This is a genomic window from Pseudomonas sp. B21-015 (genome assembly GCF_024749285.1).
GTDB lineage: Bacteria > Pseudomonadota > Gammaproteobacteria > Pseudomonadales > Pseudomonadaceae > Aquipseudomonas.
On record NZ_CP087196.1, the window covers coordinates 2,113,685 to 2,171,355 of the forward strand.

41 protein-coding genes, 2 tRNA genes, 3 rRNA genes and 3 pseudogenes (2 of these 49 running past the window's edge) are annotated in these 57,671 nt (G+C 59.9%); 22 read left to right on the forward strand and 27 right to left on the reverse strand.

Going from position 1 to position 57,671, the window contains the following annotated elements:
* Nucleotides 1-836, forward strand: partial view of a GNAT family N-acetyltransferase gene (locus tag LOY38_RS09810; RefSeq protein WP_258699852.1) — the 3' portion only. Its footprint begins 178 nt before the window's first position; the window shows 836 of its 1,014 coding nt (coding positions 179-1,014); its start codon lies off the left edge, out of view; it ends in the stop codon at nt 834-836.
* 154 nt (nt 837-990) lie between these two features.
* On the opposite strand, the gene LOY38_RS09815 is transcribed toward LOY38_RS09810, so the two are convergent.
* Complete coding sequence (locus LOY38_RS09815; protein WP_007940073.1) at nt 991-1,539, reverse strand: RNA polymerase factor sigma-70; 549 nt, start codon at nt 1,537-1,539, stop codon at nt 991-993.
* Nucleotides 1,540-1,921: 382 nt separating this feature from the next.
* Here LOY38_RS09815 and LOY38_RS09820 point away from each other — a divergent pair, with 382 nt between their 5' ends.
* Together LOY38_RS09820 and LOY38_RS09825 are read left to right on the forward strand one after the other, a co-directional pair.
* Nucleotides 1,922-14,905, forward strand: coding sequence for a non-ribosomal peptide synthetase (locus tag LOY38_RS09820; RefSeq protein WP_258699853.1), 12,984 nt, complete (start codon nt 1,922-1,924; stop codon nt 14,903-14,905).
* A 206-nt stretch (nt 14,906-15,111) separates the two neighbouring features.
* Nucleotides 15,112-15,924, forward strand: a complete 813-nt coding sequence (locus tag LOY38_RS09825) for an alpha/beta fold hydrolase (RefSeq protein ID WP_258699854.1) — start codon at nt 15,112-15,114, stop codon at nt 15,922-15,924.
* Nucleotides 15,925-16,045: 121 nt separating this feature from the next.
* Here the strand turns inward: LOY38_RS09825 and dsbG are convergent, their stop codons facing one another.
* From dsbG to dsbD, 3 genes are read right to left on the reverse strand one after another with little or no spacing between them, the layout of a single operon-like run.
* A complete protein-coding gene (gene dsbG / locus LOY38_RS09830) occupies nt 16,046-16,813 on the reverse strand; it encodes a thiol:disulfide interchange protein DsbG (protein ID WP_258699855.1) in 768 nt (255 codons plus the stop codon).
* Complete coding sequence (locus LOY38_RS09835) at nt 16,789-17,655, reverse strand: TlpA disulfide reductase family protein (RefSeq protein WP_258699856.1); 867 nt, start codon at nt 17,653-17,655, stop codon at nt 16,789-16,791. Before LOY38_RS09835 ends, dsbG begins: the two co-directional genes overlap by 25 nt.
* Nucleotides 17,655-19,391, reverse strand: a complete 1,737-nt coding sequence (gene dsbD, locus LOY38_RS09840) for a protein-disulfide reductase DsbD (protein ID WP_258699857.1) — start codon at nt 19,389-19,391, stop codon at nt 17,655-17,657. The genes LOY38_RS09835 and dsbD overlap by 1 nt, the downstream gene beginning before the upstream one ends.
* A 153-nt stretch (nt 19,392-19,544) precedes the next feature.
* On the opposite strand from dsbD, the gene LOY38_RS09845 reads away from it, so the two are divergent.
* The 5 genes from LOY38_RS09845 to LOY38_RS09865 all read left to right on the forward strand — a co-directional run bounded on the left by LOY38_RS09845 (nt 19,545) and on the right by LOY38_RS09865 (nt 24,197).
* Nucleotides 19,545-20,225 (forward strand): response regulator, encoded by a 681-nt coding sequence (locus tag LOY38_RS09845; RefSeq protein ID WP_258699858.1) that lies wholly within the window; start codon nt 19,545-19,547, stop codon nt 20,223-20,225.
* Nucleotides 20,222-21,547: an ATP-binding protein gene (locus LOY38_RS09850; protein WP_258699859.1), complete on the forward strand. Its 1,326-nt coding sequence runs from the start codon at nt 20,222-20,224 to the stop codon at nt 21,545-21,547. Before LOY38_RS09845 ends, LOY38_RS09850 begins: the two co-directional genes overlap by 4 nt.
* A gap of 298 nt (nt 21,548-21,845) precedes the next feature.
* Nucleotides 21,846-22,331, forward strand: a complete 486-nt coding sequence (locus tag LOY38_RS09855; RefSeq protein ID WP_258699860.1) for a GNAT family N-acetyltransferase — start codon at nt 21,846-21,848, stop codon at nt 22,329-22,331.
* A 143-nt stretch (nt 22,332-22,474) separates the two neighbouring features.
* On the forward strand, nt 22,475-23,887 hold the full coding sequence (locus LOY38_RS09860; protein WP_258699861.1) for an aspartate aminotransferase family protein: 1,413 nt from the start codon (nt 22,475-22,477) through the stop codon (nt 23,885-23,887).
* A gap of 82 nt (nt 23,888-23,969) precedes the next feature.
* Complete coding sequence (locus LOY38_RS09865) at nt 23,970-24,197, forward strand: MbtH family protein (protein ID WP_007934245.1); 228 nt, start codon at nt 23,970-23,972, stop codon at nt 24,195-24,197.
* 249 nt (nt 24,198-24,446) lie between these two features.
* Here LOY38_RS09865 and LOY38_RS09870 read toward each other — a convergent pair whose 3' ends face one another.
* The 13 genes from LOY38_RS09870 to msuE form a co-directional block, all read right to left on the reverse strand.
* Nucleotides 24,447-25,361, reverse strand: a complete 915-nt coding sequence (locus LOY38_RS09870; RefSeq protein ID WP_258699862.1) for a metal ABC transporter solute-binding protein, Zn/Mn family — start codon at nt 25,359-25,361, stop codon at nt 24,447-24,449.
* Nucleotides 25,362-26,261: a metal ABC transporter permease gene (locus tag LOY38_RS09875; protein WP_007906536.1), complete on the reverse strand. Its 900-nt coding sequence runs from the start codon at nt 26,259-26,261 to the stop codon at nt 25,362-25,364.
* Nucleotides 26,261-27,097 carry a metal ABC transporter ATP-binding protein gene (locus LOY38_RS09880; protein WP_258699863.1) on the reverse strand — a complete coding sequence of 279 codons (837 nt, stop codon included), beginning with the start codon at nt 27,095-27,097 and terminating at the stop codon, nt 26,261-26,263. The genes LOY38_RS09875 and LOY38_RS09880 overlap by 1 nt, the downstream gene beginning before the upstream one ends.
* Nucleotides 27,094-28,020, reverse strand: a complete 927-nt coding sequence (locus tag LOY38_RS09885) for a metal ABC transporter substrate-binding protein (protein ID WP_258699864.1) — start codon at nt 28,018-28,020, stop codon at nt 27,094-27,096. The genes LOY38_RS09880 and LOY38_RS09885 overlap by 4 nt, the downstream gene beginning before the upstream one ends.
* 35 nt (nt 28,021-28,055) lie before the next feature.
* Nucleotides 28,056-28,628, reverse strand: coding sequence for a DUF6162 family protein (locus LOY38_RS09890; protein WP_258699865.1), 573 nt, complete (start codon nt 28,626-28,628; stop codon nt 28,056-28,058).
* Nucleotides 28,629-28,630: 2 nt separating this feature from the next.
* The gene (locus LOY38_RS09895) at nt 28,631-28,951 is read right to left on the reverse strand and encodes a hypothetical protein (RefSeq protein ID WP_258699866.1); all 321 of its coding nucleotides are present in this window, start codon (nt 28,949-28,951) and stop codon (nt 28,631-28,633) included.
* Nucleotides 28,948-29,490 (reverse strand): thiamine pyrophosphate-binding protein, encoded by a 543-nt coding sequence (locus LOY38_RS09900; RefSeq protein ID WP_258699867.1) that lies wholly within the window; start codon nt 29,488-29,490, stop codon nt 28,948-28,950. The genes LOY38_RS09895 and LOY38_RS09900 overlap by 4 nt, the downstream gene beginning before the upstream one ends.
* Complete coding sequence (locus LOY38_RS09905) at nt 29,487-30,692, reverse strand: PepSY domain-containing protein (RefSeq protein ID WP_258699868.1); 1,206 nt, start codon at nt 30,690-30,692, stop codon at nt 29,487-29,489. The genes LOY38_RS09900 and LOY38_RS09905 overlap by 4 nt, the downstream gene beginning before the upstream one ends.
* Nucleotides 30,693-30,967: 275 nt before the next feature.
* Nucleotides 30,968-31,426: a VOC family protein gene (locus LOY38_RS09910; RefSeq protein ID WP_258699869.1), complete on the reverse strand. Its 459-nt coding sequence runs from the start codon at nt 31,424-31,426 to the stop codon at nt 30,968-30,970.
* Nucleotides 31,427-31,620: 194 nt separating this feature from the next.
* Nucleotides 31,621-32,724: a sigma-54-dependent Fis family transcriptional regulator gene (locus tag LOY38_RS09915; protein WP_007934229.1), complete on the reverse strand. Its 1,104-nt coding sequence runs from the start codon at nt 32,722-32,724 to the stop codon at nt 31,621-31,623.
* A gap of 24 nt (nt 32,725-32,748) precedes the next feature.
* Nucleotides 32,749-33,936 carry an acyl-CoA dehydrogenase family protein gene (locus tag LOY38_RS09920; RefSeq protein WP_258699870.1) on the reverse strand — a complete coding sequence of 396 codons (1,188 nt, stop codon included), beginning with the start codon at nt 33,934-33,936 and terminating at the stop codon, nt 32,749-32,751.
* A gap of 10 nt (nt 33,937-33,946) precedes the next feature.
* Nucleotides 33,947-35,122, reverse strand: coding sequence for an FMNH2-dependent alkanesulfonate monooxygenase (gene ssuD / locus LOY38_RS09925; protein WP_258699871.1), 1,176 nt, complete (start codon nt 35,120-35,122; stop codon nt 33,947-33,949).
* Nucleotides 35,123-35,132: 10 nt separating this feature from the next.
* Nucleotides 35,133-35,696: an FMN reductase gene (msuE, locus tag LOY38_RS09930; protein WP_258699872.1), complete on the reverse strand. Its 564-nt coding sequence runs from the start codon at nt 35,694-35,696 to the stop codon at nt 35,133-35,135.
* A 410-nt stretch (nt 35,697-36,106) separates the two neighbouring features.
* On the opposite strand from msuE, the gene LOY38_RS09935 reads away from it, so the two are divergent.
* The 4 genes from LOY38_RS09935 to LOY38_RS09950 all read left to right on the forward strand — a co-directional run bounded on the left by LOY38_RS09935 (nt 36,107) and on the right by LOY38_RS09950 (nt 40,328).
* Nucleotides 36,107-36,376, forward strand: coding sequence for a hypothetical protein (locus tag LOY38_RS09935; RefSeq protein ID WP_258699873.1), 270 nt, complete (start codon nt 36,107-36,109; stop codon nt 36,374-36,376).
* A 100-nt stretch (nt 36,377-36,476) separates the two neighbouring features.
* Nucleotides 36,477-37,091, forward strand: a complete 615-nt coding sequence (locus LOY38_RS09940; protein WP_258699874.1) for a LysE family translocator — start codon at nt 36,477-36,479, stop codon at nt 37,089-37,091.
* A gap of 205 nt (nt 37,092-37,296) precedes the next feature.
* Nucleotides 37,297-38,463 carry a cysteine desulfurase family protein gene (locus LOY38_RS09945; protein WP_258699875.1) on the forward strand — a complete coding sequence of 389 codons (1,167 nt, stop codon included), beginning with the start codon at nt 37,297-37,299 and terminating at the stop codon, nt 38,461-38,463.
* A 56-nt stretch (nt 38,464-38,519) separates the two neighbouring features.
* The gene (locus tag LOY38_RS09950) at nt 38,520-40,328 is read left to right on the forward strand and encodes an aminopeptidase P family protein (protein ID WP_258699876.1); all 1,809 of its coding nucleotides are present in this window, start codon (nt 38,520-38,522) and stop codon (nt 40,326-40,328) included.
* 46 nt (nt 40,329-40,374) lie between these two features.
* Here LOY38_RS09950 and LOY38_RS09955 read toward each other — a convergent pair whose 3' ends face one another.
* From LOY38_RS09955 to rhtA, 4 genes are all read right to left on the reverse strand, one after another.
* A complete protein-coding gene (locus tag LOY38_RS09955; RefSeq protein WP_258699877.1) occupies nt 40,375-40,971 on the reverse strand; it encodes a 2-hydroxychromene-2-carboxylate isomerase in 597 nt (198 codons plus the stop codon).
* 36 nt (nt 40,972-41,007) lie between these two features.
* Nucleotides 41,008-41,748: an SDR family oxidoreductase gene (locus LOY38_RS09960; protein WP_258699878.1), complete on the reverse strand. Its 741-nt coding sequence runs from the start codon at nt 41,746-41,748 to the stop codon at nt 41,008-41,010.
* Between the two features lie 99 nt (nt 41,749-41,847).
* Complete coding sequence (locus tag LOY38_RS09965) at nt 41,848-42,129, reverse strand: hypothetical protein (RefSeq protein WP_258699879.1); 282 nt, start codon at nt 42,127-42,129, stop codon at nt 41,848-41,850.
* Nucleotides 42,130-42,298: 169 nt separating this feature from the next.
* Nucleotides 42,299-43,186 carry a threonine/homoserine exporter RhtA gene (gene rhtA, locus LOY38_RS09970; RefSeq protein ID WP_258699880.1) on the reverse strand — a complete coding sequence of 296 codons (888 nt, stop codon included), beginning with the start codon at nt 43,184-43,186 and terminating at the stop codon, nt 42,299-42,301.
* A gap of 670 nt (nt 43,187-43,856) precedes the next feature.
* Here rhtA and LOY38_RS09975 point away from each other — a divergent pair.
* The 6 genes from LOY38_RS09975 to mrdA all read left to right on the forward strand — a co-directional run bounded on the left by LOY38_RS09975 (nt 43,857) and on the right by mrdA (nt 51,187).
* Nucleotides 43,857-45,395: ribosomal RNA gene (locus tag LOY38_RS09975) — 16S ribosomal RNA — on the forward strand.
* Nucleotides 45,396-45,477: 82 nt separating this feature from the next.
* Nucleotides 45,478-45,554, forward strand: a tRNA-Ile gene (locus LOY38_RS09980).
* A gap of 33 nt (nt 45,555-45,587) precedes the next feature.
* Nucleotides 45,588-45,663 (forward strand) — tRNA-Ala (locus LOY38_RS09985).
* Nucleotides 45,664-45,899: 236 nt separating this feature from the next.
* Nucleotides 45,900-48,791 (forward strand): 23S ribosomal RNA (locus LOY38_RS09990).
* Nucleotides 48,792-48,936: 145 nt separating this feature from the next.
* Nucleotides 48,937-49,052: ribosomal RNA gene (gene rrf / locus LOY38_RS09995) — 5S ribosomal RNA — on the forward strand.
* Together the 16S, 23S and 5S rRNA genes with 2 tRNA genes alongside form the textbook arrangement of a ribosomal RNA operon.
* A gap of 242 nt (nt 49,053-49,294) precedes the next feature.
* Nucleotides 49,295-51,187, forward strand: coding sequence for a penicillin-binding protein 2 (gene mrdA / locus LOY38_RS10000; RefSeq protein ID WP_258699881.1), 1,893 nt, complete (start codon nt 49,295-49,297; stop codon nt 51,185-51,187).
* Between the two features lie 15 nt (nt 51,188-51,202).
* On the opposite strand, the pseudogene LOY38_RS10005 reads toward mrdA, so the two are convergent.
* A pseudogene (locus tag LOY38_RS10005) lies at nt 51,203-51,325 on the reverse strand (LysR family transcriptional regulator); the annotation flags it as partial.
* Here LOY38_RS10005 and LOY38_RS10010 point away from each other — a divergent pair.
* Nucleotides 51,317-51,577 (forward strand): annotated as a pseudogene (locus tag LOY38_RS10010) (RraA family protein); the annotation flags it as partial. The pseudogenes LOY38_RS10005 and LOY38_RS10010 overlap by 9 nt on opposite strands.
* A 189-nt stretch (nt 51,578-51,766) precedes the next feature.
* Here LOY38_RS10010 and LOY38_RS10015 read toward each other — a convergent pair.
* Nucleotides 51,767-52,168: a lysozyme inhibitor LprI family protein gene (locus tag LOY38_RS10015; RefSeq protein ID WP_258699882.1), complete on the reverse strand. Its 402-nt coding sequence runs from the start codon at nt 52,166-52,168 to the stop codon at nt 51,767-51,769.
* Nucleotides 52,169-52,446: 278 nt separating this feature from the next.
* Here LOY38_RS10015 and LOY38_RS10020 point away from each other — a divergent pair, with 278 nt between their 5' ends.
* Nucleotides 52,447-52,920 (forward strand): SRPBCC family protein, encoded by a 474-nt coding sequence (locus tag LOY38_RS10020; protein ID WP_258699883.1) that lies wholly within the window; start codon nt 52,447-52,449, stop codon nt 52,918-52,920.
* A 662-nt stretch (nt 52,921-53,582) separates the two neighbouring features.
* Here the strand turns inward: LOY38_RS10020 and inhA are convergent.
* Nucleotides 53,583-54,269: an isonitrile hydratase gene (gene inhA / locus LOY38_RS10025; protein ID WP_258699884.1), complete on the reverse strand. Its 687-nt coding sequence runs from the start codon at nt 54,267-54,269 to the stop codon at nt 53,583-53,585.
* 90 nt (nt 54,270-54,359) lie between these two features.
* On the opposite strand from inhA, the gene LOY38_RS10030 reads away from it, so the two are divergent.
* Nucleotides 54,360-55,352 carry a GlxA family transcriptional regulator gene (locus tag LOY38_RS10030; RefSeq protein WP_258699885.1) on the forward strand — a complete coding sequence of 331 codons (993 nt, stop codon included), beginning with the start codon at nt 54,360-54,362 and terminating at the stop codon, nt 55,350-55,352.
* Nucleotides 55,353-55,391: 39 nt separating this feature from the next.
* Here the strand turns inward: LOY38_RS10030 and LOY38_RS10035 are convergent, their stop codons facing one another.
* Entirely contained in the window at nt 55,392-56,024 is a 633-nt protein-coding gene (locus LOY38_RS10035) for a BRCT domain-containing protein (protein WP_258699886.1), read from the reverse strand.
* Between the two features lie 12 nt (nt 56,025-56,036).
* Entirely contained in the window at nt 56,037-56,426 is a 390-nt protein-coding gene (locus LOY38_RS10040; protein ID WP_007933140.1) for a hypothetical protein, read from the reverse strand.
* A 686-nt stretch (nt 56,427-57,112) separates the two neighbouring features.
* Between LOY38_RS10040 and LOY38_RS10045 the strand changes: the two are divergent.
* Nucleotides 57,113-57,487, forward strand: a pseudogene (locus tag LOY38_RS10045) (DUF6124 family protein).
* A 159-nt stretch (nt 57,488-57,646) separates the two neighbouring features.
* Here the strand turns inward: LOY38_RS10045 and LOY38_RS10050 are convergent.
* Nucleotides 57,647-57,671, reverse strand: the 3' end of a protein-coding gene (locus tag LOY38_RS10050; protein ID WP_258699887.1) for a cupin-like domain-containing protein. Its footprint extends 1,109 nt past the window's final position; 25 of the gene's 1,134 nt are visible here — the last part of the coding sequence; its start codon lies beyond the right edge, outside the window — the gene reads right to left on this strand; it ends in the stop codon at nt 57,647-57,649.

A 57,671-nucleotide genomic window follows, 5' to 3' on the forward strand; every position in this document is an offset into this window, starting at 1 on the left:
GTCAAGCATTCTGGGCGGCCTGTTATTGGCTGTTTGCCCGTGATGCGCAGTGTCTGCGTCTGACCTGGCACCTCGATGACGCGCCCACCGAAGCCTTGCTCAGCGGGTTGCTGATCCCCACCGACGTCAACGGTCAATATCACTGCGAGCGCACGCTGTTCTGGCAACTGCCTCAGCCTTGGCTGGGTGAGTCGCGGACCGGCAGTTATCCACAGCAAATGGTCATCAGTGGCGGCAAGCGCCATCCATTGCGTGCGGTGAAACCCCGTGGTGAGGTCTATCGACGCTTCGATGCGCGGCTCGGTGCTTGGGTCTCCCTGCGCACGGTAGAAATCGAGCATGACCTGGCGCGTTTCAACCGCTGGCAGAACAGCCCGCGGGTTGCGAGTTTCTGGCAGGAGGAGGGCAGTCTCGAGCAGCATCGGGAATACCTGAGCAAGCTTGAAGCCGACCCGCATACCTTGACGCTGATCGGTTGCTTCGATGATCAGCCATTTGCTTACTTTGAAGCCTATTGGGCCAAGGAAGATCGCATTGCGCCGTTCTATGACGCCGGCGATTACGACCGCGGCATTCACATGCTCGTGGGCGAAGAGCATCACCGCGGCCCGCACAAGGTGGCTAGCTGGTTATCGGCGTTGGTGCATTACCTGTTTCTGGATGATCCACGCACACAGCGGGTGGTTGCCGAGCCTCGCGCCGACAACGCGAAGATGATCGGGCATATGCACAATCAGTGTTTCCACTGCGAAAAAGAGTTCGACTTCCCGCACAAACGCGCGGCGCTGATGATGCTGGGGCGTGAGCGGTTTTTTGATCGGTGTTCGTTGGCTTGATGCGTAAGGCTCAAGGCTTGCTTTGGTCTTGAGTCAGCCATCGCGAGCAGGCTCGCTCCCACGTTGAATCTCCTGTGAACACATAATTTGTGAACACCAAAAATAGAATGTGGGAGCGAGCCTGCTCGCGATGGGGGCTCCGAGATTTCAGATATTAACGGCGCGCAAAGGTATCCGCACGATTGCCCGACACCTTGCGGCAATGCACCAGCGCATCACGAATCATGAAGTTCACCAGGGTTGGCGAGACGCCGAGTTCCTTGGCGATGTCTTTTTGCGGCACGCCGTGCAGGCGGTACATCTCGAAGGCGTAACGGGTGCGGCTGGGCAGCTCCGTCAGTGCATCGGCAATGTTTTCCAAAGTCGAGAAATTGATATGTGAGGTTTCCGGTGAAGCGCCCTGAATCACCACGTTCAGACCTTCCTCTTCCGGGCCGGAATACTTCTGTTCCAGCGCCTGCTTGCGGTAGTGGTCGATGGCCAGGTTGCGCACGATCTGGAACAGGTAGCTGAGCTGTGCCTTGATGGATGACGTGATCTGCGGCGCCGATTGCAGCCGGAAGAACGCATCTTGCACCACGTCTTCGGCACGGGATCGGCAGCCGGTAATACGGGCAGCAATCTTGACCAGAATCAGTCGGTTGTCGACGAAGGCCTGAAGTAGCGGTGAATCGCACCTGCTTGTGGATACTTGTTCCGTCATTGGAAATCACCTTGCTGCAAATAGGTTAGTGGGACGACAGGGGAGTCGGGGGCCGTCCTACATATCGAGCGACAAATTATGCTTAATGATAATGATTGTCAATTGAGAAAGAGAATTAATGCTCCGCCAAGGTGTGGAGTGAGAACCGTGACACGTTGACTCATCCGCTAACCGCAAGCCTGCTGGCGCTCAAGCCCGGCGACTAATTATTTCAAGACCTCATCCGTTCTCATTGGTGACTGGCTGCGGGCGCAAGCCCCGGCCAAAACAGCATTCCCAATGCCTTGCGCGGTCGGCGAAGACCGCGTCCTGCATGCCCGTGAACGGGCGTGACGTACGAAAACCGATTCCACTTGCAAGCCGAATTCAGGCAGGAAACCTCATGACCGACGCGTTCGAACTCCCTAGCACACTGGTCCAAGCCCTTCAGCGCCGCGCGGCCCTGACGCCGGACCGGGTGGCCTTGCGTTTTCTCGCCGAAACCCAGGATCAGGCTGTGGTGCTCAGTTATCGTGAGCTGGATCAACGGGCGCGAACCATTGCCGGCGCGTTGCAGGCTGAGGCGTCATTCGGCGATCGCGCGGTGCTGCTGTTTCCCAGCGGCCCGGATTACGTCGCGGCGTTTTTCGGTTGCCTGTACGCCGGGGTGATCGCGGTGCCGGCCTATCCGCCGGAGTCGACCCGTCGTCATCACCAGGAACGTCTGTTGTCGATCATTAGCGATGCCGAGCCGCGCTTGCTGTTGACCAGCGCGGACCTGCGCGACGCCCTGCTGCAAATCAACGGGGCGCCGCCGCTGCTGTGTGTCGACACCCTCGACAACGCCCTGGCCGAACGCTGGGTTGCGCCGGACCTGCAAGGCGAGCACATCGCTTTCCTGCAATACACCTCCGGCTCCACCGCGTTACCCAAAGGTGTGCAAGTCAGCCATGGCAACCTGGTGGCCAACGAACTATTGATTCGTCACGGCTTTGGCATCGACCTCAACCCTGACGATGTGATAGTCAGCTGGCTGCCGCTGTACCACGACATGGGGCTGATCGGCGGCCTGTTGCAGCCGATTTTCAGCGGTGTGCCGTGTGTGTTGATGTCGCCGGCGTACTTCCTCGGTCGCCCGTTGCGCTGGCTGGAAGCGATCAGCGAATACGGCGGCACCATCAGCGGCGGGCCGGACTTCGCCTATCGGTTGTGCAGCGAACGGGTCAGCGAATCAGCCCTGGAACGCCTCGACCTGAGTGGCTGGCGCGTGGCGTATTCCGGTTCCGAACCGATTCGCCTCGACAGCCTGGAGCGTTTTGCCGAGAAGTTCGCGACCTGCGGCTTTACGCCGGACAGCTTCATGGCCTCGTACGGCTTGGCGGAAGCCACGCTGTTCGTTGCCGGTAGCCCGCGTGGCCAAGGCATTCCAGTGTTGCGCGTGGATGATCAGGCCTTGGCGCAAAATCGTGCCGAACCGGGTGATGGCAGCTCGATCATGAGTTGCGGCATCAGCCAGCCGGATCACGCGGTGTTGATTGTCGATTCCGTGTCGCTCGAAGAACTCGCCAACAATGCGGTCGGTGAAGTCTGGGCCGCCGGGCCGAGCATCGCCCATGGCTACTGGCGCAACCCCGAAGCCACGGCCAGGACCTTCGTCCAGCGCGCCGGCCGTACCTGGCTGCGCACCGGCGACCTGGGCTTCTTGCGCGACGGTGAATTGTTCATCACCGGGCGCCTGAAAGACATGCTGATCGTGCGCGGTCACAACCTCTATCCGCAGGACATCGAGCAGACCATCGAGCGTGAAGTGGAGGTGGTGCGCAAAGGTCGCGTGGCGGCGTTCGCGGTCAACATCGAGGGGCAGGAAGGCATCGGCATCGCTGCGGAAGTCAGCCGCAGCGTGCAGAAAATCCTCCCGCCTGAGGCGCTGATCAAAGCCATCCGCCAGGCGGTGGCCGAGGCGTATCAGGAAGCGCCGAGCGTGGTGGTGTTGCTCAATCCGGGGGCGCTGCCCAAGACGTCCAGCGGCAAGGTGCAACGCTCGGCCTGCCGCCATCGCCTGACCGAAGGCAGCCTCGACAGCTATGCACTATTTCCGCCCGCAGAGATCGCCAGCACGTCTGAAACTGAGTCGGGCTCTGAGCTGCAAGCCTTGATCGGTAAAATCTGGTGCGAACAGCTCAGCATCAAACAGGTCAGTGCCGATGACCATTTCTTCCTGCTCGGCGGCAACTCCATCGCCGCCACTCAAGTGGTCGCGCGTCTGCGTGAAGAATTGGCTCTGGAGCTGAATCTGCGCCTGTTGTTCGAAGCGCCGACCCTTGGCGCATTCGCCGCCGCAGTCGCCCGGCAACAACAGGATGGCGGCCTGGCCCAAGGCGCGATCACCACGCTGTCGCGCAGCGAAGCCATGCCGCAATCCCTGGCGCAAAACCGTCTGTGGATCACCTGGCAACTCGACCCGCAGAGCAGTGCCTACAACATTCCCGGTGCCCTGCGCCTGCGCGGCGAACTGGACGAAGACGCCTTGCGCGCCAGTTTCCAGCAACTGATCGGACGTCACGAATCCCTGCGCACACGGTTTTTCGAACGGGACGGTGTGGCCCTGCAACAGGTCATTGCTGTCGGCGAATTCAACCTGCAAGTGATCGACATCAGCGACCTGCCAGCCATCGAGCGTGAAGCCCGCGCGCAGCACATCCGCGAGGACGAAGCCCGCACCCGGTTCGATCTGGAGAAAGGTCCGCTGCTGTGGGTGACCCTGGTACGCCTCGACGATGACGACCATCAACTGCTGGTGACCATGCACCACATCATCGCCGACGGCTGGTCGATGAACGTGCTGATCGACGAATTCTCACGGTTGTATGCGGCCGCCTCTCAAGGCCAGACCGCCAGCCTTCCCGCCTTGCCGACGCAATACGCCGACTACGGCAGTTGGCAGCGCCAGTGGCTGGCGCAAGGGGAGGGCGAGCGTCAACTCGCTTACTGGAAACAGCAGCTGGGTTTTGATCATCCGACCCTGAGCCTGGCCACCGACCATCCGCGCTCGGCACAACACACGCACAGCGCCGCCCGCCACACGTTGCGTTTGGACGTGAGCCTGAGCGATGCCATTCGCCACACCGCCCAGGCCCATGAGTCGACGCCGTTCATGCTGCTGCTCGCGGCATTCCAGAGCTTGCTATATCGCTACAGCGGCCAACGGGACATTCGCATCGGCGTGCCGAATGCCAACCGTCCGCGCCTGGAAACCCAGGGGCTGATCGGCTTCTTCATCAACACCCAGGTGCTGCGTGCCGAGGTGGATTCACGACTGCCGTTCATGGCGTTGCTGGCGCAAACCCGTCAAGCCGCCTTGGGGGCGCAAGCGCATCAGGACCTGCCGTTCGAGCAACTGCTCGAAGCCTTCCCGCAGGCCCGCGAACAAGGCTTGTTCCAAGTCATGTTCAACCATCAGCAACGGGATCTCGGCGCCCTGCGTCGTTTGCCGGGGCTGCTCGCCGAAGAGCTGCCGTGGCACAGCCGCGAAGCCAAGTTCGACCTGCAACTGCACAGCGAAGAAGACCGTAATGCTCGTCTGAGCCTGTCTTTCGACTACGCCAGCGAGTTGTTTGACGCGGCGACTATAGAGCGTCTGGCCGGGCATTTCGCCAACCTGCTGCGAGCTGTCTGCGAACGTCCGCAACAAGCGATCGGCGACCTGCAACTGCTGACCACCGTCGAACACGATCAGCAAAATGACTGGAGCGTTGCTCCCTGCAACCCGGCGCAGCAGTGGTTGCCGGAGTTGCTCAACGAACAAGTACGCCAAACCCCGGAGCGCACCGCGCTGCTGTGGGACGGCGGTAGCCTGGACTTCGCCGAACTGCACGCCCAGGCCAACCGCCTGGCGCATTACCTGCGCGACAAAGGCGTCGGCCCGGACGTGTGCGTGGCCATCGCCGCCGAGCGTTCGCCGCAGTTGTTGATTGGCTTGCTGGCGATCATCAAGGCCGGCGGCGCTTATGTGCCCCTGGACCCGGATTACCCGGCCGAGCGCTTGGCCTACATGCTCAGCGACAGTGGCGTCGAGTTGCTGCTGACTCAAACCGAATTGCTCGAGCGCTTGCCGGCCACCGATGGCGTCAGCGTGATCGCCATGGATGCCCTGCATCTGGAGAACTGGCCAAGCCATGCGCCAGGCCTGCATCTGCATGGCGACAACCTGGCCTACGTGATTTACACCTCCGGTTCCACCGGTCAGCCGAAGGGCGTGGGCAACACTCACACGGCGCTCGCTGAACGTCTGCAATGGATGCAGAACACCTATCGCCTGAACGAAACCGATGTGCTGATGCAAAAGGCGCCGATCAGTTTCGACGTGTCGGTGTGGGAGTGTTTCTGGCCGTTGATCACCGGTGCCCGCTTGCTGATCGCCGGTCCTGGTGAGCACCGCGATCCGCATCGCATTGCGCAACTGGTTCAGCAGTACGGCGTGACCACGCTGCACTTTGTGCCGCCGCTGCTTGCATTGTTCATCGACGAACCGCTGACCGCCGAATGCACCAGTCTGCGCCGGGTGTTCTGTGGCGGCGAAGCCTTGCCCGCCGAACTGCGCAATCGCGTACTGGAACACCTGCCGGCGGTGCAACTGCACAACCGCTACGGCCCGACCGAAACCGCGATTAACGTCACCCATTGGCATTGCACAACGGCTGATGGCGAACGCTCGCCGATTGGCCGGCCATTGGGCAACGTGCTGTGCCGCGTGCTCGACAGTGACCTCAATCCTGTACCGGCCGGTGTGCCGGGTGAACTGTGCATCAGCGGTGTCGGTCTGGCTCGGGGCTATCTGGGCCGTCCGGGGCTGACCGCCGAACGTTTTGTGGTCGATCCGCTGGGCGAGCAGGGCGCGCGTCTGTACCGCACCGGCGACCGTGCGCGCTGGGCCGCCGATGGCGTGATCGAATACCTCGGTCGTCTCGATCAGCAGGTCAAATTGCGTGGTTTTCGTGTCGAGCCGGAAGAAATCGAAGCGCGGTTGTTGGCGCAGCCCGGCGTCGCCCAAACGGTGGTGCTGGTGCGCGAAACGGCGGCCGGCGGTCAGCTGATCGGTTACTACACCGCCACTGACTCCACTGAAGACGTCGACACCCAAAGCGTACGTCTGAAAGCAGCGCTGGCCGCCGAGTTGCCGGAATACATGGTCCCGGCGCAACTCATGCGTCTGGACGAAATGCCCCTGAGCCCGAGCGGCAAACTCGACCGTCGCGCCTTGCCGGAACCCCAGTGGCAAGTCCGCGAACACGTCGAACCGGTCACTGCCCTGGAGCAACAAATCGCCGGCATCTGGGGTGAAGTGCTGGGCCAAACGCAGGTCGGTTTGCGCGACGACTTCTTCGCCCTCGGCGGCCACTCGCTGTTGGCCACTCAAATCATCTCCCGCACCCGTCAGGCCTGCGACGTCGAGTTGCCGTTGCGGGCGCTGTTCGAGAACAGTGAGCTGGGCGCGTTTGCCGAACAGGTTCGCTTGATCCAGGCCAGCGGCAAAACCAATAAGCAGCCACCGATCGAGAAAGTCGACCGCAGCCAACCGGTGCCGTTGTCCTATTCCCAGCAACGCATGTGGTTCCTCTGGCAGATGGAACCGGACAGCCCGGCCTACAACGTCGGCGGCATGGCGCGGTTGCGCGGCGTATTGGATGTCGGGCGTTTCGAAGCGGCGCTGCAAGCGCTGATCATGCGTCACGAAACCCTGCGTACGACGTTCCCGAGCGTCGACGGCGTGGCCCGGCAACAGGTTCACCCGGACACCAGCCTGCGCATGGACTGGAAGGATTTTTCCGCGTTGGCGGTCGACACCGGCGAACAACGGGTTCAGCAACTGGCCGACAGCGAGGCGCACACGCCTTTTAACCTGGAAACCGGACCGTTGCTGCGCGCCTGCCTGGTCAAGACCGCCGAGCAGGAGCATTACCTGGTGCTGACCTTGCACCACATCGTCACCGAAGGCTGGGCGATGGACATCTTCGCCCGGGAGTTGAGCGCGCTCTACGAAGCGTTCGTCGATGACCGCGAATCACCGCTGCAACCGCTGCCGGTGCAGTACCTGGATTACAGCGTGTGGCAGCGCCAGTGGCTGGAATCCGGCGAACGTCAGCGCCAGCTCGATTACTGGACCACGCAACTGGGCCGCGAACATCCGCTGCTGGAATTGCCGGCCGATCGTCCGCGCCCGCCGGTGCAAAGCCATCAGGGCGAGCTGTTCCGCTTCGATCTGAGCGATGATCTTGCGGCGCGGGTTCGTGCCTTCAACGCCTACAACGGTCTGACCCTGTTCATGACCATGACTACCGCGCTGGCGGTGCTGCTTTACCGCTACAGTGGCCAGACTGATCTGCGCATCGGCGCGCCGGTGGCCAATCGTATTCGCCCGGAAAGCGAAGGGCTGATCGGCGCATTCCTCAACACTCAAGTGCTGCGTTGCCAGCTCGACGGGCAGATGTCCGTCGGCGAGTTGTTCGAGCAGGTTCGCCACACCGTGATCGAAGGCCAGTCCCATCAGGACCTGCCGTTCGATCATCTGGTGGAAGCCTTGCAACCAACCCGCAGCGCGGCGTACAACCCGCTGTTCCAGGTGATGTGCAACGTGCAGCGCTGGGAATTCCAGCAGAGCCGCACCCTAGCCGGGATGACCGTCGAGTACCTGGCCAACGATGCGCGAGCGACCAAGTTCGACCTCAATCTGGAAGTCACCGACCTCGACCATCGCCTGGGTTGCTGCCTGACCTACAGCACCGATTTGTTCGACGAGCCGCGCATTGCGCGCATGGCCGGGCACTGGCGCAATCTGCTGGAAGCGTTGCTGGCCGATCCGCAACAGTGCTTGAGTGAACTGCCGTTGCTGGAAGCCAGCGAACAGCAAAACCTGCTCGACAGCCTCGGCATCGAGCCGGGCGAACATCGTCTCGATCAATGTATCCATCACCTGTTCGCCGAGCAGGCGCTGGTGCGCAAGGATGCGCCGGCCTTGACGTTCGCCGGGCAAACCTTGAGCTACGCCGAGCTCGACAGCCGCGCCAATCGTCTGGCCTGGATGCTCCGCGAGCGGGGTGTCGGGCCGCAGGTGCGGGTCGGCCTGGCACTGGAGCGTTCGCTGGAAATGGTTATCGGCTTGCTGGCGATCCTCAAGGCGGGTGGCGCCTATGTACCGCTGGACCCGGAATACCCGCTGGATCGTCTGCACTACATGATCGAAGACAGCGGCATCGGTTTGCTGCTCAGCGATGCGGCGATGTTCGCGGCGCTCGGTGAATTGCCGGCCACTGTTGGCCGCTGGTGCCTGGAAGACGACGCCGCGGACCTGGCCAATTACCCGGCCAGCGAACTGCCGTTTATCAGCCTGCCGCAGCATCAGGCGTACCTGATTTACACCTCGGGCTCCACCGGCAAACCGAAAGGCGTGGTGGTGTCCCACGGGGAAATCGCCATGCATTGCCGCGCCGTGATCGAGCGCTTCGGTATGCGCCCGGATGACTGTGAGCTGCACTTCTATTCGATCAACTTCGATGCCGCGACCGAGCGTCTGCTGGTGCCGTTGCTGAGTGGTGCGCAGGTTGTCCTGCGTGCGCAAGGTCAGTGGGATGCGCAAGAAATCTGCGGGCTGATTCGTCGCCACCACATCAACATTCTTGGTTTCACCCCAAGCTACGGCAGCCAGTTGGCGCAATGGCTGGCGACTCAAGGCGAAACCCTGCCGGTACGCATGTGTATCACCGGTGGCGAGGCCCTGACCGGCGAACACTTGCAGCGGATTCGCGCGGCGTTCAAGCCGAGCCTGTTTTTCAACGCTTACGGCCCGACCGAAACCGTGGTCATGCCGCTCGCCAGCCTGGCACCCGAGCAATTGGAAGAAGGGCTGGGCAGCGTGCCGATCGGCAGCGTGATTGGCGCTCGCGTTGCGTACATTCTCGACGCCGATCTGGCATTGGTGCCGCAAGGCGCGACGGGCGAGTTGTATGTCGGCGGCGCCGGTCTGGCGCAGGGTTATCACCAGCGTCCGGGCATGACCGCCGAACGGTTTGTCGCTGATCCGTTCGCCGCCAATGGCGGACGTTTGTACCGCACCGGCGACCTTGTCCGTCAGCGTGCCGATGGTCTGGTCGAGTACCTCGGCCGCATCGACCATCAAGTGAAGATCCGTGGTTTCCGTATCGAGCTGGGCGAAATCGAAACCCGTCTGCTGGAACATGAATCGATCCGTGAAGCTGTCGTTCTGGCGCTCGATGCACCGAGCGGCAAACAACTGGTTGGCTATCTGGTCACTGACGTGGCCGAGCAGGACGAGGCGCAACAAACCGCACTGCGCGAGGCGCTCAAGACGCACTTGAAGGCCCAGCTGCCGGACTACATGGTGCCCACCCACCTGATCCTGCTGGCCAGCATGCCGCTGACCGCCAACGGCAAACTCGACCGCCGCGCGCTGCCGGCCCCGGACCCGGAGTTGAATCGCCAGCAGTACGTGGCGCCGAGCAACGAACTTGAGTTGACCCTGGCCGGCATCTGGTGCGAAGTGCTGAACGTCCAGCAGGTCGGCCTCAATGACAACTTCTTCGAACTGGGTGGCGATTCGATCCTGTCGATCCAGGTGGTCAGCCGTGCGCGGCAGCAGGGCATCCACTTCAGCCCGCGTGATCTGTTCCAGCACCAGACTGTACAAACCCTCGCCGCCGTCGCGACCCGTACCGGGCAGGTCACCGCCGAGCAAGGTCTGCTGAGCGGTGAGTCGCGTTTGACGCCGATTCAGCACTGGTTCTTCGATACCGATATTCCACAGCGTCAACACTGGAACCAGGCATTACTGCTGGAACCGACCGAGGCGCTGGACCCGCATCGCCTGGAGCAGGCGTTGCTGGCGGTGATCGAACAGCACGACGCCTTGCGTTTGCGCTTTACCGAAGTCGCCGGCCATTGGCAGGCCGAGCACCAAGGGGTTTGCGACGCTGCCGTGCTGTGGCAGGTGCACGTGCCGACCCTGGACAAAGGCGCGGCACTGTTCGCCGATACCCAGCGCGGCCTCGACCTTGAGCAAGGGCCGCTGATGCGGGCGCTGCTGGTCGATGATCCCGAGGGGCAACAACGGCTGTTCATTGCTATTCACCACCTGGTGGTGGACGGAGTGTCGTGGCGGGTGCTGCTGGACGATCTGCAAACGGTTTATCGTCAACTGGACGCAGAGCAGTCAGTAAAACTGCCGGCGAAAACCAGTGCCTTCAAGGACTGGGCCGCACGGTTGCAGGCTTACGCCGGCAGCGAATCGCTGCGGGAAGAATTGAGCTGGTGGCAGATGCAACTGGCCGGCCCAAGTGCTGAATTGCCGTGTGATCGTCCTCAGGGCGGCCAGCAGAATCGCCACGCACAAACCGTCAGCGTGCGCCTCGACAGCGAGCGCACTCGCCAACTGCTGCAACAGGCGCCAACGGCCTATCGCACCCAGGTCAACGATTTGCTGCTGACCGCGTTGGCCCGCGTGTTGTGCCGCTGGAACGGTCGTGAATCGGCGTTGATTCAACTCGAAGGCCACGGTCGCGAAACCCTGTTCGACGAGATCGACCTGACCCGCACCGTCGGCTGGTTCACCAGCGCTTATCCGCTACGCCTCACACCTATGAATGAACAGGGCGCGTCGATCAAGGCGATCAAGGAGCAACTGCGCGCGGTGCCGCATAAAGGCCTGGGTTATGGCGTACTGCGTTACCTGGCCGACGGTGTGTGCCGGCAGACCATGGCCGCGCTGCCGGTGGCGCCGATCACCTTCAACTACCTTGGCCAGTTCGACCAGACCTTGGGCAGCGATGCGTTGTTCCGTCCGCTCGATGAGCCGGTCGGCGCGGCTCATGATCCGCATGCGCCGCTGCCCAACGAACTGAGCGTCGACAGTCAGGTATACGGCGGTGAGTTGGTGCTGCGCTGGACCTTCAGCACCGAACGCCACGATCTGCAAACCATCACCGACCTGGCGGAGGCGTACCTGGGCGAATTGCAAAGCCTGATCCAGCACTGCCTGAGCGACAACGCTGGCGGCCTGACGCCGTCGGACTTCCCGCTGGCCAGACTGACTCAGCCGCAACTCGACGCACTGCCAGTGCCGGCGGCAATGATCGAAGACGTCTACCCGCTGACCCCGATGCAGGAAGGCATGCTGCTGCACACCTTGCTCGAACCGGGCACCGGCCTCTACTACATGCAGGACCGCTACCGCATCAACAGCGAGCTCGACCCGCAACGTTTCGCCCAGGCCTGGCAAGCGGTGATCGCCCGACACGAAGCCTTGCGCGCCTCGTTCTGCTGGAACGTCGGCGAAGACATGCTGCAAGTGATCCACAAGCCGGGCAGCACGCCGATCGAGTACCTGGACTGGAGCGCGGTTGCCGAAACCGAGCAAGAGCCGAAACTGCAATCGCTGCTGAAAAGCGAACGTGAGGCCGGGTTCGATCTGCTCAATCAGGCACCGTTCCATCTGCGCTTGATCCGCGTGGGCGCGGCGCGTTACTGGTTCATGATGAGCAACCACCACATCCTCATCGATGCCTGGTGCCGTTCGCTGCTGATGAACGACTTCTTCGAAATCTACACCGCCCTCGGCGAAGGCCGGGAAGCGCAGCTGGCGGTGCCGCCACGCTATCGCGATTACATCGGCTGGCTGCAACGTCAGAGCCTGGCCGAAGCGCGGCAGTGGTGGCGGCAGAACCTGCAAGGTTTCGAGCGCACCACGCCGATTCCGAGCGACCGGCCGTTCCTGCGTGAACATGCCGGCGACAGCGGCGGCATGATCGTCGGCGACCGCTACACAAGGCTCGATGCCCGGGATGGCGCGCAATTGCGTGAGCTGGCGCAGGCCCATCAGCTGACCATCAACACCTTCGCCCAAGCGGCGTGGGCGCTGGTGTTGCGTCGCTTGAGCGGTGATCGCGACGTGCTGTTCGGCGTCACGGTGGCCGGGCGTCCGGTGGAGATGCCAGAGATGCAACGCACCGTCGGGCTGTTCATCAACAGCATCGCCTTGCGGGTGAAAATGCCCGAGGACGATCAGCGCTGCAGCGTTCGTCAGTGGCTCAGCGGTTTGCTCGACAGCAACATGCAGCTGCGCGAGTACGAATACTTGCCGTTGGTGAGCATCCAGGAAAACAGCGAGTTGCCGAAAGGCCAGCCGCTGTTCGACAGCCTGTTCGTGTTCGAGAACGCCCCGGTGGAAGTTTCGGTGCTGGACCGTGCGCAAAGTCTCAACGCCACCTCGGATTCGGGCCGCACTCACACCAACTTCCCGTTGACGGCGGTCTGCTATCCGGGGGATGACCTGGGTTTGCACCTGTCCTACGACCAACGCTATTTCGACGAATCCACGGTCGAGCGCATGCTCGGTGAGTTCAAGCGACTGTTGCTGGCACTGGTCGAAGGCTTCCATGGCGACATGGCCGACCTGCCGCTGCTGGGCACCGAGGAACAGGACTTCCTGATCCATGGCTGCAACCAGAGTGAATACGAGTACCCGCTGGAGCAGAGCTACGTCGAACTGTTCGAAGCGCAAGTCGCCGAGCATCCACAGCGGATTGCCGCCAGTTGCCTGGATCAGCAACACAGTTATGTTGAGCTGAACCAGCGCAGCAACCGCCTAGGCCATGCGCTGATTGCCACCGGAGTCGGACTGGATCAACCGGTGGCGCTGCTCGCCGAGCGTAACCTCGATCTGCTGGGCATGATCATTGGCAGCTTCAAGGCCGGTGCCGGTTACTTGCCGCTGGACCCGGGCCTGCCGAGTCAGCGTCTGAGCCGGATCATCGACCTGAGCCGCACACCGTTGCTGGTCTGCACTCAGGCGTGTCGTGAACAAGCCGTCGCACTGCTGGAAGAGTTCGGTTGTGCCCACCGACCTCGATTGCTGGTCTGGGAAGACGTGCAGGCGAGCGAAGTTTCGGTGGCCAATCCAGGCATTTACAGCGGCCCGGACAACCTCGCCTATGTGATCTATACATCGGGTTCCACCGGCCTGCCGAAGGGCGTGATGGTCGAGCAGCGTGGCATGCTCAACAACCAGTTGAGCAAGGTGCCGTACCTGAATCTCAGCGATACCGACGTGATCGCCCAGACCGCCTCGCAAAGCTTCGACATTTCGGTCTGGCAGTTCCTCGCGGCGCCGTTGTTCGGTGCGCGGGTGGACATTGTGCCGAACAGCATCGCCCACGATCCGCAAGGCTTGCTGGCTCACGTCCAGAGCCAGGGCATCACGGTGCTGGAAAGCGTGCCGTCGCTGATTCAGGGCATGCTCGCCCAGGACCGCATGAGCCTCGATGGCTTGCGCTGGATGCTGCCGACCGGTGAAGCGATGCCGCCGGAACTGGCGCATCAATGGTTGCTGCGTTACCCGGACATCGGCTTGGTGAACGCTTATGGCCCGGCGGAATGCTCGGACGATGTGGCGTTCTTCCGTATCGACCTGGCTTCGACCCGTGGCAGTTATCTGCCGATTGGCACGCCGACCGACAACAACCGTTTGTACCTGCTCGATGGCGCGCTGGAGCTGGTGCCGTTGGGGGCGGTGGGTGAGTTGTGCGTGGCCGGTACCGGCGTGGGTCGCGGCTATGTGAGCGATCCGTTGCGCACTGCGCAGGTGTTTGTGCCGAACCCGTTCGGCGCGCCAGGGGATCGCCTGTATCGCACCGGCGACCTGGCGCGTCGTCGCAGTGATGGTGTGCTGGAGTACGTCGGACGCATCGACCATCAGGTGAAGATTCGCGGTTACCGCATCGAACTGGGTGAAATCGAGGCGCGTTTGCACGAGCAGCCGGAGGTTCGCGATGCAGCGGTCGGTGTGCAAGAAGGCATCAACGGCAAGCATTTGGTCGGCTATCTGGTTGCAGCGGATTCGACGCTGAACCCGAACGAACGGCTGGAGCGCATCAAGCAACGCTTGCGTGCCGAATTGCCGGAATACATGGTGCCGCTGCACTGGCTGTGGCTCGACAAAATGCCGCTCAACGCCAACGGCAAACTTGATCGAAAAACCCTGCCAGCACTGGAGATCGGCCAGTTGCAGAGCCAGGACTATCAGGCGCCGCGCAATGAGCTGGAACAGACCCTGGCGGATATCTGGGCCGAGGTGTTGAAGGTCGAGAAGGTCGGCGTTCGCGATAACTTCTTCGAGCTCGGCGGGCATTCGCTGCTGGCCACCCAGATCGCCTCGCGGGTGCAAAAAGCCCTGCAACGCAACGTGCCGCTGCGGGCGATGTTCGAGTGCAGCACGGTCGCGGAGTTGGCCGAGTACATCGACGGGTTGGCGGCGAGCGACATCACCGAAGAGAAGGTGGATCGGTTGAATGACCTGATGGCGGAGCTGGAGGGGTTGTAGTTCTTTAGCGTCGGTGAGGGCCTCTTCGCGGGCAAGCCTCGCTCCTACAGTATTGTGTCGACCAATCGACTCCGACCTGTAGGAGCGAGGCTTGCCCGCGAAGGCGTCATCACAGACACCACAAAGCTGCGGGTTGACTGCCGGTCCCATGCGGCTCAGTCTTCCAGTGCTTTTTAATGGATCCGATTTCACCAGGGAGACAGTCAATGCCCTTCGTAACGGTTGATGGACAAGCGCTTCACTACCTAGATCAAGGTACAGGCCCTGCGGTTCTGCTGGCCGGCAGCTACCTGTGGGACCAGGCCATGTGGGCGCCGCAAATCAAGGCCCTGTCGCGGCACTATCGGGTCATCGCCCTGGACCTGTGGGGCCATGGCGAATCCGGGCGGATGCCCGAATGCACAGAGTCACTGGATGACGTAGCACGCCAGGCTCTGGCATTGCTCGATCATCTGGACATCCACAAGGTCACGCTGGTCGGTCTTTCGGTCGGTGCCATGTGGGGTGTTCGACTGGCGCTGTCGGCGCCGAAGCGGCTCAACGGTCTGGTGCTGATGGACACCTACGTCGGCGTCGAACCGGAACCGACCCGCCAATATTATTTCTCGCTGTTCAAGCAGATCGAAGACAGCGGTGTGATCTCGCCGCAACTGCTCGACATTATTGTGCCGATCTTCTTCCGGCCGGGCATCGATCCGCAATCGGCGCTGTATCAGGATTTCCGCGCCAGACTGGCTGCGCTGCCGGCCGACCGCTTACGTGAAAGCATCGTGCCGATGGGACGGATTACCTTTGGTCGTGATGATCTATTGCCGCGCCTGGGTGAACTGAGCCCTGAAACCACGCTGTTGATGTGCGGCGATCAGGACAAACCACGGCCGCCGTCGGAAACCAAAGAGATGGCCGAGTTGATCGGTTGCCCGTATGTGCTGGTGCCGGAGGCGGGGCATATCTCCAATCTGGAGAACCCGCAGTTTGTGACTGAGGCTTTGCTGGCATTTCTAGCCCAGAGAAATTAGTCGGTCATACAGACGCCATCGCGGGCAAGCCCGCTCCCACAGGAGGTCGTATAACCCTGTGGGAGCGGGCTTGCCCGCGATGGCGTTACTGCTGTCACCACAAATCCGACGGCCAAACTACTTACTTCGGCCCCAGAATCTTCACCAACTTATCCGGCGTCGGCGCGCCTTGCTGCTGTTGCAGCTGACCCTTGTCGTCCATATAGAAAATCGCCGGGGTGGCGGCCAGTTCCAGGTCTTCCATCAACTGCATGTTCGCCGCGAGTTTCGCCTGAATGGCAGGTGGCACGTCTTTCAACGCCTTGAGCGAACTTTCCTTGCCGGATTTCTCGTGGTCTGCCAGGGCTTTTTGCGGGTCCTTGGCGGCCAGCAGCGCGGCGGATTTGCCCGGGCTGTCTTCGCGAATGATGCCGACCATGATGTGCCGCAACTGCACCTTGCCGGCCTTGACCCACGGCCGCGCCTGTTCCCAGAACATGTTGCAGTACGGGCAATTCGGGTCGCTGAACAGATAGACGATTCGCGGTGCATCCTTGTTGCCGTCAGCAATCCAGTTGCTCGCTTCCATCTTGCCCCAGACTTCCTTGGCCATCGGTGCGTACACCAGTTTCTGCAGAGGCGCGCTGCTCAGGTCATTGCCTTCGGCGTCGTACAGATTGCCCAGCAATACATGTTTACCGTCCGGGGTCAGGTACAACGCCATGCCACGGTTCTGGTACTGCGCTGCATAACCGCGCAAACCATCAGGCGCATCGAAGGTGCCGACAATTTTGGCGCCCTTGGCTTCGATCTTCTTGATTGCTTCAGGCAGTTCTTCGGCCTGTACCGACGGCAGGTGCAGCAGGGCAGCACCCAAGGTAAGTGTCAGCAGGTGGCGGAGGCGGAGCATGGCAATTTCCTTGAAGGCGTGGCCGAGGTGGCCGGGTTCGGGGTGTCGAAGTGTTCCAGGGCGCGGGCCAGACTCGCTTCAGAGAGTTCGCCCAGATGGCTGCCCAGCAGGTACCCGTCAGGGTTATAGAACAGCGTAGTCGGCAATGCCATGGAACCCACGGCCTGACTCAATCGACCGCTGCCATCGAACAGCACGTTAGTCAGGCTCAGACCCTGGGTTTCGAGGAAGGTGGCGACGCTCTGCATGCTTTCGCTCTGGTTGACGAACAGGAAGGTCAGGTCCGGGCGTTGTTGCTGGGCGTTTTCCAGCACTGGCATTTCCCGGCGGCACGGCGGGCACCAGGTGGCCCAAAGGTTGATGACCAGCGGACCGCCCTGGTAGTCGCTGAGCTGCACGGTTTGGCCGGCGGCATTACGCAGGGTGATCTGCGGCAGGCGCGTGCCTTGTTCGTAAATGCTCAGGGAGAAGGTCGCCAGCAGCCAGAATGCCAGACCGCTGCCCACGCCAAAGCCCAACGGCCGACGCAGGCCCGGGCGACGCCAGCCTCGATACAACGCGGCGAGCAACAGCACGACCACCCCCGGCCAGGCAAGGAACCCCCCGTCGCGCACGTCGATGATCTGCCACGGATCGTTGCGATAGTGCGCCCAGTAGGCGATCACGAAACCGACCCGAGCCGCCAGCATCCCCAGCAGGAACAGGCTGAACAGCACCGATTCCGGGTTCTCGCCGCCACGCTTGGCCACCCGCCAGCCGACAAAGGTCGCCAGCGCCAGGGCACTGATCAGCAGCAGGTGATTAAGCGCGATAGCAAAGGTGCCGAGGGTAAAGGTCAGCATTAACGAGCGTCTCGGGTGGTGGTCCAGCGTTGCAGGAAAGTGCCGGCATCGACCTCACCGGTGATGCGCTGGCTGCGGCGCTCGATGCCGTCGGTGCCGATCCACAACAGGCTTGGCGGCCCCGGCACTTTATAACGGCCGAGCAGTTCACGGCTGGCGGCATTGTCGGCGGTGACGTCCAGCCGTAGCAAGCGCACATCGCTGAGCGCTTCCAGCACTTGGGGTTTGCCGAAGACCTGTTTTTCCATGACTTTGCACGACACACACCAGTCGGCGTAGTAATCGAGCAGCACCCATTGGCCCTGGGCGCGGGCCGTGTCGAGTTCGCGTTGCAGGGCGACGGGATCCTTGACCGTGGTGAATGCATCATGGGCATTCGGTGCGGCGCCGCTGGTACGGCCGGCGCTGTACACCTGCAACGGCTGATAGGGATTGTCACTGCCCCCCGCCGCACCGATCACCAACAGGCTGCCCCACAGACCCAACAGCAGCGAACTGGCGCCGAACAGGTGGGCAACTCGGCCAAAACCTTGCGACTGCTTCCAGGCACTGCAGGCGGCGATCAGCAGCAAGGCACCGCATAAGCCGAGCCAGAGCGATTCATCCAGAACCGGGCGCAGCAACAGCAACGCGGTGGCGAGGAACAGGAAACCGAACACGCCCTTGAGCAGGTTCATCCACGCGCCAGGTTTGGGCAGGAAGCGATTACCGACGGTGACCAGCAACAACAGCGGTACGCCGATGCCGATGCCCATGGCAAACAGAATCAGCGCGCCGTGCAGTGCATTGCCGCTCTGGGCGATATAGAGCAGGGCACCCGCCAATGGAGCGGTCATGCACGGTCCCACCAACAGGCCGGACAAGGCTCCCAGCACACCGGCGCCGATCAGGTTGCCACCGCGTTGGTTGCGCGAAACGTGTTCCAGCCGATCTCGCACGGCCACCGGCAATTGAAGCTCGAAGAACCCGAACATCGGCAAGGCCAGCAGCACGAACACCGCCGCAAAACTGCCCAACAGCCATGGATTCTGCAGCAGTGCCTGAAGGTTTGCGCCAAGCAGGGCAGCCAGCACGCCCATCGCCGCATATACCAGCGCCATGCAGATCACGTAACTGCTGGCCAGGGCAAAGCCGCGTTTGGGCGTGGCGCCACTGCCGACAATCAAACCCGCCAGAATCGGCAACATTGGCAGCGAGCAAGGGGTGAACGCCAGCAGCAGCCCCAGGCCGAAGAACACCAGCAGGCTCCAGCCCAGCGCCCGTTGTTGCAGGTCACTGGCCAGGGACTGATCAGGTGCTTGTTCATTGAACGCGGCCAGGACGTTACTGGCGCCAAGGTCGACCACTTGAGTCTGCGGCGGATAACACAAACCGGCATCGGCGCAGCCCTGGAAGCCCACTTTGATCTGCCCGGCGGCACCGGCCGGGATCTTCAGCTCCAGGCCTTGGCGATAGACCTGTTGTTCGCCGAAAAACTCATCGCTGTGGGACTCGCCTTCGGGCAATGCAGGTATGTGCTCAGAGGATAAGTCATTGAATTTCAGGCGTTGCTGATACAGGTAATAGCCGTCTGCAATCTGCCAATAGAGCTGGGTTTCCCCGGATTCAAGGCGTTCGGATGTGAAGACGAACGCTTTCTCCACTGGGAGAAAATCGGGTTTGGTTTCGAACGGATTCGTTCCTGCCTGGGTTAGCCCCGAGATCAACAGAACAAACAATAAAAACAGTCGACGCATGGGTAAGCCTTATCCCTGTGCAAGTGAGGTGCACAGTGGAGGGCGGCGATTAACCGATGATTAACCACACCTGCCTTGTGGCAATGGCGCTTGCGGCATAATGTCCGCTTAATCGGCTACCGGCCTAATCACCTTTTTTCTACGGGGCTCACCATGCACGTACTGGTTTGCGAAGACGATGAGCTGATTGCCAGCGGCATCGTTGCCGGTCTCACGGCCCAAGGCTTGACCGTGGAGCACGTAGCCACGGCGTCCGCTGCGCGGGCGATGCTCAAGGTCGCGGAGTTCGACGTGATGGTGCTGGATCTTGGCTTGCCCGATGAAGACGGCCTCAAGCTGTTGCAGCAGTTGCGCCATCAGGGTCTGGAAATCCCGGTGCTGATCCTCACCGCCCGGGATTCGGTCACCGACCGGGTCGACGGCCTGCAAGCCGGCGCCGACGACTACCTGCTCAAACCGTTCGACCTGCGCGAACTTGCCGCGCGCCTGCACACCTTGCTGCGACGAGTGGCGGGGCGCAGTGTCAACCTGATCGAGCACGGTCGTTTGACCTACGACCCGAGCAGCCGCGAAACCCTGCTCGGCGGCCAATCGGTGGATTTGTCGCGCCGTGAGCAATCGTTGTTGCAAGCCTTGCTGCATAACCGTGGCCGGGTATTGTCCACCGAGCAACTGAAAGACAGCGTCTACGGTTTCAACGACGAACTGGAAAGCAATGCCCTTAACGTCCATATCCATCACCTGCGGCGTAAACTCGGCAACGGCATCGTCGAAACCGTGCGCGGCCTGGGTTATCGCCTGGGGCCGGCCGATGGCGGAGAGCAATCGAAGTGATGAGCCTGCGTTTGCGCCTGAGCCTGACCCTCGGCGCCGCGTTTGCGCTGATCTGGGCCCTGGCCGCCGCCTGGATGCTCAGTGATCTGCGTAACCAGATGATGTTTTCCCTCGACCAGCGGCTGGTGGCCTCGGCGCGGATGGTCGCTGGCCTGATGGAGCAATTGCCGGCGTTGCCAAGCAAGGGCGAGGGTACCGATTTCAGCGCCGAACAATTGAACATCCCTGGCGGCATGGCCTGTCAGGTCAGCTCGTTGCGCGGCGAGATTCTGGCTCGCAGTCACAGCAATCCCGAGCAAGCACTGGAAGCCGAGAAAATGGGCTTCCGCGATCAGATGATCGACGGCGCCTCGTGGCGCAGCTTCACCCTGGCGCGGGGCGATGTGCGTATTACCACCGCCGACCGGCAGATCGAGCGCGAAGCGCTGAACATGTCTATCCTGCTGGCGGCTTCGGTGCCGGTCGGCGTGGCGCTGCTCGGTTGCCTGTGCCTGTTGTGGCTCGGCATCGGCCAGGGGCTGGCACCGCTCAATCGTATGCGCGATGCGTTGATGCGCCGCAGCGCCGATTCTCTGGAACCGTTGCAGATCCAGCCGCTGCCCAGCGAATTGCAACCGCTGCTGGAAACCCAGAATCAGCTGTTCCTGCGCATTGGCAAGACCATCGAACGCGAACGGCGCCTGACCGGTGATGCCGCGCACGAGTTGCGCAGCCCATTGACTGCCATCAAAACCCATCTGCAAGTGGCGCGCATGACCGAAGGCAGCGCTCGGGATCAGTCCCTGGCCCGGGCCGAAGAGGGCGCCGACCGTCTGCACCGCACCCTTGAACAATTGCTGCTGCTGGCACGCGTCGAGGGCAGTCTGTCGTTCGATGATGGTGTGCAATGCAGCGCCGAACAGGTGGCGAAACTGGCGATTCAGGATGCGGCCAGCGGTGATCGTCGGCGGATCAGGTTTCAGTTGCCGGCCACAGTCTCCGATGCGCCACTGCATATGCCCTCGGTGTTGTCGATTGCAGCGTTGCGCAACTTGCTCGACAACGCCCTGCGTCATACCCCAGGCGATGGGGCGGTGGAGCTGAGCCTGGAAACCACCGACAATCGCGTGCGCTTTTTGGTCCGCGACCACGGCCCGGGGATTGCCGAAGACGACTTGCAATACCTGACCCAACGCTTCTGGCGCAACGGCCAGAGCACCGGTTGCGGCCTCGGCCTGGCGATTGTCCAGGCCATCGTCCAGCGCTGCGGCTGCACCCTGCATTTCGACAGCCGGCCGGATGGTTTGCGGGTTGAATTGACGATGCCGTTGCAGCCGGTGTGATGGTTTGGGAGCGGGCTGTCAGTCACATCATTGTTGTATGTGTCGCCACCATCGCGAGCAGGCTCGCTCCCACATTTTGATCGGGGTAGCCATAGGTTCCGTGATCAACACAAAACCACTGTGGGAGCGAGCCTGCTCGCGATAGTGGCGACTCGGTTTCCCAGATAAACCAAGACAGTTGCTCCCACATTTGTTCTGTGTCGCACACCAAATGTAACGGCTCTCCATTAGCCACCCGGCCCCCCACAGCGTTATCGTCCCTGGCAGCTTTGACTCAATGGATTGAGGTAACAGCGCCATGGATGCATCGATACACATCTGTAAGGCAACGTCTGCCGACGCCGGCATCATCAGCCGGATCGTCGAGCGCTCCATTCGCGTCGGCTGCGCGCTCGACCACCGCAACGATCCGCAAACCGTCGCCACCTGGACCCACAACAAAACCATCGAACACATACAGCCCTGGCTGGCTGACCCGCGGTTGTACCTGAACATCGCCCTGTTGCAGGACAAACCGATCGGCGTCGCCATGGCGGCGATCAGCGGCAAGGTCGCGTTTTGTCACGTGCAGCCGGAATGGTTTCGACGAGGCGCCGGGCAAGCGCTGGTGCACGATCTCGAGGCTTGGTTGATCGCACGCGGTTTACCTCAGGCGCGGCTCAACAGCACCCGGACCGGTGAGGCGTTTTACCACCGTCTGGGTTATCGGGCTTGTGCTGAAACCTTCACCGTGGCGGGACTCCACGCCATTCCCATGCATAAGGCGCTGTCGTCACCTTCATAGAAAGCGGTGCGAGGGCCTAAATCCCTGCGGTCCTGATGCGTTTCCAGAACAGGAAAACCTGCAAGTGCGCCCCGTGACCGGAACGCGCACCTGCCCGGTGTGCAGTTTTGGTCACTATCAGCAGCGTATTGAGGGGTCGAGAGATGTCAGTCGCTACCAGCCTTATCGAAGATCAGCCGGCCCGGATCGTCCCGACGCCTGCCGAGACGCTTTATCAGTTCAACGAATCGCCATTGCTGGCCCGTCAGAGCCAGCAGGAATCGAATGCTCGCAGCTACCCGAGGCGTATTCCCCTGGCACTCAAGCGCGCCAAGGGCATTTATGTCGAGGACGTCGAAGGCCGCAGTTTCATCGATTGCCTGGCCGGTGCGGGGACTCTGGCCCTGGGGCACAACCATCCAGTGGTGATCGAAGCGATCCAGCAAGTGCTGACCGATGAACTGCCGCTGCACACACTCGACCTGACCACGCCGGTGAAGGATCAGTTTGTTCAGGACCTGTTCGGTCTGTTGCCACAGGCATTGGCCGCTGAAGCGAAGATCCAGTTCTGTGGCCCCACCGGTACCGATGCGGTGGAAGCCGCGCTGAAACTGGTGCGCACTGCCACCGGGCGCAGCACGGTTTTGTCGTTCCAGGGCGGTTACCACGGCATGAGCCAGGGCGCGCTGAGCCTGATGGGCAGTCTGGGGCCGAAAAAGCCGTTGGGTGCCTTGCTCAGCAGTGGCGTGCAATTCATGCCGTATCCCTACGATTATCGTTGCCCGTTCGGGCTCGGCGGCGCGCAGGGGGTGCAGGTCAACCTGAATTACCTGGAAAACCTGCTGAACGATCCAGAGGCCGGCGTGCAACTGCCCGCTGCCGTGATCGTCGAAGCGGTGCAGGGCGAGGGCGGGGTGATTCCAGCCGATCTTCACTGGTTGCGTGGTTTGCGGCGTATCACCGAGAAGGCCGGCGTAGCGCTGATCGTCGATGAAATCCAGAGCGGTTTTGCCCGTACCGGCAAGATGTTCGCCTTCGAGCACGCCGGGATCATTCCGGACGTGGTGGTCATGTCCAAGGCCATCGGCGGCAGCCTGCCACTGGCAGTGGTGGTCTATCGCGACTGGCTCGACACCTGGCTGCCAGGTGCCCATGCCGGGACCTTCCGTGGTAATCAAATGGCCATGGCCGCAGGCTCTGCGGTGATGCGCTACCTGACCGAGCACAAGGTTTGTGAGCACGCTGCTGCCATGGGCGAGCGCTTGGGTGAGCACTTGCGCATCCTGCAACGGGACTTCCCGCAACTGGGCGACATTCGCGGACGCGGCTTGATGCTGGGCGTTGAACTGGTCGACCCGACTGGTGCGCCGGATGCACAAGGCCATCCACCGATATTCGCTCGCCTGGCGCCGCTGGTGCAACGCGAGTGCCTCAAGCGTGGGTTGATCCTCGAACTGGGCGGGCGTCATGGCGGTGTCGTGCGTTTCCTGCCGCCGCTGGTGATCACGGCCGCAGAAATCGATCGCGTGGCCGAGATTTTCGGCAGGGCCATGGCCGCCGCCACTGCCAGCCTCTAAATTTTTCGGCGCCTCGAACGTTCCTTCTACATAACGGCTGCACACGCCGTGCAGCCCACCCCTATAGCTATGGAGAGACAGCATGACGTCAGTATTCGACCGCGAGGACATCCTCTTTCAGGTCGTGGTCAACCACGAAGAGCAATACTCGATCTGGCCCGACTACAAGGCCGTGCCGCAAGGCTGGCGTACCGTGGGCAAGAGCGGCCTGAAAAAGGAATGCCTGGCCTACATCGAAGAAGTCTGGACCGACATGCGTCCGCTGAGCCTGCGCCAGAAAATGGAAGAACAGGCGGCTGTGGCTCACTGAGCTGTCAAGTGAGACGCGGAGCGTCTCTGGCTGCATTCCCACGCAGAGCGTGGGAACGAAAAGCCCGCTGAACCGGTGACGGTCAGCGGGCTTTTTCAGGTCTGGAGGTTTATGTCGCCTGTCAGACCGTCATCGCGGGCAAGCCCGCTCCCACAGTGGATTGGTGTTGTTGCATAAATAGAGTGAACACCACAAATCCCTGTGGGAGCGGGCTTGCCCGCGATGAACGATAACGCGGTCCAACTGACGTTACGCGCCGCTCAACCCCCTGATCACCTGATCCACATTCCCTTCCAATTCGGCCACCGGGTCCGCCGCATCCACACTCAACACCACCAACCGACTGCCAGCCAGCGAGATCACCGCTTTCACCGCATCCGACGGCTGTCGATGATGCAACACCACCGCCACGTCATGGTCCTTGAGCATCGCACCCAATTGCTTCAGGGCTTCGGGTGTCCACTCGGCATCCGGCCGTGCATCGAGGCCGATCAGCTCCAGGTTGAGGCCGCCGATCAGGTAGCCGAAATGATCGCTTAGGCTCATCACACTCAGGTTGTCGGCATTGGCCAGCCGTGACTCACTGTCGGCGCTGAGCTTGAGCAGGCGCTGTTTGAGCGCTGCCAGGTTGGCGTCGATCGTCGGTTTGGCCGCTGGCGCCAGGCGCACCAGGTCCGCCGCCATGACATCCGCCATTCGCCCCATGTTGTTGCTGGAAAGCCACGGCTGGCTGTTCAAACCATCGACCTTGCTGCCGGGCTGCACGGCGATGCCGGGCAGGGCGCCGTCCACCGGGCGGGCGGCGTCGACTTCGACGATACGGATATTGCTGCGCCGTGATATCGGGTACAGCGGGTCATCCGCCCACAGCGAGCGCAGGCCAATCACTGCATCGGCGTCGGTCGCCAGTTTGGCCAGCGCCGGAGCGCCACGGCCAGTGAAATAGGCGGTCTGCCGGCTGCCCGGCAGATTGTCCGGCGCGGCCCGTTCCAGTTTGACCTCGGTACCTTTGAGCAACACTTCGCCCAGACCATAGGTGATCGGCAAGGACGCCAGTACGCGCAACGGTTTGGCGCTGTCCGCCGCAAAGCAAGTATTGGCCAGGCCGCACAGGGGCAATGTGAAGGTCAGTGCCAGGGTCAGTTGACGCAGAGAAAAAGACATTTATCCGAGGTTCCCTTTCAGACTTGGAACGATGCCGCGAGCGATGGCGGCCAGGGCGAAGGCGATACCGGCCACCAGAATGATCGCGGCACCGGACGGGATAGGCAGGTCAAAGACAATCGGCGCGAGAATTCCACACAGCGTGCTCACTGTGGCAATCAGCACCGAACACCAGAAGAACCCCTTCAGCGACTGACTGAGCAATCGCGCGGCCGCCGCTGGAATCACCAACAGGGCGCCGACCAGAATCGCGCCGATGACTTTCACCGCCGCCACGGTGATCAGGGTCACCAGGATCACGAACAGGTAATCCAGGGTCTTCACCGCCACACCGCGTACCGCCGCCAGTTGTGGGTTGAAGCTGGCGAGCATGATGCGGTTGTACAGCGGCAGGGCCAATGCCATCACCAGCGAGCCGACGATGGCCAGCACCAGCAGATCATTGCCGTTGACCGTCAGCACCGAACCGAACAGCACGTTTTCCAGAATGTGCACGTTGATCTTGCCCGCCAGAATCAACAGCAGGCTGGCGCCCAAGGCCAACGACACAGAAAGGAACACCCCGATCAGCGTGTCCGGCGCCAGACCCGTGCGGTTGCGCAGGTAGTTCAGCAAAATCCCGAACAGCAAACAGTAACCGAACAGGCTGCCATAAGGCCCGGTATAGGGTTCGCCGAGCAGAATGCCGATGGCCACGCCGGTCAGTGCCGCGTGACCCACCGCTTCGGAGAAAAACGCGAAACGCTTGACCACCACCAGCGTGCCCAAACCGCCCAGCACCGGGCCGATCAGCAACCCGGCGAGCAGGGCGTTGACCACAAACCCATAGGCCAGCGCTTCCGGCAGATAACCCGACGAGGCCCAACCCTGGACCATCAAACGAAAGGCTTCGTAACTCATCAGGCAGCACTCCGGGGATGGGTCGAGAACAAGGTCAGCAGGCGCTCCGGGGTCAGCGCCTGTTTCGGCGTGGCATCGAACAGCACCCGGCGATTGAGCCCGGTGACCCGGTCCGCCAGACGCCCGACCGCTTCCAGATCATGCTCGATCCACAGCACGGTGATGCCGCTCTGGCGCCAGTCGTCCAGCAGCCGTTCGAACACTTGAATGCCGGCCTCATCGAGCGCCGACATCGGTTCGTCGAGCACCAGCAACTGTGGCGCCGGAATCAGCCCTTGGGCCAACAAAACCCGCTGGCGCTCACCGCCGGAGAGGGCTCCCATACGCCGCTTGCGCTTGTCCTGCATGCCGACCCGTTCCAGCGCCTCGCCGATGGCCGTCGCGTAATGCTTGCTCAACCCGAGGAATGCCGGACGCCGCTGACACATGGCGGCCATGAAATCATCGACGGTCATCGGCAAACCTCGATCGAACTCCAGCGCCTGGGGCACGTAGCCGATGGTCCCCGGTTCACCGGGCCATCGCAGGCTCAGGCGACCCTGATGCGGCATTTGCCCGAGCAGGGTCTTGATCAGCGAACTCTTGCCGCCACCGTTGGGGCCGACCAGGGCATGCACGCTGCCGGGCCGGACCTGAAAGGTCACCTTGTCGAGGATGGTCGTGCGGCCCAGCGTCAGGCTGACCTCGGCGAAATCCAGCGTCGGCCCCGAAACCTGTGGGAGCGAGCCTGCTCGCGAATGCGGTGTGTCATTTAACGATGATGTTGACTGACTGGACGCTTTCGCGAGCAGGCTCGCTCCCACAGGGGATTCAGTAATGGTCTCTTTAGCCGTCATGCGCCGGACTCCTGAATCGCCCGAACCACGGTGTTGAGGTTGCCGGTCATTTCCTTTTCGTACTTGTCGGCGGTGTACTCGCCATAGGAAATGTGCGACAGCGGATACAGCTTCACCCCGGATTCACGCTGGATGGTCTCGACGTAAGTGGACGGGAAATCCATCTCCGAGAAGATCACTTTCACGTCCAGTTCCCGCAGTTGATCGATGGTCTTTTTCAGCTGGCTGGGGCTCGGTTCGATACCGTGGGCCGGCTCGACCACGGCGGTCACTTCCAGGCCGAACTCGCGCAGCAAATAGTCGTAGGCGGCATGGACCGTGGCCACGCGCAGCTCGGCGTTCGGCGCCTGGGTCAGTTTGGCCAGGGCGTCGGCGCGCATCTGCCGCAGGCGTTTGCCATAGGCGCGGGCGTTCTGGGTGTAGGTTTTGGCATTGGCCGGGTCGAGCTTGCCCAGTTCCCGGGCGATGTTGTTGACCTGGGCAATCGAGGCGCTGATCGACAGGAACGTGTGCGGATTGACGACCTTGCCGGCACCCCGGGCAGCGACGCCGGTGGCGGCGAGCAAGGGCACGTTTTCGTTGGCTTCGATGACCTTGATGTTCGGGGTTTCGCTGGCGGCGATCATGCGGTCGGCGAAGTCGTCATGCCCCACGCCATTGAGCACGATCACGTCCAGCCCGCTGATGCGTTTGATGTCCTCGGCTCGCGGCTCGTAGGCATGAGGATTGAAACCGGCCGGAATCAGCGGCACCACCTCGGCCTTGTCGCCGACGATGTTGGCCACGTAACTGTAATAAGGGTGCAGGGTGATGCCGATGCGCAGGCGCTTGGCTTCATCGGCACTGGCCTGTGGTGTCAGCAAACAGGCAAACAGGCCGACCAGCAGCAGGCGCAAAAAAGGACGTTGAGATGAACTAGGCATGGGGAAGCGGTCTTCTCTCGGGTGAAGGCGGGGGGTCAATGCCGATGCTGGCGGGTAACGCCGGCATCGAATTGCGCGACGATCTGCTGCCAGCCGGTGCTTTCGAGCGCGGCGTCAGTCAGATCAGTCGGGGTAGTGAGGGCTTTGCCGCGATTGAGCCAGACGTCTGGAGCATCGTCGTCAGCGGTCAAACGCAACAAAAACGAGCCGGCCACGGTTGGAGTCTGGCTTTGGCCGAAGTAAGCCTTGGCGTCCAGTAACTGCCAGGCATGACCGCCACGGCTGACAGAGCTGGCATCCTGGGCAAACGGCGCGAAACCTTCATCGGCGAGCGTGGCGGGTGTGGGCAGCGCCTGCTGTTCCTGACGCAACAGATGGATTTCATCCAGCGTAACCCGCAGGTCGGCGTAGATGCCTTGCTCGGATGCGCTCAGGTCGCGACGGGCATCCAGTTGATGGCTGCCAACGCTGCTCACCTCCCGGGACTCGCCGCGCCAGGCGACCACCGAGCCGGCAACCGCCAGGATCATCAGGCACAACAGCATTACGTAGAGGGTTTCATGGCCGGCACCGGCCGGGCGAACAACTTGGGTGGTTGGTGTCGTCATGCTCAGGGCGCCTCGATGTCGGCTTGGTCGATCTCGACGACGTGGCCGGGACCGGCGTCGAACAGCACATAGAACTCGGTGCCGGGTTTCTTGAACGTCAGGGTCGAATCGGCACCGAGTTTGCCCGGCACCAGAATGGTTTCGTCGTAGCCGATCACATCCAGGGTCACGCCCGGCGCGCCGCTGCCGTCGGAGAAACCGCCAGTGCAACGGATCTGCTCGGCGTCGATGGCCTTGCATTCGCACATCGGGTTATGGGCCAGAACGCTGGTGCTGAAGGCGGCGCCGAGCACCAGTAAAACGAGGCGAAAAGCGTTGATCATGGTTTGCCACCTTGTGTGTTCAACCACGCGACGGTGGCCGGGGATGCCTGGCTCAGGGGGATGGACGCTTGGTGCATGGCGCCGTCCCAGCCTTCCATGGTGATCCACAGCTCAGCGTCGTTTTTGGTCTTTTCGGGTACCGGCAGCGCGGCGCCCATGCGGTACGGTGTGCCGAAGAAAATCACCCCGGCGGCGCGCAAGCTGCGCGGTTTGCCAATGCGCAGGTAAGTCGCCTTGACCTGATCGCGACAACTGTCGCAGAGCGCTGCGTTGAAGGACTTCAGGTAGCCGGCCGGGCCGTCGGATACGGGGGCTTCGCTGCGCAACTCGGCCAGACGCAGGCTCCAGGGGCCGACCTGAACCTCACCGATGTCCCGCTCACCCAGGCCGGTGTCACCGCGAAGCAGTGCCGCGTCGGCGAAGTATTTGGGCATGAACCCCAGCGGCACCAGCAACAGCAGCACATTGATGTGGAAGCGCCAGGTGTGCCAGAAACGGCTTAGCGGCGAGCGCGGTTTTTCTGCTGCGACCTGGCTCATCGGCTGACCTGCGTGACTTCGCGGCCCATGGCCGGCTGACTGGCCACCGCAATCCGTGGACGCTTGTTGCTGCGCTTGAGGGCATTGGCCGTGGCCAGGGCGGTGCGTTTGGTCCAGATCAGCAGGCCGCTGAGGACCATCATGCTCAGGATCAAGCCGAAGAAGAACCAGATCAGTTTGATCCAGATGCCGCCGAAATCGCCGGTGTGCAGTGGGCGCATGGATTCGGTCACCAGCTCCAGACCCGAACGGTCCGACAGCAGGCGCGTGGCGGAGATGTCACCGGTGTACGGGTTGACCTCGGCGCTCTGGTAGATCAACGGGTACCCGCTGCGTCCGCTCACCGAAAGGTGGCTATAGGCATTGGCGGGGAGGCTGACAGAGCTGTCTTCCAGACCGGGAATGCGTTCCTTGGCCTCGCGGATCGCGCTTTCCAGACTGATCATCGGCGCCGGTGCACCATCGACGGTGAGCGGCACGCTCTCACGCGGGACGACGGGCGCGACCGGTGCGGTAGAAATCGAAATATGGTTATCGAACAGGATCGCCTCAATCATGAACCAGGTGCTGGTGACGGAAATCACCGCAATGAACCAGATCGACCAGATGCCGCTGAGCCGGTGAAAGTCGCCCCAGAAAATCCGTGCGCCATGACGAATGCGCAGGGTCGGTCGCAAGAAGCCTTTCCAGAACCGTTTGTAGACCACAAGCCCGGTCACCAGCGAAGCCAGCATCGGCAGCCCGAGGAACGACACCAGATACCAGCCCCAGCTGTAGCCGTTGGTGAACGGCACCAGCCACCAGCCATGCAGTGCGCGAGTAAAGGCCTGAAAGTTGAATTGGGGAGCAGTGCCCTGAATCACCCCGCTGTAGGGGTTCACATAGACCGTCACCGAGCGCCCGTCCGGGTAACTGACCTTCACGTCCAGGGCGAAATGCGACTCGTCGGGGCGGTTGATACGCTCGACCAGCGTTTGGGGTTCGGCCTTTTTGATGGCGGCGATGATCTGGTCATAGCTGAGCAGCGGCGCGTCGTCCGAAGGCGGGCTGGCGCGCATTTGCGGGTTGGCCAGCCAGACGATTTCCTGACTGACCACCGCCAGGGTGCCGGTCACACAGACGATCAATACAAAAAACCAGATGGGCAGCGCCAGCCAGCTATGGACCAGAAACCAGAGTTTTGAGCGGGATTTCTTCGACATGATTAAAGGTCTTGTTTCGATGAGAGGACCGCTGCTGTGGGCTTCCCAGCGTTGCGGTCCACGAAAAGTCCGATCGTGGCTTTTGCCTACGCGACCGACTGCATCTAAATAAGACGTATGAGCATCGAAAATCCCGAAAGGGGATATGAAAGTAAATGTTTCGTGTTTCTGCCTGGCGTGGGAGGAGGCTTGTTTGCGAAAGCGGTCTGACAGTCAACATTGATGTTGAATGGGATGGCTCCTTCGCGAGCAAGCCCGAACACTCACTGAAAAACTTAACCCTGTTTAAACATCTCCTTGGCCCGCTGTTCGATCTGCTCCTGAGTCAAATCCTCCTTGCGCGTAGCCAGAAACCACAAATGCCCATAGGGATCCTTCAAGGTCCCCGAGCGGTCGCCGTAAAACTGATCCTTGACCTCGGACACCACCGTGGCACCGGCATCGACGGCTTGTTTATAGGACTTGTCCACATCGCTCACATACAAATGCAGCCCCACGGACGGCGATGTGTCCGGGTTGCTCAATGGCCCCTGATCGCACGGTGTGCCCAGCATGATCGGGCAGTCGCCGATGCGCAGTTCGGCATGCCCGATGCCACCATCGGGCATGGCCAGGCGCATGACTTCGGTGGCGCCAAAGGCCTTTTTGTAGAAGTCGATGGCTTCGGCAGCTTTCTGAATGCCCAGGTAAGGGGTGATGCTGTGATAACCCTCTGGAATGGGTTTGACGTTCATGACGGTTCTCCCTTTATTGTTGTGGAATTAAGGTGTTCCTTCGCCGATTTCCGGTCGAACAACTATAGGTCAACCCCTTCACCGCAACCGAGTGCCCGACGAGCAGTAGCGCCACAAAGCGCCGGGATTCTGAAACCTCATTGGCTGACAGGACGCCTTCGCGAGCAAGCCCGCTTGCACTGCACGCTGATCGGCTAGATCGACAACTGCATCAAACGCTCGCCCTGCAGGTTTTCCGTGGGGCGGCGTTTGTTCACCGCCAGTTCGCCGATCTTGATCAGCCGTGTGCGGGTCACATTGCGGCTCAACCCCAGCAGGGCAGCGGTGTGCACCTGGTTGTAGTGGCTGAAGCGATAGGCCGCCCGTAACAACGCATCTTCGACTTTCTCGTGCAGCGCGCCGGCCTGTTCCTCGAAGAGCTTTTGAAAGGCCCGATCGAGCAAGGCTTCCGGTGAGTCGTCGACGCTGGCGTGGTGGTCGTCCTGACGTTCGATGCGCATGTTCGACAGGCGCAGATCATCGCGCTCGATCACACCGTTGCGGCAGATCAGCAGGGTGTGATGAATGACGTTTTCCAGTTCGCGGATGTTGCCCGGCCAGCTGTAACTGCGCAGTTTGTGTTCGGCTTCCTTGCTGATGGTGATGCTGCCGTAACCCAGGCGCTGGCTGTAGGCTTCGATGAAATGCCGGGTCAGCGGCAGGATGTCGCCGGGGCGCTCGCGCAACGGGCTCAGTTCCAGACTGACCACGTCGAGGCGGTAATACAGATCTTCGCGAAAGTGCCCGGCGTTGATGGCTTTTTCCAGTTGCACATTGGTCGCCGCCAGTACCCGCACATCGATGGGAATGCTCTTGCGCGAACCCAGTCGCACCACTTCGCGCTCCTGTAGCACCCGCAGCAACTTCACTTGAATCGCCATCGGCAGATCGCCGATTTCGTCGAGGAATAAAGTGCCGCCATCGGCCTCTTCGAACCAGCCGGCCTTGGCGCTCAATGCCCCGGTGAAGGCGCCTTTCTCATGGCCGAACAGCTCCGCCTCCACCAGCGATTCGGAGAACGCGCCGCAGTTCACCGCCACGAACGGCCGGTTGCGGCGGGCGCTGAGGTTGTGGATATGCCGCGCCACCAGCTCCTTGCCGGTGCCGGTTTCGCCGATGATCAGCACGCTGGCTTCACTTGGCGCGACCTGCTGCAAGTGCGCGAGCAGGGCTTGGGATTTGGGGTCTTCGAACACCTGCGCCGTGGCGCGGATCGAGGTGGCCAGCGCGGGCGAGGGCGGTAAGGTCAGCAGTTGCATGGGGCAGGCTCCCTGAATGGAAAGCTATGAATAGAAGGTCGGGATCGGCAGGGACTGGTTCAGCGCCCAATCACCCAGTTCATGGAGTTTGTAATCCACCGGGTCGTGCAGGGTTTGCGTGCGCAGGTTGCGCCAGTGACGATCCAGTCGCAGTGAGGCGTGAGTCGAGCGGGCGCCGGTCACTTCGAACAAACGGCTGCACAGCTCCAGGCCATTACGCGTGGCGGCAACCTTGGCGGTGGCGATGGCGGTGGCCAGATGTCCGCGCTCCTCGGCGCTGAGGTTCGGGCCCTTGGCCCAGGCCTTGTCGAGCAATTCGGCGGCCCGTGCCACCAGCAGCCGAACGCCTTCCAGAGCCACCCAGAGCTCGCCGTAATGGCCGAGCACATAAGGATCCTGACGCACATCCGGAGCGCTGGATTTGTGCCACGGACGGGTTTCGGTGAGGGTGTATTGCCGCGCTTCTTCAAAGGCACCTTCGGCGATGCCGAGGAACATATGGGTGAACGTGAGCTGGGCGATCAATGGGCGCAAGCAGGCAAACGGCGTGCTCAACGGGCCGGGGTCGAGCAGCAGTTCCGACTCTTCGACCCGCACCCGTTCGAACGTGGCGCTGCCGCTGTCGGTCTGACGCTGACCCATGTTGTTCCAGTCGTTGTGCAGCGTGATGCCGCTGCGCCCGCTGGGAATCGCGGCGATCAACAGCTTGCCGCCGGCACTCTCGTCGACGGCCGAGGCGATCAGCATTTCCGAGTCGCTGGCGCCGGAGCAGAAACTTTTCTTGCCGGAAAACTCGCGCCAGCCACCGAGATTTTTTACCACGGTGCGGGTATCCAGCGGGTTAAGCGCGTTGCCCCAGAACCAGTTCTTGCGCGCCGTCTGTTCAAACCACGGCTGCCACTGCTCGGGCCGGGCGAACAGGCGCACGGTGGCGAGCATCAGGTGATGAAAGCCGAAGACATGGGCGATCGAACTGTCGACCTTGGCGAACTCGCGCACGATGGTCAGGGTTTCGCTCCAGCTGGCGCCAAGGCCGCCGTATTGGGTGGGAATGCTTAATGCGAGCAGGCCGCTGTGGCGCAAGGCGTCGCGTTCGGCTTTTGGCGTTCCGCCGCGTTCATCGCGCTCGACAGCAGTCAGGGCAAACTCGCCGGCCAGTTGGCGGGCGGTCTGCAAAGGGGGCAACAGGGCGCTTAGCGGCTTGGCAGTCACACGGGGTTCCTCATGGAGTTCGGCGCAATCCCCTGTGGGAGCGGGCCGTGGCTTTGGCGGGCAGCACATCATTGGCGATCATTTCGCCAAACGGCCCGGTAAGGTTGGTGACGCCTCGTCCGGCCAGGCTGGCATACGGCTCGGGCAGCAGCGGAAACACCAGTTCGGCAAAGCGATAAGCCTCTTCAAGATGCGGGTAGCCGGAGAAGATGAAACTGTCGATCCCCAGGTCCACGTATTCCTTGATCCGTGTGGCGACTTGCTGCGGATCGCCCACCAATGCCGTCCCGGCACCGCCACGCACCAGACCGACGCCGGCCCAGAGGTTGGGGGCGATTTCCAGGTTGTCGCGACGGCCGTCATGCAGCGCGGCCATGCGCCGCTGGCCTTCGGAGTCGAAGCGCGAGAACGATTTCTGCGCCGCCGCGATGGTCTCGTCGCTGATGTGCTCGATGAGTTTACCGGCGGCTTTCCAGGCCTCTTCGGCGGTTTCGCGGACGATCACGTGCAAGCGAATCCCGAACTTCACCGTACGACCGTTGCGCGCCGCGCGCTCACGCACGTCGGCGAGCTTTTCAGCCACGGCGGCGGGTGGTTCGCCCCACGTCAGGTAGACGTCGACCTGTTCGGCAGCCAGGTCATGAGCCGCCTCGGACGAACCACCGAAATACAGCGGCGGATAAGGTTTCTGCACCGGTGGATACAGGGCCTTGGCATTCTGCACCCGCAGGTGTTTGCCTTCGAAATCCACCGCTTCGCCTTGCAGCACGCGACGCCAGATCTTCAGGAATTCGTCGGTGACTTCGTAGCGTTCGCTGTGATCGAGAAAACTGCCGTCGCCACGGTTTTCATCCGGATCGCCGCCGGTCACCACATTGATCAGCAAGCGGCCGTTGGACAGGCGATCCAGGGTCGCGGCCATCCGCGCCGAGACCGTCGGCGAGATGATCCCCGGACGGATCGCGACCAGATACCGCAGGCGTTCGGTCAGCGGCACCAGGGCCGAGGCGATCACCCACGAGTCCTCGCAGGAGCGTCCGGTGGGAATCAGCACACCGTGGTAGCCGAGACTGTCGGCGGCCTGAGCGACTTGTTTCAGGTAGTTGAGCGTCACCGGGCGCGCGCCTTGAGTGGTGCCCAGGTAATGGCCGTCGCCGTGGGTCGGCAGAAACCAGAAAACATCCATGAAGAGATCCTTAGGCGATTTTCAGCAGATTTTTTGGGTGTACGCCGAACAACGGCGCCGCGCGTTCTGCAGCAAGACGAATGCGGGCCTTCAAGGGCTCACTGGTTATTTGGTAATTGGAGAAGTCGGCTTCGGTGGCGTACACGCCAATCGGCAGGGTCAGGGCCTGGAAGAAGCTGAACAGCGGCCGCAACTGATGATCGAGCACCAGCGCGTGACGTTCGCTGCCACCGGTGGCGGCCAGCAGCACCGGGGTGTCGATCAGCGCGTTGAGGTCGATCAGGTCAAACAGATGCTTGAGCAGGCCCGGGTAGGAACCGCGATAAACCGGCGCGGCGACGATCAGCAGGTCGGCGCTTTCGATGGCTTGCAACTCGGCTTCGATGTCGACGCTCAGTTCCTGCCGGGACAACGCCGCGCCCAGTGGTCGGGCGATATCGCCCAGTTCGATCAGCTTGCTTTCGATCGGCAACTGCCCGGCCAGCTCGGCCAACAGCGCCTGGGTCAGCACCAAAGTGCGGGACGGACGCCAGGTACCGCCGGAGAGGGCAACGACTTTCAATGGACGCGACATGATCAGTTCCTTTTTCAACAGTTGCTCAGCGAGCAGTGAGTAGTCACCAGCATTGAGCAAGAGCTGTACCAATCCTTCGGAGCCCCGGTTTACGTGGCTTTCAGCGCGTTTGTTGGCAGGCGCTGTTCGATTTGACGGGGTGTTTGTTGATTGCCTGTTGCCAGGCAAACAGTTGCGTAGGCAACAGTGCGCGAAGCGATGGAGTTGTTTATAGAGACTCTCTGTTATTCCGTAAAAGACATTAAATTAATATTTATATGTTATTTAGGTATATGCGACTTGCCGTAGGAGCTGCCGAAGGCTGCGATCCTTTGATCCGATACCCACTATCGAGAGCATTGATTTCTGCCCTTCAGGGCACGCGGGTAGCCTGTGTTCATTGCCCCGAACCAGATATCCGGACGCCCGAAATGAAACCTCTACTCGCCACTTTCTTGTTACTCGCCGTTTCCGTTCTGGCCGGATGTGCCAGCCATGTCTCACCGGAACTGCGGCCCTACACCGCTGAAGAAACCCGGGAGCTGGCGCTGGAGGCCCTGAATCGTCGCGGCTTGTCCTTTGACGAGTACCACGCGAAGAAAGCCGAATTGCTCGGCCAGCCGGCAAAATCGTTCAGTTTCGACAAACAAGGGGAGATGAACGCCGAACGCGCAGTACAGCAGCATGCTCGCCCAAGCTGAGCAGCGACTGTACCGCTAGAACTTTCACGCAACTGTCCGTGGGTTTCCCTCAAGGCGTGCGATAGGGTCAACACCTGACTGGCCCTGATGGACTGCCTCCATGACACTCTCGCTCGATCTGCTGCTGGGCTTTGCCCTGTTTGCCCTTGTCACCTCGATCACCCCCGGCCCCAACAACACCCTGCTGCTGGCCTCGGGCGTGAATTTCGGCTTTAACCGCACCATTCCCCATATGCTGGGCATCACCTGCGGCTTCTTCGTGCTGGTGGTCGCCGTCGGCTTCGGCCTGGGCGCGGTGTTTCAAACCTATCCAGTGCTTTACACCGTGTTGCGCTATGTCGGCGCGGCGTATTTGCTGTATCTGGCCTGGAAGATTGCTCACTCCGGGCCGGTAGCCGAGGGTGAACAGGGCGAGGGCAAGCCGATCAGCTATTTGGGCGCGGCAGCGTTTCAATGGGTCAATCCCAAGGCCTGGATCATGGCCATCGGTGCCATCAGCACCTACACGCCGATGCAGGGCTATTTCACCAATGTGATTGTGATTGCCGCGGTCTTTGCTCTGATCAACCTGCCAAGCGTCGGTGTATGGGCCGGTTGCGGCACGTTGTTGCGCAATGTGCTGCGCGATCGCCGCTGGTTGCGGCTGTTCAATTGGGGCATGGCCTTGCTGCTGGTGGCTTCGTTGTATCCGTTGTTGCTCGAAAGTTTTAGCTGATGCATTGCTTCAACCGGTTGCCCGATGCCTGTTAAGCTCGACTGCAGGAGCGTTCCAACGCACTTTTAAATGAAGTTGTTCTTCTTTAACGGCCTCCGATCAGGTATTGCTGTCGTTCTGAAAGTTCGGCGTCGCTCATGAGGCGGCGCTTTGACATTTCCAGTAACGAGCCTTCTGATCCTGGAACACGCTCTGCGAGTCTTTTATGAATAAACGTCCGTTGTATTTCGACTACGCCGCCACCACGCCGGTGGATGAGCGGGTCATCAAGGTCATGGTCGAGTGTCTGGGGTTCGCGGGTAACTTCGGTAATCCAGCGTCCAGCTCCCACGCCTTCGGCCAACAGGCCCGGCAATCGGTCGAGCAGGCACGGCGCCAGGTCGCCGAACTGGTGGGCGCCCAGGCGGAGCAGATCGTCTGGACCTCCGGTGCCACCGAATCCAACAACCTTGCCCTTAAGGGCGTGGCCCAGGCCCGCGGTGTGTCCGGCGGCCACATCATCACCAGCCAGATCGAACACAAGGCCATTCTCGACACGGCAAAACAGTTGCAGGACGCGGGCATAGCCGTGACGTATCTGGTGCCCGATGCCGAAGGCCTGATTACCCCGCAAGCGGTCAGCGAAGCGATGCGTGAGGACACCTTTCTGGTGTCGCTGATGCTGGTCAACAACGAACTGGGCACCGTCAACGACATCCCGGCCATCGGCCAGGTGGTGCGTGATCGTGATGCGTTGTTCCACGTCGATGCGGCGCAGGGCGCGGGCAAAGTGGCAATCGATCTGGCCCGGTGGCCGGTGGATTTGATGTCGTTCTCGGCACACAAGGTCTACGGTCCCAAAGGCGTTGGCGCGTTGTATGTCGGGCCTCGTGCGCAACAACGTTTGCAGGCGCAGATCCACGGTGGCGGTCACGAGGGCGGGTTGCGTTCCGGCACTCTGGCGACGCACCAGATCGCGGCCATGGGCGTGGCCTTCGCGTTGGCGGCCGCGTCGCTCGATGAAGAAAAAGCCACCATCGTCCGCCTGCGCGAACGCCTGCTGGAGCAACTGTTGAGCATTCCCGGCGTTCGCCTTAATGGCAGCCCGACCCAGCGCATTCCCCATACTCTGAGCCTGACCTTCAACGAAGGTGAGTTCAATTTCGCGGCGTTGAGCGCTTCGATTGCGTTTTCCGCGACGTCGGCCTGCAACTCCGCCAGCAATGCGCCATCCCATGTGCTGCTGGCGTTGGGGCATAACGCCCGCTCGGCCGGTCGCACCATTCGTTTGAGCCTGGGACGTTTCACCACCGAGCAGGATATCGACCAGGCGGCACAACTGATTAAAGCGGCAGCCGCCAGTGCTCCGGCATTCTGGGCGACGGGTCCTTAAGCGTCGACTCTGATCGGCACCGAACAATAATGATGAAGTGGTTAGCAGGAGACACGATGAGTACGCAGCCTTTGACCAATGGGTCGGTGCCCCGGCGCCTGGCGCAAACCCGCGCGGTGATGAGCCGGGAGGGCATTCATGCTCTATTGGTGCCGTCGGCCGACCCGCACCTGTCGGAATACCTGCCGGGCTATTGGCAAGGGCGCCAGTGGCTGTCGGGTTTCCATGGCTCGGTCGGCACCCTGATTGTCACGCCGGACTTTGCCGGCGTCTGGGCCGACAGCCGCTATTGGGAACAAGCGAGCAAGGAACTCAAGGGCAGCGGCATCGAACTGGTCAAGCTGCAACCCGGCCAACCCGGCCCGCTCGATTGGCTGGCCGAACAAACCCCTGAAGGTGGTGTCGTCGCAGTCGATGGCGCAGTGATGGCCGTGGCCGCGGCGCGTACCCTGAGCAGCAAACTTGAAGAACGTGGTGCATGCCTGCGCACTGACATCGACGTGCTGAGCGAAGTCTGGAGTGATCGTCCGAGCCTGCCGAACGAGCCGATCTATCAACATTTACCGCCTCAGGCGACCGTCAGCCGTGGCGAAAAAATCACCCAGTTGCGAGACGTGTTGAAAGAGCGCGGTGCCGACTGGCATTTCATTGCCACCCTCGATGACATCGCCTGGCTGTTCAACCTGCGCGGCGGCGATGTGTCGTTCAACCCGGTGTTCGTGTCCTTCGCCCTGATCAGTCAGCAGCAGGCCACCTTGTTCGTGGCCCTGAGCAAAGTGAGCGCCGAGCTGCGCGTCATTCTCGAACAGGACGGCGTGACCCTGCGCGATTACAGCGAAGTCGCCGCCGCCTTGCGCGCCGTGCCGAGTGGCGCGAGCCTGCAAGTCGATCCGGCGCGGGTCACGGCCGGTTTGCTGGATAACCTGAACAGTGGTGTGAAACTGCTAGAAGGCTTGAACCCGACCACCCTGGCCAAGTCGAAGAAGAGCCTGGCCGATGCCGAGCACATTCGCCGGGCCATGGAGCAGGATGGTGCCGCACTGTGCGAATTCTTCGCTTGGCTGGACGCAGCATTGGGGCGTGAGCGCGTTACCGAACTGACCATCGACGAACAGCTGACCGCAGCCCGCATGCGCCGCCCGGATTATGTGTCGCTGAGTTTCAACACCATTGCCGCCTTCAACGCCAACGGTGCGATGCCGCACTACCACGCCACCGAAGAAGAACACACGGTGATCGAGGGTGACGGTCTGTTGCTGATCGACTCCGGCGGCCAATACCTGGGCGGCACCACCGACATCACGCGAATGGTGCCGGTGGGTACGCCGACTGACGAGCAGAAGCGCGATTGCACTCGGGTGCTCAAAGGCGTGATTGCACTCTCTCGTGCGCAATTCCCGAAAGGCATTCTGTCGCCGTTGCTGGATTCTATTGCCCGCGCGCCGATCTGGGCCGAAAGCGTCGACTACGGTCATGGCACCGGTCACGGCGTCGGCTATTTCCTCAACGTCCACGAAGGCCCGCAAGTCATCGCCTACCAGGCTGCTGCGGCACCGCAAACCGCGATGCAGCCGGGCATGATCACGTCCATCGAACCGGGCACTTACCGTCCGGGCCGCTGGGGTGTACGAATTGAGAACCTGGTATTGAACCGCGAAGCGGGCAAGAGCGAATTCGGTGAATTCCTGAAATTCGAAACCCTGACTTTGTGCCCGATCGACACCCGCTGCCTGGAACCGTCGCTGCTGACCGAAGACGAAAAACAGTGGTTCAACGCCTATCACGCCGAGGTGCGCGAGCGTTTGAATCCGTTGCTCGATGGCGCGGCCCTTGAGTGGTTGGACGCCCGGACTGCGGCTATTTGAGCGGCTTGAGTCCAGGCGCTGTTTCCGGCGTCTGGCTCATTTCCAGCTATTGCGCACGCAGGGCTTCAAGGACGAAGTCCAGCCGATCCTGACCGAAGAACATCTGACCACCGACAAACATGCTCGGCGCGCCGAATACACCGCGTTGTACCGCGTTCTCGGTATTTTCCTTGAGCGTGGCTTTGACGTCCTCATCGGCGGTCAGCGCCAGCACCTCATTCGGATCGAAACCGTTTTGCGTCAGCACGGCGGCAACGGTCGCTGGGTCATCGAGGCTGCGTCCTTCCACCCACAGGGCGTGAAACAGGCAATCGATAAACGCCTGAAAGCGCTCGGGATGACGCAGTTGCATGCCCGTGACGGCGCGCATCAGCATCAGGGTATTGATGGGGAAGTGCGGGTTGAACTTCAGCGACACACCGTAGCGTTTGGCATAGCGGTCCAGGTCCTGAAACATGTAGCGACCCTTGGCCGGTATGGTCACGGGGGAAGCATTGCCGGTGGCTTTGAAGACGCCGCCCAGTAGCATCGGTTTGTAGATCAGCCGACTATCGGTCTGCTCGCAGATCTTCGGCAGTTGGGTATAAGCCAGGTAGGTGGCGGGGCTGCCAAGGTCGAAAAAGAACTCCACGGTTTTGCTCATGGTAGATGCGCTCTTCTTATGGTTGTGGGGAAGGGCTTACCAGTGTTCATTCCAGGGGCGCAGATCCAGTTCGAAGGTCCAGGCGTCCCGTGGCTGGCTGTGCAGGTACCAATAGTTGTCGGCGATGTGTTCGGGATTGAGGATGCCGTCCTGATCTTTGGTCGCGTACTTTTCTGGAAAACTGTCGCGAATAAAGTCGGTGTCGATGGCGCCATCGACTACGACATGGGCGACATGGATGTTCATCGGTCCCAATTCGCGGGCCATGCTTTGGGCCAGGGCGCGAATCCCGTGTTTGGCGCCGGCGAAGGCTGCGAAACCCGCAGCGCCGCGCAAGCCGGCAGTGGCCCCGGTGAACAGAATCGTGCCCCGTTGACGGGTGACCATGCGCCTGGCTACTTCACGAGCGTTGAGAAACCCTGAGAAACAGGCCATTTCCCAGATCTTGAAATACTTGCGGGCGGTTTCTTCGAGAATGCTGCACGGGACATTGGCGCCGATATTGAAGACGAACGCCTCGATGGGGCCGATCTCGGTTTCGATCTGCTCGATGAGCGCAATCACGTCCTCTTCCTTGCGCGCATCGCAGGCAAAGCCGTGAGCCTCGCCGCCACTCGCCGTGATGGCATCTACCAATGGCTGGAGTTTGTCTGCGCTGCGACGCGTGACGCAGGCGACGAAACCTTCCTGGGCAAAACGTTTGGCAATGGCGCCGCCGGTGGCATCGCCTGCACCGACGACCAGAGCGATTTTCTTGTTATTGATAGCGGTGGTCATGGATGTCGCCCTTTGCTGAACGGTCATTGACTGACGAACGTTAGCCGCATCCGGGCGAAGCGCCTATCGGGCTACGCAAACCCGATAGAAGGGGGAAGGTTACTTGCAAATGACGATCATGCTGCGGCTGGTATAACCGGCCGGGTTGAGGCCGAACGGATAATCACCGGGTTCTTCCACGGCGTCCCCTGACTTGGCGATCACCTTGTAACCTTTGGGTGCGCACGAGTTGGCGGCGCTGCTGTAGCACTTGTCCCACGAGGACGACAGCCCAGAACAGTTGATATGCAGCCCTTTCTTACCGTGTTTGATCTGGGTTTTCGAGGTCGCCGCGCAGCCCGCAACGGCCAGTACGGCGATCAGTATCAAAATTCGTTTCATTGCTGTCCTTATAGAGGCCCCGGATCTTGCGCCCGGGTCTGCCTGCGTTCGCTTTTGCTTGAAGCGTTCTGATATCCCTATCTGAAAAAATCCATGTCTGACACTGAGTTACGTGGCCTAAACATGGCCTAATTGAGCGGCAAATACCAGACCTTCGTCAAATCTCGTCTTAATCCGCTGCGACCGCAGGTTTGGCGGCACTCCCCATGGTCATGGTCGCGCCGACGGAAGCCAGAATGATGCACAGGATAGCCATCCACTGTGACAGGGAGAGGTATTCATGGAGGAACAACAGACCGGACAATGCGCCGAACGCAGGCTCGATGCTCATCAATGTGCCGAAGGTCCGGGCGGGCATCCGTGTGAGGGCGACCATTTCCAGGGTGTAGGGCAGGGCGGTGGACAGAATGGCGACCCCGATGGCTATGGGAATCAACGAGGGTGTCAGCAGCGCAGCGCCAGCATGGACGATGCCGATGGGGGCTACGAACAGTGCGGCAATCATCACGCCCAATGCGGCGGTTTGCACGCCATTGTCGGCACCGGCCTTCTGGCCGAACAGAATGTACAACGCCCAGCAGGCACCAGCGCCAAGGGCATAACCTGCGCCAACCAGATCAATACCTGCACTCGTGGCGCCAGTCGGAATCAACAGCAGTAAACCCACGGCCGCCAGAGCGATCCACAGAAAGTCGATCGCCCGGCGTGAGGCATAAATAGCGACCGCCAATGGGCCGGTGAACTCCAAGGCTACCGCAATACCCAGAGGGACAGTGCGCAAGGACATATAGAAGAGGAAGTTCATGCCGCCCAGCGCCATCCCGTAGACGATAACGGTGCGCAGGGATTTTGCGGTGAGCTTCGCTCGCCATGGTCGCAATAGCAGCAGCATGATCACGCTGGCGAAGATCAGCCGCAGGGTGGTTGTCCCTTGAGCACCGATAACCGGGAACATGCTTTTGGCCAGAGAGGCTCCGGACTGGATCGATGCCATGGCTATTAAGAGCAGGCCAACCGAGAACAGAGTCGAGGCGAGGCTGCGGGGGTGGTCATTCATTGCGTGGCATCGTCCGAAGTAGGAGGCGAGAGTATTGTTTTACGTGTTGGGCAATATACTGCGCATTCGTTGCGGGCGCGTCTATATATAAGCAGGGATTTTGAACATCCTGATAGAAAAGCGTAATTAACGGTTGACGGCAGATTCTGGACGTCTATAATTCGCCCCACTTCCGGCGCAGTCGAAACGGAAAACTCCTTGGTAAACAATGAGTTACGCAGTTTTCGGCAGCGGTTACGCTTCAGTTCATCGAGGCCAGAAGGAGTTGGTAAGGCAGTGTGTTGTCGCCTTATTGACGGTTCGATCTTCTCGGTCGAAAGCGGAGAAAAACAGGTGTTGACAGCAGCGACTAACGCTGTAGAATTCGCCTCCCGCTAACGAGAGATCGGAAGCGCAAGTGGTTGAAGTTGCAAAGGAAACTTTGAAAACTTCTGAAAATAACCGCTTGACAGCAACAGAGGCTGCTGTAGAATGCGCGCCTCGGTTGAGACGAAAGATCTTAACCAACCGCTCTTTAACAACTGAATCAAGCAATTCGTGTGGGTGCTTGTGGAGTCAGACTGATAGTCAACAAGATTATCAGCATCACAAGTTACTCCGCGAGAAATCAAAGATGTAACCAACGATTGCTGAGCCAAGTTTAGGGTTTTCTCAAAACCCAAAGATGTTTGAACTGAAGAGTTTGATCATGGCTCAGATTGAACGCTGGCGGCAGGCCTAACACATGCAAGTCGAGCGGCAGCACGGGTACTTGTACCTGGTGGCGAGCGGCGGACGGGTGAGTAACGCCTAGGAATCTGCCTGGTAGTGGGGGATAACGCTCGGAAACGGACGCTAATACCGCATACGTCCTACGGGAGAAAGCAGGGGACCTTCGGGCCTTGCGCTATCAGATGAGCCTAGGTCGGATTAGCTAGTTGGTGAGGTAATGGCTCACCAAGGCGACGATCCGTAACTGGTCTGAGAGGATGATCAGTCACACTGGAACTGAGACACGGTCCAGACTCCTACGGGAGGCAGCAGTGGGGAATATTGGACAATGGGCGAAAGCCTGATCCAGCCATGCCGCGTGTGTGAAGAAGGTCTTCGGATTGTAAAGCACTTTAAGTTGGGAGGAAGGGCAGTTACCTAATACGTAATTGTTTTGACGTTACCGACAGAATAAGCACCGGCTAACTCTGTGCCAGCAGCCGCGGTAATACAGAGGGTGCAAGCGTTAATCGGAATTACTGGGCGTAAAGCGCGCGTAGGTGGTTCGTTAAGTTGGATGTGAAATCCCCGGGCTCAACCTGGGAACTGCATTCAAAACTGTCGAGCTAGAGTATGGTAGAGGGTGGTGGAATTTCCTGTGTAGCGGTGAAATGCGTAGATATAGGAAGGAACACCAGTGGCGAAGGCGACCACCTGGACTGATACTGACACTGAGGTGCGAAAGCGTGGGGAGCAAACAGGATTAGATACCCTGGTAGTCCACGCCGTAAACGATGTCAACTAGCCGTTGGGAGCCTTGAGCTCTTAGTGGCGCAGCTAACGCATTAAGTTGACCGCCTGGGGAGTACGGCCGCAAGGTTAAAACTCAAATGAATTGACGGGGGCCCGCACAAGCGGTGGAGCATGTGGTTTAATTCGAAGCAACGCGAAGAACCTTACCAGGCCTTGACATCCAATGAACTTTCCAGAGATGGATTGGTGCCTTCGGGAACATTGAGACAGGTGCTGCATGGCTGTCGTCAGCTCGTGTCGTGAGATGTTGGGTTAAGTCCCGTAACGAGCGCAACCCTTGTCCTTAGTTACCAGCACGTAATGGTGGGCACTCTAAGGAGACTGCCGGTGACAAACCGGAGGAAGGTGGGGATGACGTCAAGTCATCATGGCCCTTACGGCCTGGGCTACACACGTGCTACAATGGTCGGTACAGAGGGTTGCCAAGCCGCGAGGTGGAGCTAATCCCATAAAACCGATCGTAGTCCGGATCGCAGTCTGCAACTCGACTGCGTGAAGTCGGAATCGCTAGTAATCGCGAATCAGAATGTCGCGGTGAATACGTTCCCGGGCCTTGTACACACCGCCCGTCACACCATGGGAGTGGGTTGCACCAGAAGTAGCTAGTCTAACCTTCGGGAGGACGGTTACCACGGTGTGATTCATGACTGGGGTGAAGTCGTAACAAGGTAGCCGTAGGGGAACCTGCGGCTGGATCACCTCCTTAATCGACGACATCAGCTGCTCCATAAGTTCCCACACGAATTGCTTGATTCATTGAAGAAGACGATAAGAAGCAGCCCGAAATTGGGTCTGTAGCTCAGTTGGTTAGAGCGCACCCCTGATAAGGGTGAGGTCGGCAGTTCGAATCTGCCCAGACCCACCAATTTTGCTTGTGTGGGAACGCCTGTAGAAATACGGGGCCATAGCTCAGCTGGGAGAGCGCCTGCCTTGCACGCAGGAGGTCAACGGTTCGATCCCGTTTGGCTCCACCACTACTGCTTCTGTTTGTTGAAAGCTTAGAAATGAGCATTCCATCGTGATGATGGTGAATGTTGATTTCTAGTCTTTGGCTAGATCGTTCTTTAAAAATTTGGGTATGTGATAGAAAGATAGACTGAACGTTACTTTCACTGGTAACGGATCAGGCTAAGGTAAAATTTGTGAGTTTAATCGCGAATTTTCGGCGAATGTCGTCTTCACAGTATAACCAGATTGCTTGGGGTTATATGGTCAAGTGAAGAAGCGCATACGGTGGATGCCTTGGCAGTCAGAGGCGATGAAAGACGTGGTAGCCTGCGAAAAGCTTCGGGGAGTCGGCAAACAGACTTTGATCCGGAGATGTCTGAATGGGGGAACCCACCTAACATAAGTTAGGTATCTTAAGCTGAATACATAGGCTTAAGAAGCGAACCAGGGGAACTGAAACATCTAAGTACCCTGAGGAAAAGAAATCAACCGAGATTCCCTTAGTAGTGGCGAGCGAACGGGGACCAGCCCTTAAGTGGCTTTGAGATTAGCGGAACGCTCTGGAAAGTGCGGCCATAGTGGGTGATAGCCCTGTACGCGAAAATCTCTTAGTCATGAAATCGAGTAGGACGGAGCACGAGAAACTTTGTCTGAATATGGGGGGACCATCCTCCAAGGCTAAATACTACTGACTGACCGATAGTGAACTAGTACCGTGAGGGAAAGGCGAAAAGAACCCCGGAGAGGGGAGTGAAATAGATCCTGAAACCGTATGCGTACAAGCAGTGGGAGCCTACTTTGTTGGGTGACTGCGTACCTTTTGTATAATGGGTCAGCGACTTATTTTCAGTGGCGAGCTTAACCGAATAGGGGAGGCGTAGCGAAAGCGAGTCTTAATAGGGCGTCTAGTCGCTGGGAATAGACCCGAAACCGGGCGATCTATCCATGGGCAGGTTGAAGGTTAGGTAACACTGACTGGAGGACCGAACCGACTACCGTTGAAAAGTTAGCGGATGACCTGTGGATCGGAGTGAAAGGCTAATCAAGCTCGGAGATAGCTGGTTCTCCTCGAAAGCTATTTAGGTAGCGCCTCATGTATCACTGTAGGGGGTAGAGCACTGTTTCGGCTAGGGGGTCATCCCGACTTACCAAACCGATGCAAACTCCGAATACCTACAAGTGCCGAGCATGGGAGACACACGGCGGGTGCTAACGTCCGTCGTGAAAAGGGAAACAACCCAGACCGTCAGCTAAGGTCCCAAAGTTATGGTTAAGTGGGAAACGATGTGGGAAGGCTTAGACAGCTAGGAGGTTGGCTTAGAAGCAGCCACCCTTTAAAGAAAGCGTAATAGCTCACTAGTCGAGTCGGCCTGCGCGGAAGATGTAACGGGGCTCAAACCATACACCGAAGCTACGGGTATCACTTAGGTGATGCGGTAGAGGAGCGTTCTGTAAGCCTGTGAAGGTGAGTTGAGAAGCTTGCTGGAGGTATCAGAAGTGCGAATGCTGACATGAGTAACGACAATGGGTGTGAAAAACACCCACGCCGAAAGACCAAGGTTTCCTGCGCAACGTTAATCGACGCAGGGTTAGTCGGTCCCTAAGGCGAGGCTGAAAAGCGTAGTCGATGGAAAACAGGTTAATATTCCTGTACTTCTGGTTATTGCGATGGAGGGACGGAGAAGGCTAGGCCAGCTTGGCGTTGGTTGTCCAAGTTTAAGGTGGTAGGCTGGAATCTTAGGTAAATCCGGGATTCTAAGGCCGAGAGCTGATGACGAGTGTTCTTTTAGAACACGAAGTGGTTGATGCCATGCTTCCAAGAAAAGCTTCTAAGCTTCAGGTAACCAGGAACCGTACCCCAAACCGACACAGGTGGTTGGGTAGAGAATACCAAGGCGCTTGAGAGAACTCGGGTGAAGGAACTAGGCAAAATGGCACCGTAACTTCGGGAGAAGGTGCGCCGGTGAGGGTGAAGGACTTGCTCCGTAAGCCCACGCCGGTCGAAGATACCAGGCCGCTGCGACTGTTTATTAAAAACACAGCACTCTGCAAACACGAAAGTGGACGTATAGGGTGTGACGCCTGCCCGGTGCCGGAAGGTTAATTGATGGGGTTAGCTAACGCGAAGCTCTTGATCGAAGCCCCGGTAAACGGCGGCCGTAACTATAACGGTCCTAAGGTAGCGAAATTCCTTGTCGGGTAAGTTCCGACCTGCACGAATGGCGTAACGATGGCGGCGCTGTCTCCACCCGAGACTCAGTGAAATTGAAATCGCTGTGAAGATGCAGTGTATCCGCGGCTAGACGGAAAGACCCCGTGAACCTTTACTATAGCTTTGCACTGGACTTTGAATTTGCTTGTGTAGGATAGGTGGGAGGCTTTGAAGCGTGGACGCCAGTTCGCGTGGAGCCATCCTTGAAATACCACCCTGGCAACTTTGAGGTTCTAACTCAGGTCCGTTATCCGGATCGAGGACAGTGTATGGTGGGTAGTTTGACTGGGGCGGTCTCCTCCTAAAGAGTAACGGAGGAGTACGAAGGTGCGCTCAGACCGGTCGGAAATCGGTCGTAGAGTATAAAGGCAAAAGCGCGCTTGACTGCGAGACAGACACGTCGAGCAGGTACGAAAGTAGGTCTTAGTGATCCGGTGGTTCTGTATGGAAGGGCCATCGCTCAACGGATAAAAGGTACTCCGGGGATAACAGGCTGATACCGCCCAAGAGTTCATATCGACGGCGGTGTTTGGCACCTCGATGTCGGCTCATCACATCCTGGGGCTGAAGCCGGTCCCAAGGGTATGGCTGTTCGCCATTTAAAGTGGTACGCGAGCTGGGTTTAGAACGTCGTGAGACAGTTCGGTCCCTATCTGCCGTGGACGTTTGAGATTTGAGAGGGGCTGCTCCTAGTACGAGAGGACCGGAGTGGACGAACCTCTGGTGTTCCGGTTGTCACGCCAGTGGCATTGCCGGGTAGCTATGTTCGGAATAGATAACCGCTGAAAGCATCTAAGCGGGAAACTAGCCTCAAGATGAGATCTCACTGGGACCTTGAGTCCCCTGAAGGGCCGTCGAAGACTACGACGTTGATAGGTTGGGTGTGTAAGCGCTGTGAGGCGTTGAGCTAACCAATACTAATTGCCCGTGAGGCTTGACCATATAACACCCAAGCAATTTGCTGACTCGAGAGAGCACCAGATTGCGGTGTGTGAAGACGAAACGAACCGAAAGTTCGAGTAAAACACACAAACTATCGCATACCCAATTTGCTGAAGCGTCGAAAGACGATTCGGTCCCCGAATTTCTTGACGACCATAGAGCATTGGAACCACCTGATCCCATCCCGAACTCAGCAGTGAAACGATGCATCGCCGATGGTAGTGTGGGGTTTCCCCATGTGAGAGTAGGTCATCGTCAAGATTAAATTCCAAAACCCCTATCTGCGTATGCAGGTAGGGGTTTTGTTTTGCCCGCAGGAAAGCGCCTTGGCAACAAAGGGATACCCCGATAGCTATCGCTGGTAACAGCCGCATCGTTAATGAAACTTCGGCAGAGCACGCTAAGTGACCGCGCCTTTTTTGGTATGGTGCAGCTCGTTTTTAACGGACTGATTTCAAGCCTACGGATCGGCACCCCTCTACAGTCAAAGAGCTGCTGCAGAAATGCCCGAAGCGATACCGATCAAGGACCACGAAAAAGAGAAGCGCCAGGTCAATAAAAGACTGATGGCTTGCGCCTTGTTCGTCGTCGCTATTACCTGCGCGCTGGTGGTGCGCCTGTATGTCCTGCAAGTGGTCGAGTACGACTACCACTCGACGATCTCCGAAAATAACCGTGTACACGTATTGCCGATCGCCCCTACCCGCGGGTTGATCTATGACCGCAATGGCGTAGTTCTGGCGGACAACCGACCCAGCTTCAACCTGACCATCACCCGCGAGCGTGCCTCCGACGTCAAAGAAGAGCTGGATGAGGTGGTCAACCTCCTGCACCTGCCTGCCGAAGACCGCACGGTCTTCGATAAGGCAATGAAGCAAGCTAGACATCCCTTCGTACCAGTCACTTTGTTCTACGAACTCAGCGAAGAACAGATCGCCGTATTGGCGGTCAACGAGTTCCGTCTGCCAGGGATCGACGTGGAGCCGCAATTCGTTCGCCACTACCCGATGGGCGAGCACTTCGCTCATTCGATTGGCTACGTCGGCCGCATCAACGAAAAAGAATCCAAGGCCCTGGATACGGTGGAATACCGTGGCACTCAATCCATCGGCAAGACCGGCATCGAGAAATTCTACGAGCCCGAGTTGCACGGCCACGTCGGTTACGAAGAAGTCGAAACCAATGCGCAAGGCCGCGTTCTGCGAGTGCTCAAGCACACCGATCCGATCCCCGGCAAAAACATCGTACTGAGCCTCGACGTCAAACTTCAGGAAGCCGCGGAAGCTGCATTAGGCGATCGCCGTGGCTCGGTGGTCGCTCTCGATCCGTCAACCGGTGAAGTGCTGGCCATGGTCAGCAAGCCCAGCTTTGACCCGAACCTGTTCGTCACCGGGATCAGCTTCAAGGAGTACGCGGCGCTGCACGACTCCATCGACCGGCCGCTGTTCAACCGCGTACTGCGGGGGCTCTACGCGCCGGGTTCGACCATCAAGCCGGAGGTGGCGATTGCCGGCCTCGACGCCGGGGTCGTCACCCCTCAGACCCGTGTCTTCGATCCAGGTTATTACCAACTCCCGGACTTCGATCATAAGTACCGTAACTGGAACCACAGCGGCGATGGCTGGGTGGACATGGACGCGGCGATCATGCGCTCCAACGACACCTACTTCTACGACCTGGCCCACAAGCTGGGCATCGACCGTCTGCACGATTACATGGCGATGTTCGGCCTCGGCGAGAAGGTCTCGCTGGACATGTTCGAAGAGTCTCCGGGGTTGATGCCATCCCAGGCCTGGAAGCGCGCCACGCGCCGTCAACCGTGGTTCCCCGGCGAGACGGTGATCCTCGGGATCGGCCAGGGCTACATGCAGGTCACCCCTCTGCAACTCGCCCAGGCTACCGCACTGATCGCCAACAAAGGTGTATGGAACCGACCGCACCTGGCCAAGAGTGTGGATGGCGTAGCGCCGGTGGATGAGCATCCGATGCCGAATATCCTGCTCAAGGACCCGCGTGACTGGGAGCAGGTCAACCATGGCATGCAGATGGTCATGCACGATGCTCGCGGGATTGCCCGAGCGGCAGCGGAGGGCGCGCAGTACCGCATTGCCGGCAAAAGTGGGACCGCGCAAGTGGTGGCGATCAAGCAGGGTGAGCGCTACAACCGGGCGAAAACCCTTGAGCGTAACCGCGACAACGCCTTGTTCGTCGGTTTCGCTCCGGCCGAACATCCGAAGATTGTCATCTCGGTGATGATCGAAAACGGCGAGGCCGGAGGTCGCGTCGCCGGTCCCGTGGTGCGGCAGATCATGGACGCCTGGCTGCTCGATCAGGAGGGCCACCTGAAGCCGCAATACGCCGCGCCGAGCAAAGCGCCGGGCGACCCTCACGTCTAAACGATCAAGGCTTCGCAGCACAGGCTCACGAATACTGAGCATGTGCTGGAAGCTTTCCAGAAACACGGTTTCGGCCTGACTCATCTTCTGCTCGCGATTCCACAGCAGCTGGATATCGAAATCCACCACCCCGTCTTCGCTCGCGGCACCAGCCTGCTGACCACCAAGCTGCATGGCCGTGGCGACAGTCAGATCAATCAGCCAATCCACAGTGCCGGCGTCACTGTGAATTCCGGCGATTTGGTGCTGGCGGACGACAACGGTGTGCTGTTTCTCCACTGGCGAACGGCGGCCGCTGTCATCGATCAGGCCTTGGCTTCGGATTGCGCCGAACCGCGCTTGTTGGAGCGGCTGCGCGCCGGTGAGCCGGTGGCGCAGGTTTTGAGCGTGGATGCCTTGTACGGCGTGGCGCGGATGATTCAGGCGATCGAAGGCCTGGCCACCGATTTCGCCCAGACGTGCGTCAGGGCACCGATGTGTTGCTCAATGCTGTGCTGAGCCGAGCCACCAACGTCGAATAAACGCAATCCATGTGGGAGCGAGCTTGCTCGCGAAGAGGTCCTCAAAGACACCACAGCATCAACCCCCAGGCACCGGACAACTCATATCGCCTTCCTCACACGTTAGGTAGCGTTTGAAGGTTTCGACGCGCGCCTTGGTCAGGTTGGTGGTGCACAGGCTGTAGATTAGCGGATACACACTGCCCCCCGACACCGTAGAGGTCGAAAACTCACACTCAGCATCACGAAACGCCACCCAGTTGCGTTGCGCGCTGACCAGCAGCTTCTTGGCATCGGGATTGTCTTTCAATCGTTTGGTGATCTGTTGGTAAAGCGTGTTCAGCTCTTTATCAGCCGCTTTGTATTGCTCGGCGGCACACTGATTCATGGTGCCCTGGTCGTTCGCATTGGCACAGTCCACGGCATGCGCCACGGTGGTGAACAGCAGCGGCGTCAACGCCAGGAGAAAACGTGGGGGCATGGGGGGCTCGCTGTGGTGATGGAAAGTTGGGGTGCAGTGTAGCGAAGATGGCGGTTTCAGCTCGTAGCAAGGGCGCCTGAAGCCGCGAAGGCGGCAGCATCCTCGCAAGCTAGCCCCAGCAGGGTTTCGCCTGCTGGCTTCCCCTTTCAACCCAGAACTTATGGCCAGAACCGAGGCCGAATATTTCAGGCATGCTTGATGGCGGCACCCGTTTGATACAACTTTTAGGGTGGTCTTATGGTCGTTACAGGCCTACTGTTCAATACAGGAGGTGACTTATGAACCCAGCATCAGATCGCATCGAAAGGAAGATCCTGCTCAAGGTGCCGCGCTCGCAGGTCTGGCGCGTGCTGGCCAATGCCGAAGCCTTTGGGCAGTGGTTTGGCGTGGCGCTCGAAGGTAAGCGCTTTGTCGCTGGCGAGTGGACCCAGGGGCAGATTACTTATCCTGGTTATGAGCACTTGTTGTGGAATGTACTGGTGGAGCGAGTCGAACCGGAGCGGGTGTTTTCGTTCCGCTGGCACCCCTATGCGGTGGAACCGGAAGTCGATTACTCCCAGGAACCCACCACGCTGGTGAAGTTCGAGCTCCAGGATATGGACGAAGGCACGTTGTTGACGGTCGTCGAATCCGGTTTCGATCACATCCCTCAATCGCGCAGGCTCAAGGCGTTCCGCATGGACAGCCGTGGATGGGATGAGCAGATGAACAATATCGAAGAATTTCTGAGAACAAATACCAAGACCCATTAGAGCCAGGGAGGTTGATGGCTGCAGGCCATGAAATTCGTGGCCTCAGCGCGTGATGGCTGACACGTCTAAGGGGTTTCGGAAAGGTGACTATGGCGAATGTCTTACACGCGATAGTAGCTATGTCGTCTATTGCAGATTGGATCCGAAGCGTAATCTAGCCTCATCAACTGAAGCACAGGAAGTGCTCCAGGGTCACGGATGATCGACCATAAGCAAGGATTGCTGCCGACAGGGAGTCGATATGGTCTTGGGAAAAACCCGCTTCGGCGGGTTTTTTTTCGGCTACAGAAAACTGCAAGCTGCTACAAGGGCGGTTTCAGGAGCTGAGTGGTCAATGGCTTACACGAAGCCGCTGGTATGTCGTCTTTTGAGGCTTCACCGATGGGTTTAATCTGGATCCATCAACTGAAGCACAGGACGTGCTCAGGATCACGGATGATCGACCATACGCCAGGATGGCTGCCGACAGGATGTCGCAATGGTCTTGAGAAACCCGCTTAGGCGGGTTTTTTTTCGTCTGCAGAAAACTGAATCCAGATCTCCTGTAGCTGCAGCCGAAGGCTGCGCAGCAGTCGTAGACCCCACAAGCACGGTATGCCTGAAACACCGCGGCATCTGAGAGTGACTGGCTGCGGGGACCTTGGTTCCCGCAGCCATTTCTTTCACCGGCAGTCGAGTTTCGCCGCTGCACGTTCGGTGATTTCCGAGCGCAATTTCAGCGACGCGGCAGCGCGTTTGCGGGCTTCCTCCAGCACGCTGACTGGCGCTGTCTCAGGGCTGCCCGAAGCAAACGGCGGTGCCGGGGCGTATTCCAGCTGCAGTTGCACCAGTTGCGCCGTGTCTTCATCGAACAGTTCAGCCGCCAGGGTCAGGGCGAAATCGATCCCCGCCGTGATCCCGCCGCCGGTCAGCAGATTGCCGTCGCGCACCACTCGATCCTTCACCGGAATCGCCCCCAAACGCCCGAGCAATTCGTGATACGCCCAGTGCGTGGTGGCGCGCTTGCCCTTGAGCAACCCTGCTGCGCCAAGCACCAGCGCGCCGGTGCAGACCGAGGTGACATACCGCGCCGTGGCAGCCTGAGTCTTGATGAAGGCCAGGGTTTGGTCATCCTCCATCAATGGCCCGACGCCGGTGCCGCCGGGAATGCAGATCACATCCAGCGGCGGGCAGTCGTCGAAGCTGATGGTCGGTTTCAACACCAGCCCGGTACTCGCGGTGACTGGCACCAGATTCTTCCAGATCAGATGCACCTTCACATCCGGCAACGAGGCCAGCACGTCATAAGGGCCGGTCAGGTCCAGTTGTTGGAGCTGTGGAAACAACAAAAATCCGATCTGCAACGTCATGGCGTTTTTCTCCTGATTGGGGTGGACGGCTTCACTGTAGGCTCGTAGGATCTGGCGTATACGCCAATAACCCCACGAATTACGCCAAATATGCCGAACAACCCGAAAACCATTCATGTGCTGGCCTTTGCCAACGTGCAACTGCTCGACGTTACCGGGCCGTTGCAGGTGTTTGCCTCGGCCAACGACATTGCCCGCCAGCAAGGTTTGCCGCCGCCCTATGCGCCGTCGGTGATTGCCAGTGGTGGCGGGGCAGTGATGTCGTCGGCGGGGTTGGCGCTGTTGGCGGAGCCGCTGCCGGATCGGGGCAGCGACACCTTGATCATTGCCGGTGGCTGGGGCGTTTACGCGGCGGCGCAGGATGAGTCGCTGGTGGCGTGGGTGCGTGAGCATGCGATGGAGTGCCGACGGGTGGCGTCGGTGTGCACCGGGGCGTTTTTGCTGGCGGCCAGCGGCTGGCTCGACGGTCGGCGGGTGGTGACGCACTGGACCCGTTGCGAGCAATTGGCGCAGCAGCATCCCAAACTCCAGGTCGAACCCAACCCGATCTTCATCAACGACGGCCCGGTCTGGACCTCGGCTGGGGTCACCGCCGGCATTGACCTGGCCCTGGCCATGGTCGAAGAAGACCTTGGCCGAACCATGGCCCTGGACGTCGCCCGGCAATTGGTGGTGTTTCTCAAGCGTCCGGGTGGCCAGTCGCAGTTCAGCGTGACCTTGTCTTTGCAGAAAGAAGGTAATCGTTTCGACGAACTTCACGCCTGGATCAGCGAAAACCTCACCAAGGACCTCGGCATCCCGACCTTGGCCTTGCAGGCCGGCATGAGCGAACGCAGCTTCGTCCGTCATTACCGCGCCGACACCGGCCAGACCCCGGCCCGGGCCATCGAGCTTATTCGGGTCGAGACCGCGCGACGGCTGCTCAGCGACACCGGTGTACCGATCAAGCGGGTCGCGGTGCAGTGCGGGTTTGGCAGTGAAGAAACCTTGCGCCGCAGTTTTCTGCGGGCGATGGGGGTGACGCCGCAGGCGTATCGAGAGCGTTTTTCCGTCAGCGCTCCAGCAGATCCAGTATTGCCTTGAGGGTCTTGTTCATTCGACACTCCATAGGGCTGTAATGGGTTATCCGAACAGCACCTTTTGCCAATATTCTTCACTGATGATTGCTATCGGCACACCACTTTCTCTCAGTTCGACCGCTCTTTTGATCTTGGTCCCGTAAGTGCTATGCAGCCATTGATCATTGCCGATGCTGCCTACCACTAAATAGTGGATCTTCTTGCTGACGGATCCGCCGATAAGCCCGCCACGTTCAATAATCAGTGATTCGCACTCCTTGCGCGGACCGTAAGCCATGATCCCGGTAAACAGGAACACTCGGTCAGCCCAACTTAAAGAGGGCGCCGGGTTGTCGAGAGGAAGGTTGGTCGGCGCAGTGAACGTTTGGGCAGAACCAATCGGCAGGCCTGCGAACTGGTGAAGCATCTCCAGTAGTTCGCCAGACTCCTCGGCATCAAGTACGCCGTCGCTCAGCATGCCGGCGAGGCGTTTGTAGAGGATATTCACCACCGGGTCGCCGAGATGGATCAAATGGGTTTCGATCCAGGTCTTTAGAAACTCGGCTTCCTGCTGGTTGATCGTACCGTCGGCAGCGAGCCCGGCGGCGATTCCCACCAGTGCGTCAGCCGAGCGTCGATCAATCCGGGCTTCGTGGAAGAAACCGCTGTTTTGAAATTCCTGATGTAGGTCGACCAAGCGTTCTGCTCCTTAAGCTTCCACGTCTGCCACCTGATTGAAGTACTTCGACCGATCCGGCGTAAACGTCACCACCATTTTGGTCCTGGAACAGGTCAACGCCCGTTCTGCGCTCAGATCAATATCCAGATCTTCCCCGCGCAACCCCTGCCATTGGGCGAGGTATTTGAGGGATCCGTATTTTTCGAGTTTCTTCAGGCTGCGGCTGACGCCACCTTTCCAGCCCAGCACCGGGAGTTCGCCGGTCAGGCATTGGTGGGCGAGGTCGGGGAAGCGGGCGGCGCGTTGGCGGCCGATTTCCCAGCATTTGATCAGGCCTTTGTCGTGGCCCTCCCACAGTTCAGTCCGGTTCAGACCTGATCGGAGTGGGGTATCGATGCTGCGATGGATGCGCTGAGTCATTCTGGTTCCTTGAATTCGGGTTTTGTTGGACAGCTCCGCTGTACCCGTTGAGCGTGGATGGTAGGGATGGATGTAGGCGCTGGCAACAAGGTATTTCCGGATGTAGGAATGAGTGACTGCGTGTTGATTGGGTGGGTTTGTTTAGTAAATGTAGGTGTTTGCCCTACACGATCCTGTGGTGAGGGGGCTTGCCCCCGTTCGGCCGCGCAGCGGTCGTTAAGCCAGTAAATACGGTGCTTCTGGTGGAATGTGGTTGTGGATTTCAGGGCCGCTGCACGCCCCAACAGGGGCAAGCTCCCTCGCCACAGGAGGTCAGCTCTCTCAGGCAGAGTGTGTTTAAGTTCATCGCGGGTGAGCCTTGATCCTACAAAAAGTGTCGTAAATGTGGATATTTCTGACGAGTTTTGGCGGTTGTAGGTTAGGAAAGGGAGCCGATAGGCTTTGGGGGTTGCTGCAAATTCAGCGACCGGGTTTGGTCACCCGTGCAATGTCAGGCGTGCAAGCGCCAACGTGAGCATGTCGGCGCTTTTTCTTGTGCTTGTCGGTATGCTTCGCGGTGGGCTGTGCGCGGGGCACTTTCGAGTGCGCCGGGTGCCTGACTTCCCGGTTGACCAACCTGCGTACCGCCCACCACCCATCGTTTGGTCACGACGGCGGTGAGCTTCATGAATGTCAGGAGTTACACCATGATAAAAGACAGTCCCAATCCCCCAGAAACCGACAACGTTTCCCCCTACGAATCCCTCGATTCGAAAAAACTCCACGACGCCGCCGAACGCGCGCTCGACCACTACCTCAAGCCACCGCCCAAACAACCCGAAGGCCGCAAGCCAAGCAAGATGTTTCTGGTTGCGCCGGACATGGACAACGAAAGCCTGCTCGCTCATGTCTGCGAATCACTGGCCTCAGCCAGCGTCATGACCAGCGACATTGCCGCGTATGTCGATGCCCCGTAGCGGCATACGCTCCTGGCGATTCAGCAGGTCATCATGCTGGCCGAGCTGGCGGTGAATCGAGTGCTGGATAACGTCGACGTGCCGAAGCCTGCGCCACACAGCTGATCCATTGTGGGAGCGAGCCTGCTCGCGAAAGCGGTGTGTCAGTCGACATCAATGTTGAATGACCAATCGTCATCGCGAGCAGGCTCGCTCCCACAGGGGTAATGTGTCGGGCACAAATAACCGGGGCAATGCAGGGCTTGCTCCCACAAGGGATGTCGGTTACCAGCCTCTTCCCGAATTCACC

Coding starts and splice junctions, on each gene's coding strand:
- LOY38_RS09815 (WP_007940073.1), bottom strand. CDS start 1,539: ATGACGGAACAAGTATCCACAAGCAGGTGCGATTCACCGCTACTTCAG.
- LOY38_RS09820 (WP_258699853.1), top strand. CDS start 1,922: ATGACCGACGCGTTCGAACTCCCTAGCACACTGGTCCAAGCCCTTCAG.
- LOY38_RS09825 (WP_258699854.1), top strand. CDS start 15,112: ATGCCCTTCGTAACGGTTGATGGACAAGCGCTTCACTACCTAGATCAA.
- dsbG (WP_258699855.1), bottom strand. CDS start 16,813: ATGCTCCGCCTCCGCCACCTGCTGACACTTACCTTGGGTGCTGCCCTG.
- LOY38_RS09835 (WP_258699856.1), bottom strand. CDS start 17,655: ATGCTGACCTTTACCCTCGGCACCTTTGCTATCGCGCTTAATCACCTG.
- dsbD (WP_258699857.1), bottom strand. CDS start 19,391: ATGCGTCGACTGTTTTTATTGTTTGTTCTGTTGATCTCGGGGCTAACC.
- LOY38_RS09845 (WP_258699858.1), top strand. CDS start 19,545: ATGCACGTACTGGTTTGCGAAGACGATGAGCTGATTGCCAGCGGCATC.
- LOY38_RS09855 (WP_258699860.1), top strand. CDS start 21,846: ATGGATGCATCGATACACATCTGTAAGGCAACGTCTGCCGACGCCGGC.
- LOY38_RS09860 (WP_258699861.1), top strand. CDS start 22,475: ATGTCAGTCGCTACCAGCCTTATCGAAGATCAGCCGGCCCGGATCGTC.
- LOY38_RS09865 (WP_007934245.1), top strand. CDS start 23,970: ATGACGTCAGTATTCGACCGCGAGGACATCCTCTTTCAGGTCGTGGTC.
- LOY38_RS09870 (WP_258699862.1), bottom strand. CDS start 25,361: ATGTCTTTTTCTCTGCGTCAACTGACCCTGGCACTGACCTTCACATTG.
- LOY38_RS09875 (WP_007906536.1), bottom strand. CDS start 26,261: ATGAGTTACGAAGCCTTTCGTTTGATGGTCCAGGGTTGGGCCTCGTCG.
- LOY38_RS09880 (WP_258699863.1), bottom strand. CDS start 27,097: ATGACGGCTAAAGAGACCATTACTGAATCCCCTGTGGGAGCGAGCCTG.
- LOY38_RS09885 (WP_258699864.1), bottom strand. CDS start 28,020: ATGCCTAGTTCATCTCAACGTCCTTTTTTGCGCCTGCTGCTGGTCGGC.
- LOY38_RS09890 (WP_258699865.1), bottom strand. CDS start 28,628: ATGACGACACCAACCACCCAAGTTGTTCGCCCGGCCGGTGCCGGCCAT.
- LOY38_RS09895 (WP_258699866.1), bottom strand. CDS start 28,951: ATGATCAACGCTTTTCGCCTCGTTTTACTGGTGCTCGGCGCCGCCTTC.
- LOY38_RS09900 (WP_258699867.1), bottom strand. CDS start 29,490: ATGAGCCAGGTCGCAGCAGAAAAACCGCGCTCGCCGCTAAGCCGTTTC.
- LOY38_RS09905 (WP_258699868.1), bottom strand. CDS start 30,692: ATGTCGAAGAAATCCCGCTCAAAACTCTGGTTTCTGGTCCATAGCTGG.
- LOY38_RS09910 (WP_258699869.1), bottom strand. CDS start 31,426: ATGAACGTCAAACCCATTCCAGAGGGTTATCACAGCATCACCCCTTAC.
- LOY38_RS09915 (WP_007934229.1), bottom strand. CDS start 32,724: ATGCAACTGCTGACCTTACCGCCCTCGCCCGCGCTGGCCACCTCGATC.
- ssuD (WP_258699871.1), bottom strand. CDS start 35,122: ATGGATGTTTTCTGGTTTCTGCCGACCCACGGCGACGGCCATTACCTG.
- msuE (WP_258699872.1), bottom strand. CDS start 35,696: ATGTCGCGTCCATTGAAAGTCGTTGCCCTCTCCGGCGGTACCTGGCGT.
- LOY38_RS09935 (WP_258699873.1), top strand. CDS start 36,107: ATGAAACCTCTACTCGCCACTTTCTTGTTACTCGCCGTTTCCGTTCTG.
- LOY38_RS09940 (WP_258699874.1), top strand. CDS start 36,477: ATGACACTCTCGCTCGATCTGCTGCTGGGCTTTGCCCTGTTTGCCCTT.
- LOY38_RS09945 (WP_258699875.1), top strand. CDS start 37,297: ATGAATAAACGTCCGTTGTATTTCGACTACGCCGCCACCACGCCGGTG.
- LOY38_RS09950 (WP_258699876.1), top strand. CDS start 38,520: ATGAGTACGCAGCCTTTGACCAATGGGTCGGTGCCCCGGCGCCTGGCG.
- LOY38_RS09955 (WP_258699877.1), bottom strand. CDS start 40,971: ATGAGCAAAACCGTGGAGTTCTTTTTCGACCTTGGCAGCCCCGCCACC.
- LOY38_RS09960 (WP_258699878.1), bottom strand. CDS start 41,748: ATGACCACCGCTATCAATAACAAGAAAATCGCTCTGGTCGTCGGTGCA.
- LOY38_RS09965 (WP_258699879.1), bottom strand. CDS start 42,129: ATGAAACGAATTTTGATACTGATCGCCGTACTGGCCGTTGCGGGCTGC.
- rhtA (WP_258699880.1), bottom strand. CDS start 43,186: ATGAATGACCACCCCCGCAGCCTCGCCTCGACTCTGTTCTCGGTTGGC.
- mrdA (WP_258699881.1), top strand. CDS start 49,295: ATGCCCGAAGCGATACCGATCAAGGACCACGAAAAAGAGAAGCGCCAG.
- LOY38_RS10015 (WP_258699882.1), bottom strand. CDS start 52,168: ATGCCCCCACGTTTTCTCCTGGCGTTGACGCCGCTGCTGTTCACCACC.
- LOY38_RS10020 (WP_258699883.1), top strand. CDS start 52,447: ATGAACCCAGCATCAGATCGCATCGAAAGGAAGATCCTGCTCAAGGTG.
- inhA (WP_258699884.1), bottom strand. CDS start 54,269: ATGACGTTGCAGATCGGATTTTTGTTGTTTCCACAGCTCCAACAACTG.
- LOY38_RS10030 (WP_258699885.1), top strand. CDS start 54,360: ATGCCGAACAACCCGAAAACCATTCATGTGCTGGCCTTTGCCAACGTG.
- LOY38_RS10040 (WP_007933140.1), bottom strand. CDS start 56,426: ATGACTCAGCGCATCCATCGCAGCATCGATACCCCACTCCGATCAGGT.